This is a genomic window from Bacillus haimaensis (assembly GCF_048270625.1).
Lineage (GTDB): Bacteria > Bacillota > Bacilli > Bacillales > Bacillaceae_I > Sutcliffiella_A > Sutcliffiella_A haimaensis.
In genome coordinates, this window is the sequence record NZ_CP158164.1 from 2648852 (window position 1) to 2706522 (window position 57671).

At 44.5% G+C, this 57671-nt stretch carries 49 protein-coding genes and 1 pseudogene (2 of these 50 running past the window's edge); 13 read left to right on the plus strand and 37 right to left on the minus strand.

What is annotated here, in order from left to right; all coding sequences use genetic code 11:
- The 3 genes from ABN702_RS13515 to asnB all read right to left on the minus strand — a co-directional run.
- Positions 1-738: the 5' end (the start) of a phytoene desaturase family protein gene (locus tag ABN702_RS13515; RefSeq protein WP_417897350.1), read on the minus strand. The gene continues 762 nt to the left of window position 1, outside the view; 738 of the gene's 1500 nt are visible here — the first part of the coding sequence; its start codon is at positions 736-738; its stop codon lies off the left edge, out of view.
- Complete coding sequence (locus ABN702_RS13520; protein ID WP_417897351.1) at positions 735-2261, minus strand: phytoene desaturase family protein; 1527 nt, start codon at positions 2259-2261, stop codon at positions 735-737. The genes ABN702_RS13515 and ABN702_RS13520 overlap by 4 nt, the downstream gene beginning before the upstream one ends.
- A 201-nt stretch (positions 2262-2462) precedes the next feature.
- Positions 2463-4310 (minus strand): asparagine synthase (glutamine-hydrolyzing), encoded by a 1848-nt coding sequence (gene asnB, locus ABN702_RS13525; RefSeq protein ID WP_417900904.1) that lies wholly within the window; start codon positions 4308-4310, stop codon positions 2463-2465.
- A gap of 248 nt (positions 4311-4558) precedes the next feature.
- Here asnB and ABN702_RS13530 point away from each other — a divergent pair, with 248 nt between their 5' ends.
- Positions 4559-5137, plus strand: a complete 579-nt coding sequence (locus ABN702_RS13530) for a DUF2777 family protein (RefSeq protein WP_417897352.1) — start codon at positions 4559-4561, stop codon at positions 5135-5137.
- Between the two features lie 241 nt (positions 5138-5378).
- Here the strand turns inward: ABN702_RS13530 and ABN702_RS13535 are convergent, their stop codons facing one another.
- Positions 5379-8306: an EAL domain-containing protein gene (locus ABN702_RS13535; RefSeq protein ID WP_417897353.1), complete on the minus strand. Its 2928-nt coding sequence runs from the start codon at positions 8304-8306 to the stop codon at positions 5379-5381.
- A 198-nt stretch (positions 8307-8504) separates the two neighbouring features.
- Complete coding sequence (locus ABN702_RS13540; protein ID WP_417897354.1) at positions 8505-8858, minus strand: YisL family protein; 354 nt, start codon at positions 8856-8858, stop codon at positions 8505-8507.
- Positions 8859-9027: 169 nt separating this feature from the next.
- Between ABN702_RS13540 and ABN702_RS13545 the strand changes: the two genes are divergently transcribed.
- Positions 9028-10224 carry an ornithine--oxo-acid transaminase gene (locus ABN702_RS13545; RefSeq protein ID WP_417897355.1) on the plus strand — a complete coding sequence of 399 codons (1197 nt, stop codon included), beginning with the start codon at positions 9028-9030 and terminating at the stop codon, positions 10222-10224.
- A 73-nt stretch (positions 10225-10297) separates the two neighbouring features.
- Here the strand turns inward: ABN702_RS13545 and ABN702_RS13550 are convergent, their stop codons facing one another.
- A complete protein-coding gene (locus tag ABN702_RS13550; protein WP_417897356.1) occupies positions 10298-11203 on the minus strand; it encodes a fumarylacetoacetate hydrolase family protein in 906 nt (301 codons plus the stop codon).
- Between the two features lie 148 nt (positions 11204-11351).
- Here ABN702_RS13550 and ABN702_RS13555 point away from each other — a divergent pair, with 148 nt between their 5' ends.
- Positions 11352-11531, plus strand: coding sequence for an aspartyl-phosphate phosphatase Spo0E family protein (locus ABN702_RS13555; protein ID WP_417897357.1), 180 nt, complete (start codon positions 11352-11354; stop codon positions 11529-11531).
- Positions 11532-11545: 14 nt separating this feature from the next.
- Here ABN702_RS13555 and ABN702_RS13560 read toward each other — a convergent pair whose 3' ends face one another.
- Entirely contained in the window at positions 11546-12745 is a 1200-nt protein-coding gene (locus tag ABN702_RS13560) for a DUF418 domain-containing protein (RefSeq protein WP_417897358.1), read from the minus strand.
- Positions 12746-12958: 213 nt separating this feature from the next.
- On the opposite strand from ABN702_RS13560, the gene ABN702_RS13565 reads away from it, so the two are divergent.
- The 7 genes from ABN702_RS13565 to ABN702_RS13595 all read left to right on the plus strand — a co-directional run bounded on the left by ABN702_RS13565 (position 12959) and on the right by ABN702_RS13595 (position 15301).
- Positions 12959-13180 carry a spore germination protein gene (locus ABN702_RS13565; protein WP_204416665.1) on the plus strand — a complete coding sequence of 74 codons (222 nt, stop codon included), beginning with the start codon at positions 12959-12961 and terminating at the stop codon, positions 13178-13180.
- Positions 13181-13204: 24 nt separating this feature from the next.
- Positions 13205-13447: a spore germination protein GerPB gene (locus ABN702_RS13570; protein WP_417897359.1), complete on the plus strand. Its 243-nt coding sequence runs from the start codon at positions 13205-13207 to the stop codon at positions 13445-13447.
- Positions 13448-13543: 96 nt separating this feature from the next.
- Positions 13544-14164 (plus strand): spore germination protein GerPC, encoded by a 621-nt coding sequence (gene gerPC / locus ABN702_RS13575; protein ID WP_417897360.1) that lies wholly within the window; start codon positions 13544-13546, stop codon positions 14162-14164.
- Positions 14165-14179: 15 nt separating this feature from the next.
- Positions 14180-14359, plus strand: a complete 180-nt coding sequence (locus tag ABN702_RS13580) for a spore gernimation protein GerPD (RefSeq protein ID WP_417897361.1) — start codon at positions 14180-14182, stop codon at positions 14357-14359.
- Positions 14360-14363: 4 nt separating this feature from the next.
- Positions 14364-14765, plus strand: coding sequence for a spore germination protein GerPE (locus tag ABN702_RS13585; protein ID WP_417897362.1), 402 nt, complete (start codon positions 14364-14366; stop codon positions 14763-14765).
- A 19-nt stretch (positions 14766-14784) separates the two neighbouring features.
- Positions 14785-15003, plus strand: coding sequence for a spore germination protein (locus ABN702_RS13590; protein WP_417897363.1), 219 nt, complete (start codon positions 14785-14787; stop codon positions 15001-15003).
- A gap of 79 nt (positions 15004-15082) precedes the next feature.
- On the plus strand, positions 15083-15301 hold the full coding sequence (locus ABN702_RS13595; RefSeq protein ID WP_417897364.1) for a spore germination protein: 219 nt from the start codon (positions 15083-15085) through the stop codon (positions 15299-15301).
- Positions 15302-15441: 140 nt separating this feature from the next.
- Here ABN702_RS13595 and ABN702_RS13600 read toward each other — a convergent pair whose 3' ends face one another.
- The 6 genes and pseudogenes from ABN702_RS13600 to addB all read right to left on the minus strand — a co-directional run bounded on the left by ABN702_RS13600 (position 15442) and on the right by addB (position 27764).
- On the minus strand, positions 15442-15750 hold the full coding sequence (locus ABN702_RS13600) for an HNH endonuclease (RefSeq protein ID WP_417897365.1): 309 nt from the start codon (positions 15748-15750) through the stop codon (positions 15442-15444).
- A 58-nt stretch (positions 15751-15808) separates the two neighbouring features.
- Positions 15809-16309: pseudogene (locus tag ABN702_RS13605) on the minus strand (SbcC/MukB-like Walker B domain-containing protein); the annotation flags it as partial.
- A gap of 2129 nt (positions 16310-18438) precedes the next feature.
- Positions 18439-19233 (minus strand): AAA family ATPase, encoded by a 795-nt coding sequence (locus ABN702_RS13610; RefSeq protein ID WP_417897366.1) that lies wholly within the window; start codon positions 19231-19233, stop codon positions 18439-18441.
- Complete coding sequence (locus tag ABN702_RS13615; protein WP_417897367.1) at positions 19230-20411, minus strand: exonuclease SbcCD subunit D; 1182 nt, start codon at positions 20409-20411, stop codon at positions 19230-19232. The genes ABN702_RS13610 and ABN702_RS13615 overlap by 4 nt, the downstream gene beginning before the upstream one ends.
- Before the next feature lie 70 nt (positions 20412-20481).
- Positions 20482-24252, minus strand: a complete 3771-nt coding sequence (gene addA, locus ABN702_RS13620) for a helicase-exonuclease AddAB subunit AddA (RefSeq protein WP_417900905.1) — start codon at positions 24250-24252, stop codon at positions 20482-20484.
- Between the two features lie 2 nt (positions 24253-24254).
- Positions 24255-27764, minus strand: coding sequence for a helicase-exonuclease AddAB subunit AddB (gene addB / locus ABN702_RS13625; RefSeq protein ID WP_417897368.1), 3510 nt, complete (start codon positions 27762-27764; stop codon positions 24255-24257).
- A 219-nt stretch (positions 27765-27983) separates the two neighbouring features.
- Here addB and ABN702_RS13630 point away from each other — a divergent pair, with 219 nt between their 5' ends.
- Positions 27984-29126, plus strand: a complete 1143-nt coding sequence (locus ABN702_RS13630) for an MFS transporter (RefSeq protein WP_417897369.1) — start codon at positions 27984-27986, stop codon at positions 29124-29126.
- A gap of 36 nt (positions 29127-29162) precedes the next feature.
- Here ABN702_RS13630 and yidC read toward each other — a convergent pair whose 3' ends face one another.
- The 20 genes from yidC to ABN702_RS13730 form a co-directional block, all read right to left on the minus strand.
- Complete coding sequence (gene yidC, locus ABN702_RS13635; RefSeq protein WP_417900906.1) at positions 29163-29918, minus strand: membrane protein insertase YidC; 756 nt, start codon at positions 29916-29918, stop codon at positions 29163-29165.
- 57 nt (positions 29919-29975) lie between these two features.
- Positions 29976-30230, minus strand: a complete 255-nt coding sequence (locus ABN702_RS13640; protein ID WP_417897370.1) for a hypothetical protein — start codon at positions 30228-30230, stop codon at positions 29976-29978.
- Between the two features lie 143 nt (positions 30231-30373).
- Complete coding sequence (locus ABN702_RS13645) at positions 30374-31873, minus strand: class I adenylate-forming enzyme family protein (protein ID WP_417897371.1); 1500 nt, start codon at positions 31871-31873, stop codon at positions 30374-30376.
- Positions 31874-32482: 609 nt separating this feature from the next.
- A complete protein-coding gene (locus tag ABN702_RS13650) occupies positions 32483-35536 on the minus strand; it encodes an efflux RND transporter permease subunit (RefSeq protein WP_417897372.1) in 3054 nt (1017 codons plus the stop codon).
- A gap of 330 nt (positions 35537-35866) precedes the next feature.
- Complete coding sequence (gene fabG, locus ABN702_RS13655; RefSeq protein ID WP_417897373.1) at positions 35867-36604, minus strand: 3-oxoacyl-ACP reductase FabG; 738 nt, start codon at positions 36602-36604, stop codon at positions 35867-35869.
- Complete coding sequence (locus tag ABN702_RS13660) at positions 36601-37515, minus strand: alpha/beta fold hydrolase (RefSeq protein WP_417897374.1); 915 nt, start codon at positions 37513-37515, stop codon at positions 36601-36603. Before ABN702_RS13660 ends, fabG begins: the two co-directional genes overlap by 4 nt.
- 13 nt (positions 37516-37528) lie before the next feature.
- Positions 37529-38548: a 3-oxoacyl-ACP synthase gene (locus ABN702_RS13665; protein WP_417897375.1), complete on the minus strand. Its 1020-nt coding sequence runs from the start codon at positions 38546-38548 to the stop codon at positions 37529-37531.
- Positions 38549-38553: 5 nt separating this feature from the next.
- Complete coding sequence (locus tag ABN702_RS13670) at positions 38554-38730, minus strand: hypothetical protein (protein WP_417897376.1); 177 nt, start codon at positions 38728-38730, stop codon at positions 38554-38556.
- Positions 38731-38740: 10 nt separating this feature from the next.
- Positions 38741-39739 carry a branched-chain amino acid ABC transporter permease gene (locus tag ABN702_RS13675; protein WP_417897377.1) on the minus strand — a complete coding sequence of 333 codons (999 nt, stop codon included), beginning with the start codon at positions 39737-39739 and terminating at the stop codon, positions 38741-38743.
- Positions 39740-39743: 4 nt separating this feature from the next.
- On the minus strand, positions 39744-40604 hold the full coding sequence (locus tag ABN702_RS13680) for a branched-chain amino acid ABC transporter permease (protein ID WP_417897378.1): 861 nt from the start codon (positions 40602-40604) through the stop codon (positions 39744-39746).
- A 15-nt stretch (positions 40605-40619) separates the two neighbouring features.
- Positions 40620-41327, minus strand: coding sequence for an ABC transporter ATP-binding protein (locus tag ABN702_RS13685; RefSeq protein ID WP_417900907.1), 708 nt, complete (start codon positions 41325-41327; stop codon positions 40620-40622).
- Entirely contained in the window at positions 41311-42078 is a 768-nt protein-coding gene (locus ABN702_RS13690) for an ABC transporter ATP-binding protein (RefSeq protein WP_417897379.1), read from the minus strand. Before ABN702_RS13690 ends, ABN702_RS13685 begins: the two co-directional genes overlap by 17 nt.
- 565 nt (positions 42079-42643) lie before the next feature.
- On the minus strand, positions 42644-43861 hold the full coding sequence (locus ABN702_RS13695; RefSeq protein ID WP_417897380.1) for a substrate-binding domain-containing protein: 1218 nt from the start codon (positions 43859-43861) through the stop codon (positions 42644-42646).
- Between the two features lie 122 nt (positions 43862-43983).
- On the minus strand, positions 43984-47211 hold the full coding sequence (locus tag ABN702_RS13700; RefSeq protein ID WP_417897381.1) for a BTAD domain-containing putative transcriptional regulator: 3228 nt from the start codon (positions 47209-47211) through the stop codon (positions 43984-43986).
- Between the two features lie 143 nt (positions 47212-47354).
- On the minus strand, positions 47355-47879 hold the full coding sequence (gene lepB, locus ABN702_RS13705; protein ID WP_417900908.1) for a signal peptidase I: 525 nt from the start codon (positions 47877-47879) through the stop codon (positions 47355-47357).
- Positions 47880-48196: 317 nt separating this feature from the next.
- Complete coding sequence (locus ABN702_RS13710) at positions 48197-48796, minus strand: TVP38/TMEM64 family protein (RefSeq protein ID WP_417900909.1); 600 nt, start codon at positions 48794-48796, stop codon at positions 48197-48199.
- A 181-nt stretch (positions 48797-48977) separates the two neighbouring features.
- Positions 48978-49388, minus strand: a complete 411-nt coding sequence (locus ABN702_RS13715) for a VOC family protein (RefSeq protein WP_417897382.1) — start codon at positions 49386-49388, stop codon at positions 48978-48980.
- Between the two features lie 102 nt (positions 49389-49490).
- Entirely contained in the window at positions 49491-49895 is a 405-nt protein-coding gene (locus ABN702_RS13720) for an HIT family protein (protein WP_417897383.1), read from the minus strand.
- A 31-nt stretch (positions 49896-49926) separates the two neighbouring features.
- On the minus strand, positions 49927-50295 hold the full coding sequence (locus ABN702_RS13725; protein ID WP_417897384.1) for a VOC family protein: 369 nt from the start codon (positions 50293-50295) through the stop codon (positions 49927-49929).
- Between the two features lie 425 nt (positions 50296-50720).
- The gene (locus ABN702_RS13730; protein WP_417897385.1) at positions 50721-52712 is read right to left on the minus strand and encodes a S9 family peptidase; all 1992 of its coding nucleotides are present in this window, start codon (positions 52710-52712) and stop codon (positions 50721-50723) included.
- Positions 52713-52902: 190 nt separating this feature from the next.
- Between ABN702_RS13730 and ABN702_RS13735 the strand changes: the two genes are divergently transcribed.
- Complete coding sequence (locus tag ABN702_RS13735) at positions 52903-53280, plus strand: hypothetical protein (protein ID WP_417897386.1); 378 nt, start codon at positions 52903-52905, stop codon at positions 53278-53280.
- On the opposite strand, the gene ABN702_RS13740 is transcribed toward ABN702_RS13735, so the two are convergent.
- The gene (locus ABN702_RS13740; protein WP_417897387.1) at positions 53267-53998 is read right to left on the minus strand and encodes a DUF421 domain-containing protein; all 732 of its coding nucleotides are present in this window, start codon (positions 53996-53998) and stop codon (positions 53267-53269) included. The genes ABN702_RS13735 and ABN702_RS13740 overlap by 14 nt on opposite strands.
- A gap of 112 nt (positions 53999-54110) precedes the next feature.
- The gene (locus ABN702_RS13745; RefSeq protein WP_417897388.1) at positions 54111-54662 is read right to left on the minus strand and encodes a competence protein ComK; all 552 of its coding nucleotides are present in this window, start codon (positions 54660-54662) and stop codon (positions 54111-54113) included.
- A gap of 201 nt (positions 54663-54863) precedes the next feature.
- Between ABN702_RS13745 and ABN702_RS13750 the strand changes: the two genes are divergently transcribed.
- Positions 54864-55109 carry an IDEAL domain-containing protein gene (locus ABN702_RS13750; protein ID WP_417897389.1) on the plus strand — a complete coding sequence of 82 codons (246 nt, stop codon included), beginning with the start codon at positions 54864-54866 and terminating at the stop codon, positions 55107-55109.
- Between the two features lie 56 nt (positions 55110-55165).
- Here ABN702_RS13750 and aceA read toward each other — a convergent pair whose 3' ends face one another.
- A complete protein-coding gene (gene aceA / locus ABN702_RS13755; protein WP_417897390.1) occupies positions 55166-56440 on the minus strand; it encodes an isocitrate lyase in 1275 nt (424 codons plus the stop codon).
- A gap of 30 nt (positions 56441-56470) precedes the next feature.
- Positions 56471-57671: the 3' portion of a malate synthase A gene (aceB, locus tag ABN702_RS13760; protein WP_417897391.1), read on the minus strand. The gene runs 395 nt beyond the window's last position; the window shows 1201 of its 1596 coding nt (coding positions 396-1596); the start codon falls outside the window, past its right edge; its stop codon occupies positions 56471-56473.

The following is a 57671-nucleotide window of genomic DNA, read 5'->3' on the forward strand; positions in this document are numbered from 1 at the left end:
TTTGGAGTCAAGATGCAACCTGATTCCATTTTCCTCGATCTGTTGAACCAGAACATCCACGAGCGACGCATAACCGCCCTTGACGTAATGGATACCATGCTCATGCTCGCTGTAAGGGATGAGGCTGTACATGGCAGGTGCAGTTTGAGGGTTACCACCGATATAGAGGGTTTGCAGGGAATAAGCTTCCTGGAGACGTGTATCGGAAAAGAAAGTGGAAGCATATTTTTTTGTCGATTGATATGCCTTCAACCTCCATAACGAAGCGATGTTCTTCCAGGTCCAGAAGTGTTTTTTCTTCGTGAACGACTTTTCGAGAAAAGATGCCTTGCCAAGCTTAAAGCTTTTTTGCATCTCTTCCATATATCGGTCGAATCCTTCCTCTTGGCCAGGAAACAAGCTGGCAATTTCCCTTTTCTGCACGGTTGCATCACGATGTTTCCTGTAAACAGTACCATCTCGAAAATGGATGGAATACAAGGTGTCAAGCTCGATAAGCCCCCATGCTTCTTTTGGTACACCGGCTTCCTCCAATATTTCTGTCAGCATTTCAGGAAGCAGTACGATGGTAGGGCCCTTATCAATCCGGTATCCTTCTCTTTCTATAAAAGCAAGCCGTCCTCCCGCTCTCTTCTCTTTTTCAAAGATGGAGACGTCAAATCCCTGTTTTTTCAAAAGAAGTGCTGTTATCATTCCGCCTATTCCGGCACCAGCAATCGCGATATGTTGAGTAGTCATTGGGCCCGCTCCAATCTGTGTGATGATACACTGTTCTTTACAACATTTTGATGTTTCTCCTGTAAGAGATTGGCTGTAATCCTTGCTGATTCCAAAATGGTTGGCAAACCGCTTCCCGGATGGGTTCCGCCTCCAACGAGCCAGCAGTTCTCGAGTTCTTCAAATTTATTATGGGGTCTTAGTACCATCATCTGTGAAAGCTGATGCCCCAAATTAAAGGTTGCCCCTTTGTATACAAGGATTTCTTTTTCCCAATCATGTGGTGTCAGCACTTTTTCCACTTCAATATGATGTTGAAGGTTTTTAAATCCGCTCTTTTTTTCCAAGGTATCAAAAACAAGTCTTTTAAACGTTTCCTTATGGGTCTCCCAATCTATCTCACTGAAATTATTCGGAACCGGAGCCAGTATATAAAGTGCTGACTTTCCATCCGGCGCCAGGGTCGGATCTGTCACCGATGCATTTTGCACATAGATGGAAGGATCTTCGGATAGTTTTTTGCTATCTGTAATTTCTTCTACATTCTTTTTGTAGTCGTCAGCAAAGATGATGGTATGGTGGTTGTTGTCATAAACTTTGTCTAATCCTAGATAAATCATAAAAGTAGAACAGGAGTACTTCTTCTTTTCCAGTTTGAGTTTACTGTACTTTTTTAGAACGCCTTCATCTATCAGATTGGTCATCACATGGGCAAAATCACCGTTTACAATGACTTCATCCGCTTTTAATTTTGTGCCGTCCTCCATTTGAACCCCTACTACTTTTTTTCCTTCGAGCAAGAGCTTTTGAACTCCGTTTCCCAGCTGCATACTGCCCCCGTTTTCCTTAACCACCCTCGCCATCGCTTCAGAAAGCTGATTGACGCCTCCGATTGGATGATAGATTCCGTACGCATGCTCCATATAGGAGAGGATGGAAAAAGCACCGGGGCACTCCCATGGGGACATCCCCAAATATTTGGATTGAAAGGTGAATGCCAGTTTCAGCTGCTCGGCTGAGAAGAACTTGCTTAACTGGTCATATAAGCTGCTTCCTAAACTCAGGTGCGGAAGTGCTCTGATAACTTTCCACTGCAGATAGTGATAGAAGCGGTCCATTTTCCCTTGCAGAATCGGAGTCAAGGCAGCCATCTTTTTTTCCGTTTCTTTCATGAAACGATCATAACCAGCACCATCACCGGGAAAATACTGTTCTATCGTTCTTTTCATTTTTTCCGCGTTCCTGGTGACCATAAACCTTTTATCAGGAAAAATCAGTTCATACATATCTTCCAATTCCCTCAAGTCCAAGTAGTCATGAAGATCCCGGTTGCTCTCTTCGAAAATTTCTTCGGCAATTTGAGGCATACTCAAAAAGGTTGGACCCATATCAAAGGTAAATCCATCAAGCTTTATACTTGAATTCCGTCCCCCTACATAGGCTTGCTTTTCCACCACTGTCACACTGTGCCCTCTTGCGGACAGTAACATCGCGGCTGCCAAACCTCCCGGCCCGGCTCCAACAATTATCATTTTTTTACTCATTTTGTTATGCCTCCTCATTTGTACCGAACCACTTTTTTGTTAAACAAATATTATACAAATACTATACACAATACATTATGTATGCACAAGAATTTATGCTCTAAAAGCATGTCCTAATTTTCAATAAAAAATTTCTCCCTCTGGCAAGCAGCGCTGAGGGAGATTCATGTCTAGTAATATACACTTCTACTCTTTAACAATTTATTCCTTTATTGCAACACCGTATTCCGTGAACCATACATGAATTTGTGCAAGATGCGCCAATAATTGGGGACCTGTCATCAACTGTCCAAACCAGGGAACCTGAAAAGCTTTTCCTTCAGATTCGACAATCTGCTGCAGTTTTTCCTTTTGGAAGAAGTCATGCAAAGGAGTCTGTTTATCTTGAAGAATTTCATTCAACCACTTTTTAACTCCTTGCGTATAGATCGGATGATGTGTTTTAGGATATGGACTCTTCTTACGGTACAGAACTTCATCAGGCAATACACCCTCCAGTGCTTTTCGAAGCAGCCCTTTTTCCCTGTTGCCATGCATCTTCATTTCCCATGGGATATTCCAGACATACTCTACAATACGGTGGTCAGCAAAAGGTACTCGCACCTCGAGGCTCGCTCCCATACTCATTCTGTCCTTTCGATCAAGCAATGTCGTCATGAACCAGATCATATTCAGGTAAAAAAGCTCTCTTCTCCGTGCCTCCAAACTGCTCTCGCCATCTAATCTCGGAGTTTCTGCAACCGTCTCTTCAAAACGGGCTGTAATATAATCGTCCAGTTGCAGCTTTTTCTTCCACTCCGGACGAAGCAGGTCCATTCTCGCATCCGTCGACCGCATCCAAGGGAAATTCCTGGCAGCAAGGTCCTCCGGGCGATGGAACCATGGATAACCACCAAAAATTTCATCGGCGCACTCCCCGGATAGACTAACCACATAATTCTGTTTGATTTCCCTGCAGAACCAAAGCAGGGAAGAATCGATATCCGCCATCCCCGGCTGATCGCGCACAAGCACAGCCTCTCTCAGATTCGCCACCAGGTTATCTTGTGAGATGACGGAGTAATGATGGACCGTTCCGAAGGTCTCCGTCATTTTCCGAATCCAATATTCATCCGAGTTTGGTTGAAATTCATTGGCTTTAAAGTATTTATCATTTTCTTCATAATCGATGGAAAAGGTGTGTAAGGGGGGCTTTCCTTCTTCTTTGAATGCATTGGCGGCAATCGCTGTGATGGCGCTTGAGTCCAATCCCCCTGATAGGAAGGTACATACAGGAACGTCTGAAACCAATTGTCTTGTAACGGCGTCCGTAAAAAGTGCGCGGACCTTTTCCACCGTTTCATCAAAGCTATCCGTATGCGGCTTGCTTACTACATTCCAATAGCGGCTAATTTTAAGCCCTTTTCTGGAATAGGTTAATAGATGGGCAGGCCGAAGCTCCTTGACATCCGTGAAAAGTCCATGTCCCGGAGAACGAGATGGTCCAAGTCCGAAAATCTCTGCCAAACCGTCATGCCCCACTGCACTTGTAACGGAAGGATGTGCGAGAATTGCTTTTATTTCAGAACCGAATAAAAGCTTTCCGCCCTTTTCATGATAGAATAATGGTTTTACTCCCAGGCGGTCCCTGGCAATAAATAGTTGCTCCCTCTCTTCATCCCAAACAGCAAAAGCGAAGATTCCATTGAGATGATGAACACACTCCTCTTTCCATTCCATATAGGAAGTCAGGAGCACTTCCGTATCCGAATGTCCACTGAAGGTATACCCTTTTTTCAGGAGATCTTTTCGAATATCCTCCGTATTATAAAGCTCCCCGTTGTAGCAGATGGTAAACTGATGACCGTTCTTCTTTCGGGTCATCGGCTGCACCCCACCCTGGGGATCTACCACTACAAGGCGTTTATGCCCGAATCCCACATGATCCTGCATCCAGATATTTGTATCATCAGGCCCTCTGAACGATAATGTCCCGGCCATTTTTTTAACCGTATGCTCCTCTTGCCTGATCGATTTCCGATAATCTATCCATCCAGTAATTCCACACATAGTATCCATACCACTCCTTTTTTAAAACAGAACAAGGCTTTTTTATACTATGCAATTGGGGCTTATACCATGAATTATTGCAACACATCCACCATTTTTCCATGTTTGTCTTTCTACCATATATTTTTTCAAAAGATGGGGAATGTAAGAAAGTAAGAGAGTCCCTGTTTAAAGGTTTTGAAAGTGGGACAGAATTGGGAAAAGAGAAGATTCCTATTACTACTATGTTTCGCATTGGAGGAAGCCCTGTGAATCTGCAAAAAAGAAAAAACATCATATACGGACAAAAACGTTCCTATACATGTGGAACCATCGAGAACATTAATGAGCAGTGGATTTTTTTTGAAGCGGAAGATGATGAAGCCTTTTTGCTGGAAGAAATAACGGAGGACGGAATAGAAGTCTTATTATCCAATGAATGGGTTCATGGTGTGCTTCTGGAAACAGGAGAAGTATTGCTTCAAACCCAGCATTTATATGAGCTGAATAACGGAGATGCTGTCAGAGTCAGAAAACGGCTTCCATTAGCCTATATGGAATTTTTGGAAGAACTTTCGGAGGATGCGTTTTTCCATTTTACAAAGCTCTTGAATTCCTCTAATATTTCGCTTTATGACTGCATCTTTTGCCATAATGCGATGCAATTCATGGAGACCGGTAAAGATCATAAGGGCGTCAATTTCTTTGTCTATGATAATGAAACCTTCATATGCAGTGTGCAGCATCACTTTACAAGAGGAAAGCATCACTCGGACCGTTTCGAATATACGCTACAGACCGGCAAACGCTATCTGTTCACGAACTTGGAACGCCGGAAAGCGGAATAAAAAAGCTCTTTTCGTAAAGTTTTGTTGCCTATGTCCGTAAAAAATCGGCTTTTGGATTTTTTACAGCATTTATCCTCGTATTATTCAAAAGATATATAAATCTATTTCATGTGAAAAGAGCACGAAAGCAAGAAATTTTACGTGTTTACGTTGGATACGTCAAAAGCAACAATTTATGCGAAAAACACACAAAAAAAGCACCGTTTTCAGCATAATTGCTGATGGACGGTGCTTTTGCTCTTTATATGAAACTCACGAGACGCTCCTGGATAAACCTTTCAAACTCTTCCTGCTCACGCGGTTTGGATAGGTGGTATCCCTGGGCAACGTCACAGGAGAGATTTTCCAATAATTGCAATTGGTCCTCAGATTCTATCCCTTCTGCAATCACTTTGAGGTTCAACCCTTTCCCCATCGTAACAATTGCATGGACGATAGCTACATCTTTAGAGTCAAAGCGGAGATTTTTGATAAAACTCCGATCAATCTTCAGGTTATTGATGGGCAAGTCCCTCAAATAGCTTAGCGAGGAATATCCGGTACCGAAATCATCAACGGAAAGCTGGACTCCGAGCTCCTGTAGCTCCTCCATGACTGCTATGCTGTATGTGGCATTGCGGAGCATGACGCTTTCGGTAAGCTCGAGCTGAAGATAGGAAGGGGCGAGACCACTGGCCACCAATGCCTTTTTCACTTCCTCAACAAAGGTTGGCTGCTGGAATTGATGTGCAGATACATTAACGGAGATGGTCATATAACCGAGACCTATTTCCTGCCATCTTTTGGCCTCGCTACAAGCTGAACGAAGAACCCATATCCCGATATCGGTGATAAGGCCCGTTTCTTCTGCTAATGGGATAAATTCCGCCGGAGAGACCAGACCCAATTTCGGATGATCCCACCGTATCAAGGCTTCAGCACCAATCACCCGCTTCGATTGGATATCGATAAAGGGCTGGTAGCAAAGGAAAAACTCGTTCTTTTCCAATGCTTTTCTCAGGTAACTTTCCAGCTCTATCCGGAACATTGCCTGATGGTTCATATCATTGGAATAGAATTTTATACGATTCCCTCCAAGCTTCTTTGCCTGGTTCATGGCAGCGTCAGCATTCTTCAATAAACTTTCTGCGTTCACACCATCACTTGGGAAAAGGCTTACTCCGATGCTTGCTGTCACATAGAATTCCTGCTCATTGTACAAAATCGGCTTATTGATCGAATTCAAAAGCGCCTGGGCGAGATTGATTACTTCATCAATACTTTTATAGTCTGATAGCGAAAGTGTGAATTTATCTCCGCCAAATCTCCCAAGATAGCTTTTGTTCGGCAGGATTTTCCTGATTCTATCTATGATATGGATGAGCAGTTTATCCCCTACATAATGACCTAGGCTGTCATTGATGAGCTTAAATCGATCAAAATCGATAAACAGTACTGCCAGCTTCTGCTTTGATTTTGCTTTTTTGATTTCATCCATTTCTTCTGTTAAACGATCACTGAAATTCTGTCTGTTCGGCAAGGCTGTGGCAGCGTCAAAATAAGCCAAGTATGCCACCCGCTCCTCCGCTTTCTTCTGCGCTGTAATATCTCGTCCGATTCCATAGACCCCTGCGCGTTCCCCGTGAACGATAATCGGAATGTGCTTGATCAGATAGGTGCGTTCCTGGCCATCCCGTTCCTTGAGGTCCACTTCATAGGTTTGCTCTATCCCTTGCAAGGCCTGAAAGAAATGATTGGATACCCTTTCCACATCACTTGGCTTCAAAAAGCTTAACGCGCTTTTCTTCAATATCTGCTTTTCAGTGAACCCGAAGATTTCCGAGAATCTGGGGTTGACACTAAGCACCCTACCGAAAAGATCAATGGAAAAAACAATATCCGAATTGTGCTCAAATAAAGACTTATATCGCTGCTCCGATTTTTCAATGCTCTTATTTAGCTTTGCAATATCACGCGAGGATGCATCCACCAAATGGGATAGTGCCAGAACCGCCTTTGTTTCATTCGGCATTTCAAAATCAACTGTTAATGGAGGCTTATTCTTGATGCTCGCTGATTCGCTCATGGCAAGGGTGATGCTCGAAAAGCTGACGTAATCCACTTGCCCCATTGAGGAATGATCAATCTCCCCATAGGAAAAGAATCCTGTCGTTGGGGCAACCTCCTGTAGTGCTTTGATTTCCTTTTCAACAAAATGTCCGAAATATCTTCTTCTTGCCATACAGTTAAAAATAAGGATGGATTCCACCGGTTTATTTATCAAGTCTTCTATCTGTAATTTAGTCGTATCTATAATTCCTTGGGCATCGGCATAGGAAAAGGTGAAGGATTCCCCTTCGTATACCCTCCTATCCACCTTGACTCCACCATCTTCCAATACCTGAGTAATAAACAACGGAGTATTCTTCCCATTTCTAACCGTCATCATGGGAAATTGTGTTCCACTCTGCGGCAGCTCTTTTACAAACTGCTCCCCAAGATATTTTTTCAGAATCGTGAGGGGAGTCAAATGATTAATGGATTGAATGATATTCCCTTCTGCTCTTGTCATGAGAAATGTGGTGCCAATCTCTTTCCAGCAGTGGTTCGATAACGGGTAAACCTCAAGATCTTCACTATTGAGAGCAATAGCCACTATACCATTGACTGTAATCAAGTCATTCAACCAAACATAGGTCTCCCCAAAATCACCATTCGCCCCTGCCAACGCACCGAATATTTTTGCTTCCGTTTTATCTGAATATTGTCCCAGCCCCTGAGCCAATTGATCGTAGTCGAAATGCAGACCATTAGCCAAAAGAAGAACAAGCTTCGTCTGTTCTGTTATCATATCCTGTACTATCTGCTGCCCTAATTTAACCAAGGCTTGACATTCCTCTAAGGGATACATCGATGTATGTACACTTGTTTTATCAAATAGCATAAATGAGATGATTATCTTATTCGTGGAAATCACTCCATTGGAAATTTCCCCATCAGTTGTAGCACCCACTATCTGTGCCTGAGGGAGATTCCCTTTGATTTCCGTAATGATTCCATTTAGTTCATCCTTATCCATAGATCCCGCGTACATATGGACAAGTACCTCAGAATGGGAGTCTATATCATGCTCTTGAATAAATAGAACAATATCTTTAGGATTGTGGTATGTAAGATTTAAAGTTTTCATAAGCATAAACTCCCATGCATTCTACATCTTTTTGCAAAACAAGTGCATATTTTACAATTTATTCAGTTTAACTTTACCATAGTTATACAACGGAAAACATGCAAAATTGAAAACATTCGTAGAAGAATATTGGGGGATGTATGGCAAAAAAAAATGTCTGACATCAATGGATGATGATCAGACATTTTTGCGGATGTTTTAGAAGAAGTTCATTCCCATATCCAAACTGAATCCTAAATAGATGACATACGCAAGCGCAGCTGCGAAAATGACCCATAGAACAGTTGTCGATTTCGCTTTTCTAGTGCGAACAGAGATCATTTCCATCAGGCCGATAACAACAATCCCCATTAACCCTTTTATGATATAGTCCCCTGTAAGATTAATGTTCCAAAGCAGAAGTACTCCTGTAGCAACAATCAATATGTAGAACAATCGTAAAACCATGGAGACGATTTTTGCTCCTTTGGCCTTGCCGCTTTTTTGCAAAGCAATTGCCACGACAAATAGAATCAGTGCAACTGCCCATGTAGAAATATGTGCATGTGTCATGCTTGTTCCTCCTTACATTCAAGTAAAATACAATACTTGTATCATACCATGTTTTGCTAAAAAACCTAAATAAATCGTCTTTTTTCCCTTTATATAAGATTTTGAATTTTAACAATGCTATAATATTTTTTGAAAGCCATTACATTGATTAGATGGAGGTATTTCATACATGACCACTAAAACTCACGACATCATCAGCATTACAGAAAAATTTGGAGCAAACAACTATCATCCGCTTCCGATCGTCATATCCAAGGCGGAAGGAGTTTGGGTGGAGGATCCGGAAGGCAATAAATACATGGATATGCTTAGCGCATATTCCGCTGTGAATCAGGGCCACCGCCATCCAAAGATCATTCAGGCATTGAAAGATCAAGCAGATAAAATAACCTTAACTTCCCGCGCCTTCCATAATGACCAGCTAGGACCATGGTATGAAAAAGTCGCAGGGCTGACAAATAAAAACATGGTGTTGCCGATGAACACTGGAGCTGAAGCTGTGGAAACAGCGGTCAAAGCTGTTCGCCGTTGGGCATACGAAGTGAAGGAAGTGCCTGTCAATCAAGCGGAGATCATCGTTTGTGAAGACAATTTCCATGGACGTACCATGACAGCCGTTTCCATGTCATCAAGCGAAGAGTACCAGGAAGGCTTCGGACCGATGCTTCCGGGAATCAAAGTTATTCCATATGGAAGTATTGAAGCTTTGGAGAGTGCTATTACTCCTAATACAGCTGCATTCATTTTTGAACCGATCCAAGGGGAAGCAGGCATCAACATCCCTGCTGATGGGTTCCTCAAAGCTGCTTACGACGTTTGTAAAGCGAATAATGTCCTGTATGTAGCAGATGAAATCCAGGCTGGCCTTGGCCGCTCCGGTAAACTGTTTGCGTGTGATTGGGAAAATGTAGAACCGGATATGTATATTCTTGGCAAGGCACTTGGCGGAGGGGTCTTCCCTATCTCATGCGTTGCAGCAAACAAGGACATTCTAGGCGTATTCAATCCTGGTTCCCATGGCTCCACTTTCGGAGGAAATCCGCTTGCGTGTGCCGTTTCCATGGCAGCCCTCGAAGTTATCGAAGAGGAAAAGCTTGTGGAAAGATCGTTCGAGCTTGGCAACTACATGCAGGAAGAACTTTCTAAAATAAACAATCCAATCATCAAGGATATTCGCGGCAGAGGCCTGTTTATTGGCGTGGAGCTGACAGAAGCTGCCCGTCCATATTGCGAGAAGCTGAAAGAGGAAGGACTCCTATGCAAAGAAACACATGAAACAGTGATCCGTTTTGCACCTCCTCTTGTGATTTCACAGGAAGATCTTGATTGGGCAATCGGTAAAGTGAAGAAAGTTCTATCTGTTTAGGATTAAAATAAGAAATGGGACCAGGCACTCCTTAGTTTTGGGGAGGAGTGCCTGGTCCTTTTATTTTTATTTTTCATCGAACCTTATTCGTAAGCTTGCCTATCCCTTCTACATATACCTCCACTACATCCCCACGCTTCAGGAATTTTGGTGGATTATAGCCTTTCCCGACCCCTGCTGGTGTCCCGGTTGCAATGATATCGCCCGGCTCGAGCGTCATCCCTTTGGACAACGTGGCAATCATCTCGGGTATGGAAAAGATCATCAGGTCAGTTCGAGCATGCTGCCTTATCTCACCGTTTACGCGAGTAATGATTTCAAGTTCATGAGGATCCTCGATTGCAGATTTATGAACAACAACCGGTCCCATAGGGCAGGATGCATCAAGGCTTTTTCCAAGAAAGAATTGTTTATGACGCGCTTGCATGTCACGGGCCGTAATATCATTGATGATCGTGTAACCGAAGACGTAATCATAAGCCTCTTCCTCTTTTATCCCTATACCTTTCTTTCCGATGACCACTGCCAACTCCCCTTCATAGTCAAGTTGGCTTGTCAGACTTTCGTGGAGGAGAATTTCAGCCCCATCTCCAATAACGGAAGTTGGCGCTTTTGTAAAAATCATGATGTGCTCGGGGATGTCCCCTTCGCTTCCCATTTCCAGGACATGATCTTTATAGTTTTTTCCGACACAAAGTACATTTTTAGCCGGACGAGGAATAGGAGCTAAAAGGGTAATCTCTTCCATTTTATAGAAAAAGGTTGGCGCCTCCCTATGCGTTAACACCCAGTCTCTTAAATCGACTGCCTTATCTATAAAAGAATCTCCCAGTTCAATACATCCCTCGAGTGTTTGGGGGAGGTTCTGTACACCATTTTTCACTCGTTCCGATTCATTGAGATCAATGACATACTGTTGTGCTTCGTCTGTTAAGCCTACAAATGTTTTCCCTTTAAACTGTGCAGTAAGAAAATGCATAATGGTTGATCTCCCTTTCCTATCGAAACGTTTTTTTGTAGTATTTTGTTATATTTTGACTTGTTTTAGCGAAGTCCTTTTTTTCTTTTTCTAACCATGCCATAATTAGGACAATCGATTGCATCTTATAAAAATGGAGTAGAGTCGTATGTTAGCTTTGACAATTGAATTAAAGAGAAAACAAATGATTCATTATGCGAAAGAGTATGGATTTACCGCTTCTGAAACGGTTCAATGCAGTCAGGAGCTAGATGCTTTACTGAACAAGCAATGGGAGCAGCAATTGCTTTCCATTCATCAACCAAATAACTATTCTTTTGCCCAATAGGAAGATGCGAGAGATTATTCTCGCATCTTTTCATTTGGACTTTTTCTAAGCGGAGATCTCCTACCATACGTCCCCATTCTCCATAGCCACTCCATCGGACCGTAATGAAAATGGGTCAGCCATAACTTGCTCAAAACTATCTGTACCGCATATACCCCGATAACCAAAAGGAACCCGTGAAACGGCTGGAAGCTTCCATACAGTCCCAATCCATAGCTGTAAAAAATGAAGGTACAGAGCACGGACTGAAACAAATAGTTTGTCAGACTCATTTTCCCTACATATCTCAAAGGAGAAAGTATTTTAAGGCCTATACCTTTCCTTGTTGCAAGGACGATGGTAAGAAAATAAAATACTGCACTTGCTGGTCCCCCTATAGAATCCTGCAGATAATCCACCGCAAGGTTTTTCCCCGCATAATAAGGAAGCAACTTAAAGACCAGTGTTAAAACCAAGGTCAGCACCCATAACTTTTTGAAGCCCCCGAGCTTATCCTCCACCTTTTGAAGCCATTTGGCCTTGGCTGCCGCTGCACCGAAAAGGAACAAGGGTAAGATGGATAGAATAATAAAGACCGAGTTGGCTATATTTACAAATGCCCAGTCTTCCATTCTCTGTCTGGTAATCTCCATGAACGTTCCATTCGCATACACCTCCAGTGACTGCAGCACTGTACCCTGATACCCCTCGTAAACGTCGAAGCCCCCATCCATCATCATCATGGATAGTAATGTTAATAGAGTCAAAAGGAAGGTTGGGATGGCAATCAGAAGCATGCCGGTCCATACCATTGCTCTTGATGTCATGTTTCTCATAAGCAATATTATAAAACCGGTGATGGCATAGGAAATGAGAATATCACCATGCCAGATCAGAAATGCATGAATGCACCCTATTGCCAGTAGTACCAATAGTCTTCTGGAAAAGTACTTGGTAACGGATAGATTCTTCTCTTTCAGGCGGTCCATGAAAATGATGAACCCGTACCCGAACAAAAAGGAAAACAAGGTATAAAAGCTTGCCTGTGCCACTATGTCCACAAAATTTACCGTCCAGATATCCAACTTGTCACTCCAGTATGTACGCTGGTCCACGTAGAGCATTGGCGAAAAAAAAGAGGGCATGTTAACCAGGAAAATCCCGAGTATCGCCAAACCTCTAATAATATCTAAAGCAATGATTCTATCTTTCTCTTGTATCGGAGCAGCTTTCATCCTATTCCTCCCATCAAATGATACGTATATTATAGCTGATTTACCTAAATATTCCTATATGTGATATCACCTGTGAGAATCACCCAATTGGTACTCACCATACCGGGCATTTGTCATAGGATAATAAGAAAACGAAGTCTTATCTGCTTAACCACTGACGAAAAAGGTTTGGGAAAAGCAGGTACATTTAATTTGGTAAAGGGGTTAACGTTTATGCCAGCAATAGTCGGAGCTGTAAATGTTAACAGTATAGGGAATTCCGGCATTTTCCATATAGGGGATGTATTTCAGATGTCTCCCACCAGTGTCGCAAAGACCTTTGCAGGTGCAGGCAGCTTTAACACAGGTGATGCAATCACAGTGAGTAACACGAACAGCCAGACCAATACGTATGATCAGGATGTAGCTGATCAGCCGGTTGCTTTGAATGCGTAAAAAAGTACAGAATGGAGGATTGTAATGGCAACTAATTTTTTCATTAACCAGAGTATCGTCATTCATCAAGTGAAAATAGGGGGAGTCAGCAACTCCTCCGTCTTTCAGATTGGGAGTGCCGGCGTTATCAAGAGCTTGTCCAATCTATATAATACAGGGGGTTTTGAAGGTCCTGCCCCGGAAAGCTCCGCTGAAATTCAAAGTGGCACAGGTTTACAAAGTGGTAGCATCTCAACCGGACCTTTAGTACCATTTCAGGCACGCTGATTTTGCCATGGGCATTCACCCATTTCTGCTGATTGCATACAATGTTAATGCCTTTAGAAGGGGAAGATTAACTCTGCAGGGGAAGGGGTGATCAAATTGTATTACAATTTTCAGCAGTACTTATACGAATCACAGCAGCAGATCAAGCAACTACAAGACATTGTAGAAAAACAGTCAAAACAGATATTGACCTTGGAAGAAATATTGAAATCGATGCAACAGGAGATCATCCAAATCAAAAGTAAACCCAGCATGAATATTGAGCGGATTGAATACAAATTTGACCAGTTGAAAGTGGAGACTCTCGAAGGTACACTCAACATCGGATTGACACCTGGCTCCTCAGGTGAAATTGAGGATTTCGTGGTGACTCAGAACAACATGGAAGTGCCTGTACCACAGAGGAACCAGCAGCTATCAAAGGAAATAGAGAAAGAATTGTTAAACCATTTAAACAAGAATGGTCCGAATAAGATTAAGGAAATTGCAGAGCAGCAAGGAAGAAGCCTTGAAGAGCATTATTATAATTTTATGATTCAGGATGTGTCTAAGCAGCTTCCTCAGAGAATCAACCATACATTGAACAACTTAACAACAGAGGCGATTCAAAAAGGATATAGTGACGAAAAAATTCAGGAGCTGACAATCGCACAGCTTCAAGGTGATATGGATAAAGCATTTGCTGCATTCATCCAAAATCTACCCAAGAATAAATAAAGTGGGGTGTTTATATTGAACTTTCATGTCGTGAACCATAATCTGCAGGTCGGCGATATCGATATCCTCGGGGTATCCTCCTCCGCCATCTTCCTTGTTGGAGATGCCCAATCCATTGTTCTTTCCTCCTATTTTGATACACCGGCCGAATCGCTTATTATCGGGCCGTTTGTACCATTGACGACAGAAGGGTAGAGTCATGCGAATATCTAATGTCAATGAAATCAATGTGCATTCCCTTTCTTTCAGCTCCCATTTTCTTATTGGCGATTCGTGTTTTATCAATGCTCGCTCGAAAGCGCTGGCAGTGAAGCGGGAGTTTCCCCGCTTTTACGGAAAAGAGGGAAGCTTTTCGGAATATCCCATTTTCTCCATGGAAAACCCTATTCCGAAAGTAAATGAAAATATTCAGATGTGTGTGACGAATGTCAACCCGAACATCTATGTCAATAGAATTAAAGTGAAAGGGGTATCCTCTTCTTCCATTTTGCAAGTAGGTTCCACCAATACGATATTTGCAGAAGCAAAAATAAAGCATATCAGACAGCTAATGGGCGATGCAGCACCACTTGCCACAAGGAAAACCCCGAACAAGATTTAGAAGGAAAGAAGGAGTACTCATGCCGGCAATAATCGGACCCGTTAAAATCAACAATGTGGGAGGAGGAACCCTTAATTTCGGGGATTCCTTTTATATCAGCCCGAAAGCCACAGGTAAATCTCATGCAGGCTCCGGTGCCTTCAATACAGGTAATTTCATTAATGCCAATAATGGCCTGAGTGCTACGAATACCATTGATCCGGATGCGAATGACCAGAATGTCGCGGCCAATGAGTAAGATGATTTCCAGGCTTTTGAACACTTTCAGCCTAAGAACATATAGTGTACTATCACTTAAATAAAAAAGGATGTCTTACATGCCAGCTATCGTCGGTCCTGTAGCAATCAACAGTGTCGGAGGAGGCGTCATCAACTTTGGGGATTCCTTCTACATCTCTCCAAAAAGCGCCTCCAAGACCTCAGCAGGCTCCGGAGCCTTTAACACCGGTAACTTCATCATCACCAACAACGGCCTGAGCGCCACCAACACCATCGACCCAGACATCAACGACCAGGATATCATCGCAAACAAATAAAAATAGGGGGCCAGACCCCGGCAGGAGTTTCCCCTTTTATGTCGACGTATATGCAAAAGGCCTTGCCTCGAAACCGGGGCAAGGCCTTTTGCTATATGGTTACTTAAAACTTCCATTAAGCTACATTGTAATTTCTATGTTTATCTTCGTTTCTTTCTTTCGTTTGATTTCCGGGTGACCGGGATTCTGGTGGATGGCTGCTTTTGGATCCATTTGAGAAACGAGGCTATCTTCGGATCATCCCGGAGGAGGGCGATGGTATTTAGACGGATAGCCAGTTCATCATTGGTATAAAGAGCATGAATCTGCTTATGACAGGGGATGCACAGATTTGCTGAAGGCATGAATGTTCCGCCCATCTCTTTTGGTGTCAGATGATGGACGGTCGTCTCCACCTGTTCCCGCAGACACAGCTCACATGTTCCAATCGCCTTTTTCTTCTTCCCCATCCTGAAAACCTTCCTCCGGTCCATTTCGTTAAACTTCCACTATCCCTATGCTACCCAATTACAGATTTTCCAATGTGACCACGGAACCTGTCCCTTCCGACTGGGCTGGGGTGACCACCAAGCGCCTTGGGAGTCTGGCTCTCAGTTCTTGCACATGGCTGATGACTCCTACTGCCAGATGATTGGATTGAAGTTTCTCAAGAGCTGTTACTACAGCATCCAACAGTTCGGAATCAAGTGTTCCAAAGCCTTCGTCCAAGAAGAAGAATTGAAGCGGATATTCTCCTCTTAGTTGGATCTGCGCCGAAAGTGACAATGCCAATGCCAAGGAGGTCAGGAATGTCTCTCCTCCGGACAAAGAGGATACAGGTCGTCTTACTCCGCCATTTGCATCATCCCGAATGATGAATCCGCCCTGGGAATCCATCTCGAGCGCATACCGTTGTCGAGTAAGATGGCCTAGACGCTCGGATGCGTCGCGACTGATTTGATGTAGCTGTTCTTCGGCCAAATATTCGACAAAACTATTCCCCTTGAAGATCGCCTGCAGCTTCTGATAGGAGCCGATTTCATTGGAAAGCTGCTCCTTGTTTTCTTCCAGGCTACGGTATCGCTCATTTCTTTCCTTCACTGCGGAAAGGTGGTGTTGAGCCGCACTTTTTGCTTCAATTTCCATGCGTAGTCTTTTTCTGTTTTCCTGTACCCTACCTTGGAAGTCAATCCATTCCGTTTCATTTATGGACTCTTCCCCAATTAAGGCGCTCAATCGATTCCGGTTTTTTTCGAGCATATTGCGCTCATCCCAATAACTTTTCGTCTCTTTTTTCCAACTATCCATATTATCAAGGAATCTGACGGCGTTCTCCACTTCCTCCTTGGATGTGAAGGTACTCTTCTCAAAGGCTAAACTCCATTTATTTAAAAGAAGCTCCTTGCGTGAAAAGGTTTCGGCAACCATCTGTTCACTCTGTTTCACTTTTTTGTCCCATTCGTGATAGTCGTTTTGGGCTGCCGTCCATTTCTGATAGGCACCCTCCTCCATTTCATTCAGCTTCAGCAGGTTCTCTTCCACCTGCTGAAGTTCATGAAGAATGGATAGATCACCCACCACAGCTTTTATTTCACCACTTGTTTCTTCGATCCGGTTCAGAAGCTGCTTCTTTACGAGATTCTCCTGGAACACAAGCTTTTCTACTTCCTGCTTTCGCTCCTGCACCGTCCGTAATTCCCGCTCTTTTTCTTCAATAAATTCAACACTTGTGTTAATTCGCTCCTGCAGCACTTTCATCTGCTTTTCCACATCTTTTGCAGCCAGATAGTCTGCTTCAATTGTTTCCAGCTTCAGTTCAGGGAATTGCTCTTTCCAGGCGGCGCACAACTCTGTATTAACATTACGCAATCCTTCCAATCTTTCATTCCAGCCTGCCCACTGCTCCTCGAACGATTGCATGAGTTTTGCCGTTTCACTGACATTTTGGCTTGATTTTCTTAGAGAAAGATCTAGCTGTGCCTTTCGTTCCTGAACAAGGATCAGGTCCTGCTGCAAGCCCTTCTGCTCGGTCTCAATCTTATGGAATCTATTTAATAACAGTTCCGCCGGTTCAGCTGTTTCACGGTATTCCTTTTCCCACTCTTCCACCTGCTCCGTGGAGGGATTCGGGTCTGGCAAAGAATACGATCCCTCAAGCTCTTGATACAATTCGGAAGCCAGCTGTTCAAGCTTCAGCTTCACGGTAACATTTTTCTGTTTTTCCGCCTGAATGGACGGAATCAGAGCTTCCACTCCGTTTTCTTCCTTGCTGCTGGCAATTTCCTTCATGCTTTCATGATCAGGTCGACTAGGGTGATGGGTGGAGCCGCATACTGGACATGCCTCCCCTTCCTCCAACGATTTGGCCAGTTCCATGGCAAGCTGATGGATCTTCAGCTCTTCCTCCATATCCCTTTCATCCTGAAGAAACTTCTCCACCTGGCGACCAATCCAATCCAGCTCAACTGTCAGTCGGGAAGTTGCTGCATAATATTTTTCCGTGCTTTGGAAAAATGCCACTAGCCCTTTTTTCCCTTCTTGCAGCTCGGTCTGGGCATGACTGTTAGCCTTCTGATATTGCTGAAGCTTTTCAAATAGCTTTTGCGTTTCTTCATTAGTATCTTTCAGCTTTTTTTGGACCTGGGAGATTTCCTGTTTTTTCTCAAATGCTTGCGCGAGCTTATCCATTCTATCCGCAGAAAGGGAGATGTCCGTCAATTCCGCCTTCAAGCTTTTCTGCTTGGCTAGCGCCTTCTGATGAATTTCCCTTGTCCGGTTTTCTAAAAGCTCTTCTTTAGTTAGCTTTTCCTTTTTCATCTCTAACTCTTCTTCAAGCTTCTTCAATTCCGTTTTTAACGGAGCCAAACCGTCTTCCAATGTCTTAGCCCTTGATAGCCTCTCCTTTTTCCTGAGAAGCTCCGGATGTTGCAATTCTTTTTTCTTTCTGGCTGCTTCATAGGAACCCACCGCTTTTTGCAGGAGCTCTTTTGCCGTACTATGTTTGATGGTGTCCTGTTCAAACTGACGCTGCCACTTATTCAATGATGCCTCGACTTCCATCAGGTCATCCAACAGGGGCTTCAATGAAGAGGCCTGCTGAGCAAGAGAGATTTTCTCTTCCAAATCCTTCATGTGACTCTCGATTTCTAGCATCTGTTTTAGGGAAAGCTCCACCTGCCCTCTTTCTGCCTGCCACTCCCACTTTTTCTTTTTTCCTCGAAAAGAGTTTCTATTTCCTGAAGAGTCTTTTCGGAAGAGGTTACAGCCCGTTCCAATTCCTTATAGGCCTCTTCTGCCGACTTTACAGCTTCATCCGATGCTTCTCCAAGCCCAAGCTGCTCCGCTTGGATTTCACCAAGCAGGCGCGTTTTTAAATGAAGCTCCTCCTTGATTTTTCGGGAAAGCTCATCGCCGTATTTCTCCAGTTGAAATAGTCGCTGCAGCATCTGTCGTCTATCCGCACCCTTCAGGGAGAGAAACTCGGCAAACTTGCCTTGAGGAAGCACTACCGCACGGGTAAAGTCATCAATGGTCAAGCCGAGGATTTCCTGCACCGCCAGGTTTACTTCCCCCGCTTTATCGGCAATCACAAGATGCTCTTCATCCCTGATTTCCGACAATCGGCAAATGCCTGATTTCACACGGATATCATCCGTTCTTTTGAAGGTACGCTCCACTTTAAACCGCTGCTTGCCTTTTGCATTTTCCAATTCGAAGACATAGGACACTTCCAGGACATTTTCAGCATGATTCATGATTCCTTGAGTATTATTGGAAGCGCGCTCCACTTTTCCGTAAAGGGCAAGTGTCATCGCATCCAAGATCGAAGACTTCCCGCTTCCGGTCGGACCGAATATCCCAAATACACCGCCTTGGCAAAGGGCTTCAAAATCTATTTCCTGCTTCTCACGAAAGCTGTGCAAGCCAGCCACTGTCAAACTTATCGGCTTCATGCTTCCCCCTCCCTTCCCATTTTTTCATCATTCAATAGGGATAAAAATAAACGTACAAGCTCTTCTTCCGGCTGCGCTCCGCCCGATTGCTTTTCATAAAATTGTACAAACAGCTCTTCTATCGGCATGCTGTCCATTTTTACCATATTACGTTCTTCCACCATTTCCGGAAAGATGGGCCTGATGTGAAGGATCCCATCATGCAGCTTTCTTACACGGTGAATTTCCTCCATAGATAGCGCGTTTGTCACATGTATCTCCAGGTCAATCCAGGCGTTATAATCCCTTTTCTCCTCGAGCCAGCCAAAAACTTGCTGTAATCCCTCGGTTGCCTTCCAACGTACCAGAGGTTTTCCACTCGACAAAAAGACCTCATTTGTCGCAACTTCTTTCCCCGGTACAGCATCTATGATTGTTACACTCTTGGCATAACCGGCCTCCGAAAAGCTGTAGGCAAGCGGCGAACCGGAATAGCGTGCCTGCGTGTTCGCCCGCTTGATTGTCTGAGGTCGGTGCAAGTGGCCGAGTGCAACGTACTGAGCCTGATGCGGCAGGCTTTCGGCAGCAACCGTAAATGCGCCTCCCACCTCGATTGGCCTTTCTGAATCACTGGAGCTGCCTCCTGCAACGAACAGATGACTCATCGCAATATTCACCGAATCAGCTGTAAAACTCTCACACATCTTTTCAAAAAGCTGACGGATCCTTGCATCATAATGATCGCGAATAATTTTTTCATCAAAAGTTTCCGAGAGCACTTCGTTCAGCCTTGATTCGGAAGGATATGGCAGGGATGCAAGCTTCAGCAGTTCGCCGGTAGTTGGAATATGAATGGATTGTACGTCCGTGGTAGGGTAGCCTAGCAAGGAAATGCTCTGAGTGGATGCGAGTGGCTGGGAGGCGGAAAGTCTGTCAGGATTATCGTGATTCCCGGCAATCACAGCTACAGGTCGTCGTCCTTTGTCAGAAAGCTTTTGCAAGGATTCGTAAAATAGCACCTCCGCTTGTGCTGGCGGATTTACGGTATCATACACATCGCCTGCCATCAGAATGACATCGATTTTTTCTTCTTCTACAATCGTGGCTAGCTCATCGAGAAATTGAGCCTGCTCTGGTAATCTGCTCCGCCCTTCCAATGTCTTGCCCAAATGCCAATCGGCCGTATGCAATATTCTCAACCTTTCTTCCCCCTATCGTAAAAGGACGCAAGCGGATCGGAACTTTGTCCTCTCCGCCTGTGCACTTTTTCTATTCTTCTATCTTCACTAAATGGTTTCTATCAAAGAAATACAGGTATTTGGCAGTGAGCTTTTTATTCCAGATTTGCTCCACCGCTTTGCCGTATAAGGAAACCTGTTCCCGATAGCGATTTCGCAAAACTGGTTCTGCCTCTTCAAAGCCGTTTGCAAACCTTCCTGTAATGGTATCAGTTTTATAGTCAAGCAGTACCAGTCCGTCCTCATCCTCGATCAAACAGTCGATAACACCTTGTACAAGCACGGTTTCTTCCTCAAGATCTGCATCGTTCCCAATCTCGCTTCCTTTTAAGGCAAAGCTGAATGGAACCTCACGATGCACTTTTTCGGCGTGCAGCATCCGCTTGCCGATCGGTGTGGAAAAGAAGGACTCTACTGCACTCATATCAATGACTTCCGCCTGGTCACCAGTGAGCAGTTCTTTTTGAACCATTTCCAGAATCCTTCCCTGCAGCTCTTCCCGGGTGAAGCTGCTTTGGTCCAGTCGGATGTTCTGCATGACGGTATGCATCGCTGTTCCAATTTCTGATGGTGACAATCGTTTTTTCTGCAGAAAAGTCGGTCTGTCCAAAAAGTATTTCCGTTCGGTCTGGACAAGAGAGTGATCCGCATAAGGATCCTGCTGCTCCTTCATCCGTTTGAGCTCAGACACCGACTGCTTCGAGCGGTGCCTGCTCGCTTCCTTAAATGGATATTGCCAATGCAGCTGCTCTTTTACCTTTTCAAACAGTGGACTTTGGATGTTCACATGGAGACCATGCTTCACTTTTTCCAGAAGCTCATTTTCCTCATGTTTGGCAGATTCAAGTTCTTCCAGCAGTTCCTGGACATTGGTGACAGTAATCTTCCAAGAAGCAGGGTGTTGGGTAATCTCCTCTGGTATGAGCGTAGATGTTGCCCCTTCGCGGAGCTCGTCTGCGTCTTTATGTCTTACCAATGCCGGTCCTACCCAATCGATATAGGATTTTGAAGCAGCTCTTGCATAGTCAGGCAGCAGCCAGTTATTGGTGTCTGCAGACTCATTCCATTGTAATCTTGATTTTTCAAAATCCTTCACTGTTCCAACAAGATAAAGCTTCTCTTTCGCACGGGTCAGGGCTACATAAAGCACCCGCATTTCTTCAGCAATCAACTGGGCCTTCGCTTTGCGCTTCAATGCCAGTTGCAATAGCGTCGGGTAGGTAATGCGCAAGCGTGCGTTTACATATTTCGATCCGAATCCAAGCTCCTTATCCATCAGATAGCTACTGTTTAAATCCATCATATTGAACTGCCTGGATAGGCCTGCAACAAAGACGATCGGAAACTCGAGCCCTTTGCTGGAATGGATGGTCATAAGACGGATAACATCCTCCTGCTCACCAAGTGCCCTTGCCGCTCCAAGATCCTCTCCCCTATCCTGCATCCTCTCAATGAAACGCAGGAATCGGAACAGTCCCCGGAATGAGGTCGATTCGTATTGTCTTGCCCGGTCGTACAGCGCACGGAGATTCGCTTGACGCTGCTTGCCGCCTGGCATCCCCCCGACAAAGTCGTAGAAGTGGGTATCCTGGTAGATCTGCCAGATAAGCTCCGATAAAGCCCCTTCCCTGGCTGAAGTCCGCCAGTTCTGAAGCATCTCATAAAAGGCCTTCACCTTTCTGACAACCTCTTTTTCTTCCACACTATCAGGAGTTTTATTGAGGAAAACCAAAAGTGCGTCAAAATAGTTCCCCTTCCTCTGCTGAATTCGTATGAGAGCGAGTTCATTTGAATCAAGCCCCACAATCGGGGACCTCAGAACAGAGGCAAGCGGAATATCCTGATATGGATTATCGATAATTTTTAATAGGGATAGCATGATTGCAACCTCTGTTGCCTCGAAATATCCGGTGCTCAGGTTCGCATATAATGGGAGCCCCTCTTGTTTGAACTCTTCCATAAATTGCGGAGCCCATGGCATCGAGCGCATCAGGATGACAAAATCCCTGTATGTGACGGGGCGCATGCGCTTTTCATCCTTATCATAAATCTTGTAGCCCGACTGAATCAGCTTTTTTATTTTACGGGCTATCAATTTGGCTTCCACCTGTGCGGTTTCCAGTTCCACCTTGTCAAAGGCAGATGGGCTGAAATCTTCTTCTGACACTCCGAAAGATTCATCGGCGGAATGATCGCTCCGGTCGACAAGTAGCAGTTCCGTTTCCCTATCGTCGGCTTGTGGATAATTGGCTGCACCAAACTTCAATTCAGCAGCTTCATTGTAGTCGATCTCTCCGACCGTCTCCCCCATGATCTGCTTGAAGATAAAGTTGGTGGCATCCAGCACCTCTGTTCTGGAACGGAAGTTGCGGTTCAAATCGATGCGAAGCCCGCCATCTTCCCCTTTGGTGTCAAACCTCTTGTATTTGCTCAGGAAAAGGAACGGCTCTGCCAGACGGAAGCGATAGATTGACTGCTTCACGTCTCCTACCATGAACATATTTCCGGCCTCTTCCTCTTCTTTCGTAACAAGCTTCAGAATCGCTTCCTGCACCATATTCGTATCCTGGTATTCATCCACCATCACTTCTTTAAAAGTGGCTTGATACCTAAGAGCGGCTTCCGATCGTTCGAAGCCTGAGCCAGTCGGCGTGCGCAGGATACTTAAACAGAGGTGCTCCAGGTCAGAAAAGTCCACCAGGCCCTTCTCCTGCTTCAACATGCTGAACTGTCTGCCATATTCCTTTACAAGCCCCACCAAAGTGCTCATGACAGGAGCCAGTTCCTCCAGGTCCTTGAGGAAGGATTCCGGGCGTCTGGAAAACAGCTCGTCCTTGATCCCCTGAACGATTCCTTTGGCCTTGTTTCGAACCTTGGTCCAGCTTTCGATCAGTTCTTTATCATATTCATCTCCACGGCAGGTTTTAGCGCGTGGAAAATCTAGGCTCTGCATCTCTTCATATAGCACATCCCATGATTCCCCAAGTGCAGCCTGCAGTCTTGCCAGTTGCTCTGTGTCCTCTTCGATATTGACGGAACGAGGAGCCGGCCCACCAGGTTCAAGTGTTATCTCCATCGCTTTTTCCAAAAGACTCTTCGCCCCAAGGAATTGTAGCTCCATCTCCCGTTTCAGCATGGAGATAAACGGAAGTTCATCAATCGGAAGCTGACTGGTAGACTGATAGAAAGCAGCGATATCCTCAAGCCACTTCTCCGGTGCCGGATTGGCCCTGGAAAACTCATGTAGATCCAGTACCAGCTTTTGGAGCGCTCCATCCGTCCGGTCATTTGTGTAACGATCTACCAGGTCAAAGAAAGCGTCATTCCCCTCTTTTCCGTACTCTTCCTCAAAGACGTTCTCCAGCACTTCCTCCTGCATCAGCTGGATTTCCGTAGTATCTGCAATACGGAAACTCGGATCGATATCGATCAGGTAATAGTATTTTCTCACTACATCCAAGCAAAAGGAGTGGATGGTCGAAATGGAAGCACGGTTCAGCAAGCTGAGCTGTCTGCGGAGATGGAGCGATGCCGGCCTTTTTTCAAGCTGCTTCTCCAATGCTTCCCCTATACGATGCCTCATTTCCGCTGCTGATGCATTTGTAAAGGTCACAACAAGGAGACGGTCCACATCCACATGCTCCTGCACAATCTTATGAATCATCCGTTCTACCAGAACGGCCGTTTTCCCCGATCCGGCAGCCGCCGCAACAAGTATATCCCTGCCGCTTGCAACAATGGCCTTCCACTGATCATCGGTCCATTGGGCATCCACTGGTTTTGGCAATAGTTCCATCCCCATCATTAACCTCCTCCTTCCACTTTTCTTTTGATGGATTCCATGATTTCATCCTTCGGTATATTTGTCAGCAATCTATAGTCGTTCTCGTCAAGCGAGGTATCAAATTGACAGAACGATTTATAGGAACAGAAGGTACATGGTGTTTGATTTTTCAGCTTGTAAGGGGCAATGCCCGTTTCACCTTCTGATATTTTCATCCCGATGTCTTCAAAGGTCTTCCTCACGTAGTTTCTCAGATAGGTGAATTCCGTTTCACTTGCTACTGAGGAATTGGAATAGAACTCCCCATTGGTCTTCAATCCCGCGGAAACAATTTGGGAGTGCCCTTTATCAAGCGTCTGATCCATGAGACGGACAGATTCCTCTTCTCCTAAAAGAAGTCCCTTCATTTTGAAGCTTTTGAAGATCTCCTCTTCAATGATATCCTCAGGTGCCATCCCATTCGTTTTGATCATTGGATTGTGCACATGAAAATAAAGGACCCCTGCCGGTGACGCCTGAGTACCAAGCCACCCCTGTGAATGGGAGATGACGATATCCAGATAGGTCAGCATCTGCAAGGCCAATCCATAGTACACTTCTGTCAGATCCAAAGCTTTGTTGCTGGATTTATAGTCGATGATCCGAAGCAGCAAGCCATTGGAGCCCTCCGCCTTATCAACACGGTCAATTCGCCCGACAAGCTCCATGGATACCCCGTTAGGCAGATCCAGCCTGATCGGAGGCAGCTCTTCCTTTTGGCCGAATCCAAGCTCAAGGCCAACTGGCGTGAATTTACTTGCCCTTGAATGCTCACTCAGGATTTGTGTTGCTCTCGTAATGATGGTTTCAAGCTTTCTTTTTATATATTGGAAACGGTTGGAGCTTAAAAGAATTTCCCCTTGCAGCTTAGGTGCCAGAATATTTACGGCCTCTTTTGCCAGCCTTTCACACTCAGACTTCGTCAACGACTTCCAGTCACTGCCCTTTTGTCTGAGACTATCGGAAATGGTTTTTAGTGCTGCATGAAACAGCTGCCCGATATCCGGCGCCTCTAAACGGTAGATTTGCCTGTCCTTCAGCTTCAACCCGTGGGAAGCGAAGTGTGAAAAAGCACAGGAACTGAATTTCTCCATCCTTGATACACTGGCTTCCATATGATCGCCGTAAAGCTTTCTGCTGACGCACGCTTCCAACTTTTTCGCTTCATTTCTATAGAACAAGCTCTGAAGCACCTGCTCGGTTCGCCCGTTCCATTGTTCATCCTCAAGAAGGGTGTTATACACATCCCACCATACCGGATCGACCGGATATTTCTTCATCCAGGCCTGAAGCTGAACCGCCAGATTGGAAAGCGTAGTGCCGGGGGTATGGACAAACATCAGCGGCTCCTCCTGGGATAGCTCCGCAGGTTCATTCAACATCAGCCTTTCCTCCACCTCCGGGAACATTTCCTTCACTCGCTTAATATAGGAGGAAGCCAAAAGTGATTTCCCTTCTTCATCAGCCAGGGAATAGCTGATATAAAGCTGATGGGAAGGAGAAAGGAAAGCAGAATATACAAGAAAATGGTCATCTAGCAATCTTTCCAGGCTAGTTGGTGCAAGCTCCAGTCCGAAGCTTGCGAGAAGCTCCCTCTCTTCCTCCGAAACAAAGCCTTCATCCTTGATTTTGGCAGGAATGACCCCTTCGTTTACTCCGATAACAAAGCTGTGCTTGATATCCGTCAGTCTCGACAAATCAAAGTTTGCCACAATCACCTGATCGATTGCTGGCGGTACAAGACTGAAGCGCAGGCTTTCCAACCCACTCTCCAGCATTTTTGAAAACAATGCCATGCTAATAGACTGATCTCCAATCAGTTCCACCATCTGATCGAGCATTCCGATGATTGCTTTCCACACCTGCTCATTTTCTTTTGAGGATGATAGATTTCCAGCTTGTTCAGCCTTTCTCATCCGGTTCTCCAGTTTCGCTGGAATTCCAAGGTCCTCCATGTATTCGTACAGTGCCTTGCAAAAGCCTTCAATGGACTTCGAACGCTTCCATCGCTTCTCAAGCATCAAGAGCGGCTCCACAATCATACTTCTCAGTTCATTGATTTCCTGTTCGTAGGCAAGCTCTTCATCTGTCTGCACATATGGGCCTTCGGTATCAATACTGAAAAAACGACGGTAGGTCCAAGGTTTATCCGCCGTCCACCTTTTCCCCTGAATTCCATAGGAAAGGCAATAGTTCTCCAGCTTGTCCGTCTTCTCCCGCATCTCTTCTATATCATGATCCATCGAATAAAAGAAATCCGTTTTTACACAGCGGAAAACAGACTCATAGCGCCAGTTACGTGTGATGACCTCGATACTCGAACGCAAGAGCTCCACTAGCGGATGATGAAGCATCGTACGTTTCTGATCGATGAAAAAGGGAATCTCATAATCTTTGAAAACCGTGTTGATCAAATCCACATAGGACTCGGCATTGCGGACAATAACCGCAATATCCTTATAGCGGTTATCCTTGTCACGAACAAGCGATGTGATTTCCCTTGCAATTCCTTCTATCTCCGCTCTTCTGTTTACAGCCTGCATAATGGAGACCTCGCCCTTACCGGGATAAGCCACAGTAGGTCTTACGTCAAAATATTTCTCCAAATGCCGCAATGAATCTGATTCCATAAAGCGGTGGGCATCCTCCATTAAAACAGGCGCCTCCACTTCGCATCCTTCTTCAAGTGCAATTTTTCTCAGCTTCTGATAAGTGGTACCAGTTGACCGGAACAGATGGAGGTCATATGGCGCCTCTTCGTCATAGGGCTTGTCCAATGTAAGAGCAACGGTGACAGACCTGGCATGCACCATAAGTTGCTTCAGGACCTCCACTTCCTGTGGTGTAAAGCTATGAAAACCATCTATAAAAATTTCTGCTTGTTTTATATAGGAGGAAAAAGGGATCTTTTCAGCCAGCAGCTGCAGATAATCCTCTCCATCCACATAATTGCCCTCAAGGGTATGCTCCAATTGGCGGTAAACCACCAAAATATCCGTCAGCTTCTTGGCGAGCATTCTTTCATGTTCCGAAATGGTGCTATCATCCTTGATACGGACAATCTCCTCCTGTAGCTGCTCAGGAGTCACACAGTAGCGCTTGAATTCCGTTACCATGCTTTCCATCTGTTCAATAAAGCCAAACTGCTCGGCAGAACGGCCAAACACCTGAAACTCATTTTTATGCTCCTCGACCACCTTGCGAAGAAGCATATGTATCCCGGTCTGATCGATATGAAAACGGCTGATTCCCCCAACCTCCTGCAGGATTCGCCAAGCAAGGCGGGTAAAACTGAATACCTGTGCCCGGATCATCCCCTGTATATCAGGCGATTGAACCATCCGATATTCCGATTGAAAGGTCATCTGTTCCGGAACAAGATAGACAATCGGAGGTCCTTCCGGATTGTCTTTCAGCTGCTGAAGGATCTGATCGCTACACCATTTTGTTTTTCCACTTCCTGTTCTTCCTATCAAAAAACGAATCGACACAGCATTTCCCCCAGACATCTCTATGGATAAAATGGCGATCGGCTCTAACGACTCCGGTCGCACTAATTCTATGATTATATAATTAATTTACAAATTCTATTGTACTTAAAAAATGACCGTTATGCCAACCAGCCGCATACATATATTAGGATGTTGCAGTGAATTCCAAGCACCACATCTTTTAATCGGGCATATCGTATGGTGGGAAGGTGATTTTAAATGAAACTCTCACAGAGCAACTATCTTTCTGCAACGTTGCTTACTGTCACGGGCCTCCTAGTCGTCTGCAACTTATATGCGTTCATTCCCCTTTATACACCCATCAGCTTAGAATGGCAGATACCTGTATCCCAGACAGTGCTAGCCAGCAGCTTCTTCAGTATTTTCTACGCCATTGGGCTTCTCAGCTTTGGTCCATTGTCGGAAAAGCTTGGCAGAAAAAATGTTCTGATGTATGGAATGTTTTTCTCAGCCGGTGCAACCTTTCTTGTTTCCTTAGCCGGGAGCATTCCCTTCCTATATGGATTTCGATCCCTGCAGGGTTTTGCTCTAGGATGTTTTGCTCCAGTTGCGTTTGCTTACTGTTTTGACCACTTTTCAGAAACCCTGCGTACCATGACCATCTCATTCATCAATGCTGCCTTTCTTCTGGCTGGAATTGTTGGACCACTAGTCAGTGAGTTGCTGGAGTCCACCTATAAGTGGCAGGCGGTTTTCCTTTTCTTTGGCACCTTATACGCCATCATCTTCGTACTATGTGCAGTCATTCTCCAGCCTTCTGTGCCGACTGCCACTTCACTGCTCAAGATATGGCAGCCTTTTTTCCACCTGTTGGCCAAAAGACATCTTCTGCTCTGTTATCTCATTGTATTTTCCTTGTTGCTATCATTCGTTGCCTTCTACGACAGCCTTTATCAATATCTAATCCAAACATATCCTGAACAACCATTCATCCTTGTACGTTCCATTGGCTTGCTTGGCGTAGTATCCTGTTTCTTTTCCAACAGCTTATATAAACGTCTTGGTGCACCAAATCTGCTCTTTTGGTGCTCCATCACAATCATCATTTCGTTTGTCTTTGTTCTCATCCATCCCGTCCCTATTGTCATCAGCATCGCTTCCATCCTTTTTGTGGCCGCCATCTCCATCTATCTGCCAAGCATCATTTCCTATATTGGGATACTTGGAGCAGAATACCGTGCCAGTGCGATCTCTCTTTATTCCTTTACCCTATTATCAGGAACGAGTATTGGTCCGATCATCAGCCACGCCTTTTCTTTTCGGACGACACTATCCATCCTTTCGTGCTGGTTTATGATCAACATATTTCTGCTTACATGGATAAAAAGAAAAAACACTTGAATAGATCTGGCATTCAAGTGTTTTTAAGTCAAAAGATTAAGTGGTCGCCATAGGGGCCTCTGAAGCGTTTTCCTTCAAGTTCTTCATGCGTTTTTTCAGGAACAGCCCTTGTCCGATCCCGAAAAGGTTACCGATCACCCAGTAAAGGGCAAGTGCAGATGGCAGGGTCATACCTGCAATAAGGATGAATACCGGCATGATATTCATGACTATTTTCATTTGCGGCTGAATGTCGGGGGTCAGGCTCACTCTTGTTTGAATAAACGTAGTGATGGCCGCCACAACCGGCAAGATGAAATAAGGATCGGATTGACCGAGACTGAACCAGAGAAAGGAATGCTCGGCAATTTCCGTTGTTCTTCCTATAGCATAATAGAATGCCATAATGATTGGCATCTGGATCAAGACAGGCAGGCATCCACCAACAGGATTGATTTTATGGGCCTGGTAAAGCTCCATCATTTCCTTTTGCATTTTCTGCTGATCAGCCGGATCCTTCTTGCCTTTATATTTCTCCTGTAGTGCCGTCATTTCAGGTCGAAGCTTTTGCATCGCGATTGTGCTCTTCTGCTGCTTCATCACAAGCGGAAAAATAAGAAGGCGAATCAGAATAGTAACGACGATGATGGACAAGCCATAATTACCTCCCGAAAAATCCGCTACTGACGTTAAAAGGAGTGACATAGGATAGATAAAATAGTGATTCCACACTCCCTGGGTATCTGAAGTAATCGGTTCACTCATACTACACCCGGTCATTACTACCATTAATACAACCATCAAGACTGCCATTGTTAATTTTTTCAATGTCGATTCCTCCTACTACTTCTCGAATTTTTTATTTTTCTATTAGAAGTAGGAAGGGTGTTCCTCATCATCGAGGGTTTCCTTGGAAGGACGTTTTCTGTAAACGAAGGCCAATCGTTTTCTTCTTTTCCTATCCACCTGATAGGAAACAACACCGCTCGTATCAATAGATGGGGAGCATGAACGGGACTGATACCAGACCTGCCTGGATTCCAGATAAAAACAATAAGTGACAAGACATAATATTGTAGCTGTTACATATGGTGCATACAGCAGCAAATCCAAATAAAATTCCATTAATAAAAACCTGCCTTACAGGAGTAGTATTACATTAATAAATTGTACGAGATCATCTAGTATAAAGTTTCAATAAAAGTATTTCCCTATAATAAAAAGATACACCTAGTCCGGTAAAAAAACTAGGTGTATCTTATTGTAAATTATAAGCGTTCTTTTTCATAGAGGAAGATTTCCCGGTACCTTTCCATCAGAAGTTTTTTATCTATTTTTCCGACCGCTGTTTTAGGGATCTCTTTTACAAAAACGAACCTTTTGGGTACTTTATATTTTCCCAGCCTTTGAGAACAGAAGGTTGTCAGCTCTTTTTCGGATGCCGGACTCTTTAGTGAAACAACAGCGAGAACCGCCTCTCCCCACTTTGGATGTGGTATCCCCACCACGCTGACCTCTTTAACTGCAATATGCTGAGAAATGGTCTGCTCCACTTCTGTAGGATATACATTTTCTCCGCCAGAGATGATCAAATCCTTCGCCCGGCCGACAATATAATAATATCCGTCTTCATCTTTTCTTCCCAGATCTCCTGTGCGCAACCATCCCTCACATTTGACTTTCTCAGTTTCTTCCTGATTGGACCAGTAGCCAGTAAACACATGTGGACCTTTAAGAAATATTTCCCCGACTTCATTCGGTTCTGCTTCCACATTGTTCTTCCTTACTATTTTCACTTCATTGAACATCATGGGTTTTCCTACAGAACCTTTCTTCCCGTAGGCTTCTGTCGGATCGATATAGAAGTTGTTAGGTCCAGCTTCCGTTAGTCCATAGCCCTCCTTGAACAGCTTGCCTTTTTTGTAAAAGGCTTCATAGACCTCCAAGGGGCATGGAGCTCCTCCGGATAGAAATGTTTTCATGGACGGAAAGCTCTCTTTTATAAAATCCGGCTGTTCGATCAGCATATGGTACATCGTCGGAACCATCAAAACCACCGTGCATTGATAAAGGTTCAATAAGTCTATTACTTTATCCTTCTGGAAATCTCTCATGATGACGACCGTTCCACCTGCCATCAAAAGTGGTGTGGAAAGGGCATTCAATCCTCCCGTATGGAACATCGGCAGGCAGGTGAGTGTAATATCCCGTTCACTTAAACCCCAGCTGATAATCGTATTGATTGCATTGCTCGCTATGTTCTGATGGGAAAGGATGACTCCTTTAGGCTTTCCTGTCGTCCCTCCCGTATAGATGATTGCGGCATGAGTGCAAGAATCCCCCAATGAGATTTCTGCAGATATGGACTCTTGATCGGTCTGTGCTTCCAAAGGAAACGTTTCACAAGGAAAATTCTTCACAAATTCCTTATAGTCCGGATGGACAAAAACACACTTAGCCTCGCAATCTTTCATGATATAAATTAGCTCCTTTTCGGATAACCGCCAATTGAGCGGAACGAATATTGCCCCTGCGGCCTGACAGGCAAACAGCAATTCAAAGTAAGAAGGATCATTCGGAGACAGCAAGGCCACTCTATCTCCCTGATTTATGCCAAGTTGACACAATCTATCAGCCATAATTAAAGTGCGATTATACAATTTTTTGTAATTCCATTGCTCTCCAGTTTCCCCATCAATAATGGCGACTTTTGCAGGAGACAGTTGTGAACGCTTCTGTAGCCACGATCCATCAAATGCCACTTCCATCTCTCCCTTATCCTTTTCAAGTAATTACCACTATAAGGGTGGGTGGTTACAATAGGGTTACAAAAAAGGTGAACCCCCTTTTCAGGAATTCACCTCGACATTTAATTATTTAATGATTACATTAAACACCGCTGTTGATTTCCACAATAGGCTGCGCTTTCCGCGTGGCTAACGTGAGCCTCCTCGGCTTCGCCTGTGGGGTCTCCATTAAACGCCATCTCCCGCAGGACAAGGAAGGCTCCGGCAGCGATACATCGCACGAAGAAAATGCACGCATTTTCGAGGAGTCTTCGCCTATTGCTCCAATCAACAGCTAGATTCTTAAAAAACAGAGATCCTCATGTAAAAAATTTACACCTTAAGTAATGAAACTATAGTGCAGACGTTATGCTTCACCTGCCGCCCCTGTTGATTGTAGTGCAAGGTGTGAGACTCCTGCTTGAGATAGCGGTAGACTTGAGACCCCGCAGACATGCCGAGGAGGCTCAAGCACCGCCCCGCGGAAAGCGAACGCCTGGAACGGAGATCAACAGGGTGTTTAACGTGTCTACCACATATTCAAGAAAGCACTTTTTTCAAAATAACAATCCTATCAAAAACTTTGATTTATTAAACTTCCTTCACTTTTCTTCTTTTGATTACAAAATAAAACGCCGGGACGAACAGTAGGGTGAAGAAGGTTGAGAAAAAGATTCCCGAGATGATTGAGATTGCCAGTGGTGTGAATAGCACATCTCCACTGAAAGCAATCGGGATCAAAGCCGCAATGGATGTAAAGGCAGTCAGTACGATCGGCCTGAATCTCGCCTTCCCGGAATCAATGACCGCTTCACTAAGTGTTGCGCCTTCGTGTAATCGCTGCTCCATAAACTCGATGAATACCGTTGCATTACGGACAACAATCCCTGCAAGAGATACAATCCCCATCATCGCCATAAATCCAAGACCTGTCTGTGTCAGGAACAGTCCGATCACTGCACCTGAAATTGCCAGATAAACCGAGCTCATGATCAGCAATGGCAGACGCAAGGAATTGAACTGAATGACCATCAGGATGTAAATCAAGAAAACAACGATGACGAACAGTTTACCTACTTCAATAAAGAAGTCGCTTCTTGCTGATGATTCTCCTCCAACCGAAATCGAAGTGGATTCCGTTTCATAGGAATCGGCAATCTCCTCGACCTGCTTTTCAAGATTCTGTTTATCCTCTTCACCAGGATAAACCCGGACCGTAACTGTTCTATCCCCATTTTTATGCGGAATAAGCGGCAAGACTTCCGTTTCCTCCTGGGTAACCAACTCGGATAAAGGAACAAGTACAGGTGCACCGAATTCAGTGGTTGCAAGCTTGCTCGGGAGCTCGAGGTTTTCCAGATTTAACGTTTCCCCTTCATCCATCAGATCCTGAATGATGGTTAACGTTTTTCTTTCCTTACCTGCTTCATAAGAACCAACAGGTATGCCTTCCGTTTTCAGTCTGATCAGATTACTGATTTCCTGAGCGGTAATGCCATGCTCTTCCATTGCGTCGCGATCTGGAACATAGTTGATGGTTGGTAAAGGTGTACCCACATCATCTATTACCACACCGCTTCCTTCCAAAGCATCAATATCCTTTTTCAGCCCATTTACAGCTTCCATCAATTCATCGATATTTTCTCCAACAATTGTCAGGGCAATCGGGGCACCAACAGGCGGACCGGCTTCGATGGTAGAAAGCATAATGACACTATCCGGATTTTCTTCCCTCAACTTAGGTTGCCATTCTTCAATCGTTTCAGCAGCTGACTGCTTTTCGCGATCAACTCTCAAGACAATCTGTCCTGTATTTTCACTGGAATTGGATAACTTGCTGCCGAAAATACCAGGCTCTCCACTACCCGCAAAAATAGTGGTTTCATAGATATCTTCGTCACTCTTCAAACTTTCTTCCATCGCTTTCAACCTTGACTCCGTTTCGTCCATAGGGGTTCCTGCAGGCAAGGTGACGGTAACGGTCACTTCTTCCCTATCCGCACTAGGGAAGAATACGACAGGAATAAATGGTACTAAAGCGTAGGTTGCCGTACAGAAAATCAGCACCGAAAAACCTGTAAGGAGCGGTTTTTTTACAATCTTTGTTAAAATTTTGTCGCTATACCAAGTGCTCACTTTATCAATTTGTGAACCTAATATTCCATCTTTCGATTTCTTACTTCGCTTTTTTTGACGCCATGCAAGAAAGATTGGAACAATCGTGAGCGCCACAATGGTCGAGCCGATGATCGTTGAAATCAAAACTGTCGGTAATGCCGAAATGAAGGCACCGTTCGGACCGGATATGAACGTTAACGGCAGGAAAGTGAACACAATGGCAAGGGAGGAAGTGATAACAGAAACCCGCACTTCTTTCGTTCCGGTCAACGCACCCTTCAATGGGCCATCGCCAAGCTGATATCTCCTTTGTATATTATCATTTACCACTATGGCATCATCGACAAGGATGCCCAGGGCGATAATCATCCCGATGATCGAAATCTGATTCAGATCCACAGATGCATAAGGCAGCGGGATGAGACCCAGTGCTATGGATACCGGAATCGATACCGCAACCAAAATGGCGGATACTGCATTTAAACCAAAGAATGTGATCAAGACGACTACAAAGATGGAAATAAGGAATGAGATACCCAAATCTTTGAATATTTTACTGACAATCTTATCCTGGGTATAGTAGAGATCCAACTCAATTTCATCAGGAAGATCCTTTGCAAGACGCTGCATCTCTGCATCCACTTTTGAAAAGAGGGTTGGAATATCCACGCCCTTCTCCTGCATGATGGTCAACGATAGGGCAGGAGTACCATTATAGACAATAAGGTCTTCCTGTTCTGCCGGGATTGGTGTCAAACTTGCGATATCCCGTACATATATGGATTCCCCAGCTTGATTTTTTTTGATAAAGACATTTTCTACATCTTCTATTGAATCAATGTGCTCCATCGTCAGCTGAGAAACCTTGTTTCCTGCCTTCTGGCTGCCTAGTGGGGTGATTTCGAGTTCATTTTGGATGCTAGTGATTACATCAGGCAGGATGATTCCGGTTTCCTGCATTTTGTCGGAATCAAGATTTAAAGTGAAACTTGGCTCCTCCAATCCTTTTACAGTGACCTTGCGGACTCCATCGATCTTTTCCAGTTGGGGAATCCAATCATTAATCAATCCTTTTTGTTCCTGTAAAAGGGAACGGTCTTCATTCAATAAATGGTAGGACGCGATTACTCCCATTTGAATATCTGAGTTGACTGTTGGCTCAAATGCTTCCTCCGGGAATTCACGACTCACATCCGATACAGCCTGACGGACAAGTGAAAACACCTGATTCCGATCTGCATCATCTGCCAGTTCCAGCACAATGTTGGAGATACCGACGCCTGAAACGGAAGTCACGTTATCCATCCCTTTAATATCAAGAAGCTCCTTTTCCAGAGGTGTGGTGATATCCCTTTCGACTACATCTGGCGCAGCCCCTGGATAAACAGTGGTGATCGTCCCTACGTTAATGGTGATCTCCGGTATCTCACGCTTTGGGATCTGAAAATAAGTGAGCGTACCGATTACGACTAGCAATAGCATAAAAATTAATGTTACCTTTGGTTTTTTAATAAGTGCATTAAACACCTGGATGTCCTCCTATACGAGTTGATTATTCAAATTTGACTATATGATTAATATGATATCATCATAATGGCTAGAGGATGTTGAGTGCAAGGTTGAATATGCTCGGTAGGAAAGTTTAGATTTTTAGACACAAATTAAATCAAAAAAACACCAAGTGCATTCCTTCGCACCTGATGTTCGTTTTTCTGTTGGCCCTATAAAGACCGCTGTTGATTTCCGTACTAGGCTTCACCTATTGTTCCAATCAACAGCTAGTGTACACAAAAAGCAATACTCTTCTTTTACTAACATTATAGTTTATTAAACTCCCACAACATGTAAGTATGTACTTTACATCATGATGCCGCCGTCCACATGCAAGACGGTTCCATTTACATAATCGGATTCATCTGATGCCAAGAATAGATATGCGTTCGCAATATCGCTCGGTTTACCTAGGCGCTGCAACGGGATGACCTGCAAAAGCCCCTGGATAACCTTTTCCGGAACAGTCGCTACCATGCTCGTTTCCACAAATCCAGGTGCGACAGCGTTTACATTGATTCCTTTGCGCCCGAATTCCTTTGCCCATGATTTAGTCATCCCTACCACCGCCGCCTTGGAAGCTGCGTAATTGGTCTGACCGACATTGCCATACACGCCTGAAACAGAAGAAGTATTGATGATTTTTCCTGCTCCCTGTTCAAGCATATGAGGGACTACCGCCTGGGTACAGTTGAATACTCCATTGACGTTGATATCCATTACTTGCTGGAAATCTTCACCGCTCATCTTAAGCAGCATATTGTCCTTTGTTATGCCGGCATTGTTTATTAATATATCGATCTGTCCAAATTTTTCTTTTACCATTTGTACCATTTCCAATACTTGTGACTGGTTCGATACGTCCACCTGGTAGAAGGCAGCTTCACCCTCCGCCTGCAGCTCCGAGACTCTTCGTTCCCCAGCTGCAGCATCATAGTCCACTAGTGCCACTTTTGCACCTTCCCGTAAAAATACCCGCGCTGCCTCCAGCCCCAACCCATTGGCGGCACCGGTAATGATGGCTACTTTTCCTGATAGTCTCATTGATATTGTTCCTCCTGTTTTTTCACGAATGTTGTAATGGCTTCCAGCAGTTGCGGCAGATCATCCACCAAGGCAGAGTGTCCGCACCCTTTTAATGGAATGAAAGTCGCTTTATCTCCTAAATCCTCGAGGATCTCTCCTGTCATTTGTTCAGTGATGACAAGATCCTTTTCTCCTGCAAGAACAAGCACCGGGATATTGATTTTCTTTACATCTCCTGTTCCATCCTTCAGGCCATTATTCTTTTCACTGATATTAAATGTGTTCAGGGCATGCAGTATTTCCGGGTAATTGCGCTGTGTCAGCATATCATCCAAATATGCCTCGTAACGTTCCTTTTCAGGTTTATTATCATGGTAGATGGCAAAATCCCAAATCATCCGTAACATGTCTTTATTTTTCGTTTCATATGCTTGTGTAATGGTGATGGTTCTTGTTTTATCCTGCAGGACCTGTTCATAACTGGTAAGTCTTTTGGATAAATCCTGCTGACCTGTTTCATCCGTAGCGAAAATCGGATATCCTCTGGTAGAAGCGGAAGCAAGCAGAATCAGCTTGTTGCAATAGCCTGGGTTATCGGCAGCAAATTGCATTCCTACCGCTCCACCTGTCGACCATCCGATCAAGGAGAAATCAGAAAGCCCCAGCTCATCTACAAAAAGCTTGATATCAACCGCTAATTCCTTGATAGAATAGAATTTTTCATGATAGGTAGACTCGCCAAAACCACGCATATCCACTGCTATCAAATGAAAAGAAGGATCGATGTTCTCCATGACAAGGTCCCAATGTTTAGAGGAGGTCATATTACCATGAACAAGTAATATTGTTTCTCCACTTCCTTCACGCTCTCTATACCCGAACGTTTCGCCATTTGCCAATTTGACTGATTTTTGTACGATAACACTCATGTATCTCATCCTCCTAATTGATAGCTTTCCCCCATCTGATCGTTGTTGCACCCCATGCATAGCCGATACCCGCACTAACCAGAACGACAATGTCACCAGCTTTTATCTTCTCTTTTTCCAATGCCAGCTCAAGCGTTAGGATCTGGTCGATCTGGCCGATATGCCCGTAGTCTTCCAGATAGATAGATTGGCTTTGGGTCAATCCAAGTTCCTTTAATACATAGTCATGAGCCGATTTCTTCATATGAAGGATGCCTAAATAATCCACATCCTTCTCAGTTAAGCCGCTCCTTTTCAAAGACCCACGGATGGTTTCCAGGAAATTTCGCATCGATTTCTCTTCCAGTCTTGCTTTCATTCCTTCTGGGTCCAGGACTTCCAGTTTGTTCAATCCTTTTTCTAGTGCTTCTGTTGAAATGGGGTGTTTCGTCCCACCTGCCACCACTACCACATCCTTTGAAAAGGATCCGTCCGTAATCAGGTGGGAGGCAAGCACCTCGTTTTCTCCAAGATTCTTTTTAAGAAGGAGAGCTCCTCCTCCAGCCGCCAAGTTGAACATGAAGCGTGTCCGTTGGTTATCATAATTGATAAAATCTTCATTACGATAACCGCCTGCCAGCAGAACGGTGTTGATAGCATCATCACTAAGCATCATATCCTTAGCTATCTTCAACGCCATGATGGTGGTGCCGCAGCGTAATGCCATATCAAACCCAATCGCATTCACCGCACCCAATCTCTCCTGCATATATAGGGCCGCTGTCCATAATGGATATTCCTTATGCTCTTCTCCGATATAAATGATCAGATTAATCTCTTCGGCTGTTATTGCCGCCTTTTCTATAGCAATTCTTGCCGCTTTGATTCCCATTTCACATGTATGATCTTCCTCTGCCGCAATGGGCTTCTGTTTAATGCCCAGCTTTTCTTCCACCACATATATAGGTATTCCAGATTTTTCTGAAATCTCCTTGCTCGACATGAAATTTTCCGGGATATAAATTCCTGTACTGACAATTCCAACGCTTGTCATCACTCTCACCTGCTTAATATATCCTTCATAAATTCATACACTTCCTCCAAGGAAGTAACCGATACTTCTTCCTCACCTTGCACATGGCTGACAGTAATTCTCCAGACAGGATTCTTATGATCTTTATCCACTAAGCTTGCGCATCGTACCACAAAGGATGCTACATTCGGCTGTGTAATCATCTTTTTCCCCCTAACCTGAAATGTTGTTATCGTTTTTAATAGCGCTTTGCTTTGCTTTCCTCTTCCCCCACCAGAGTCTTACTGTCCCTATGATGCCTTGCGGGAAGAACATGACGACAAGTATATAGAGGATTCCGAAAAAGATGATCCAGCGCTCAAAAATCCAATGCACCTTCGCTAAATCCGTTAGCCAGTGATGCGCAAATTCGATCAATCCTGCACCAAGAATGGCACCGATCAGCGTGCCTACTCCACCGATGATGGTCATCAATAAGGCATCGAGCGTCACATCCACTGCAAATACGGAGGTATTGACAAAACGCAGAGTCAGCACGTAAAGGCTTCCGGCGAAGCTTGCCACTACACCTGCAACGACACTTGCTATCACCTTATAGTGAAGAACGTGAAAGCCAAGTGATTCGGTTCTGTTCTCATTCTCCCTGATAGCCTGGAGCACCCTTCCTAGTGGAGATAGGGTGAACCTTTTTAACAATAGAAAAATAGCAGCCATCATTAAAAGAGCAACAAAGTACAATGTCATTCTATCCTTTAGTGGATCCGGAATGGAAAAGGTGAAACCATCATTTCCGAATGTAAGGGTTCTCCACTTTTCGGCTACCACTAAAAACAGACCAGAAAAGGCAAGGGTAAGCATCGCATAGAAATGGCTTTTTAAACGCAAGGAAAGCATCCCCACGAGGTAACTGATAGCGGCTGCAATAACCGCACCAACAAGTACGGCGAGAAGCAATGTTGCGATGGTACCGTCAAAATGCTTGAGCATTACGCCTGTAGAATAGGCTCCAATTCCAAAGAACATCGCATGACCAAAGGAAACGATACCCGTGTAGCCAAGGAGAATATCATAGCTCATCGCAAATATCGCAAACAGGAATATTTGCGTAAACATGATTAATAGCGTACGAGAATCAGAGACAAACGGCACGGCCAGAAGCATGATGAAAATTAATAAATACACCAAATTAGGCTTTGTCATATATGTGTTCATGCCCTCACCCCTTTACCCCAAATAGGCCTTGCGGACGGAAGATGAGCACAGTAGCCATCAACAGCATGTTTACCGCCAATGCCAGGTCCGGTACGTAATATGCCATAAAGCTTCCACTCAATCCCACCAGGATGGCCGCAAGAACCGAACCGGTTATGCTGCCCATGCCACCGATGACCACCACGATAAAGGCAAGTATTCCAAATTCCAACCCCATTTCGGCATATATGACTCCTGAATAAGGTCCAAGAAGCATTCCTCCAAGAGCTGCCATGGCCGCTCCGACCATGAAAACGAGCATGAATACCCGTTTAATATTGATGCCCAAGGCTTGCACCATTTCCTTATTGATTACACCAGCCCGTACAATAAGGCCTATTTTCGTATTTCTCAGAATATAGTAAATGGTCCCGAAAACCAGTGCGCCAACAATAATGATGAAAACTCTGTATTTGATGATGATAATGTCCCCAAACTCCCAGCTGCCACTGAAATAGGAAGGAGTTTTCGCACTAAGCTGATTCGGCCCGAAAACGACCTTGATCATTTCACTCAGTACAAGCATCACCCCTAATGTGATCAGAATCTGCTGGACATGATTGCCGTAAACAGGCTGAATGATAAATCTTTCAAGGGCTAAACCTAGAATAAGTCCAGTCGCAATGGCAGCGAGAATACCTAACATAAAACTTCCAGTTGTGCTATATACCCAGATACCGGAGAAAGCACCCCAGGCGAACAACCCTCCATGGGCGAAATTCAGTACATCCATCAAGCCGAATATCAGCGTCAATCCTGCAGCCAGCAAGAATATCAGCATCCCTGTCGCTAATCCGTTGACAGCAAGGTTAATAAAAACCTCCACTATGCTCCCCTCCTTTTATGCAATTCCCAAATAGTGCTTCCGCAGTTCCGTATTCTCTTTAAGCTCTTCCATCAACCCATTATGAACGGTTCTTCCATCATCCAGGATATAAAAGCAATCCCCGATGGTACTTGCCATATAAAAATTCTGTTCCACCAGAATGATAGTCGTCTCTTTTTTCATCTGTTCAATGGAATGCATCACCTTTTCCACCATGATCGGCGCTAGCCCCTTGCTAGGCTCATCTATCAGCAGGAGCTTGCTGTTATTGACATAGGCACGGGAGATCGCGAGCATTTGCTTCTGACCGCCACTGAGATTTCCTCCACTCTTCTTCCAATAGGTTTTCAGATCCGGAAATAAATCCAGGATCCAATCCAGACGGGAAAGTGTTGCCACGTCGTGCTTTCTCATGGCGACCTTCATATTTTCCTCTACCGTCAATTCCCCAAATATCCCTTGATCCTCCGGGACATATCCGATTCCCTTATTGGCAATTTCATATGTTGCAAGGCCGGTGATATCCACCCCATTATAGGTGATGGAACCTTTGTTAGGTGGGTTCAATCCCATGACACTTCTCAGGGTGGTTGTTTTTCCTGCACCGTTTCTGCCTAGCAGAACGGTAACTTCTCCCTGCTTCGCTTCAAAATCCACCCCTTGCAAAATATGAAACTGTTCTATATAGGTTTGTATCCCTTCTACTTTAAGAAGCGTTGTCATCATACAATCCCCCTAAATACGCCGATTGGACGGTTTCATTGTTCATTATTTCTTCAGGAGTCCCATCCGCCAACAGCCTTCCATTGAACAGGACCGTTACTGAATCAGATAGATCCAGGATCATATCCATTTTGTGTTCTATTAAAATAATGGTTCGATCTCCCTGTGATTTTATCAGCTTTATCACTTCGAGAATAGCCGGCACCTCTTCAATCGACATTCCGGCAGTTGGTTCATCCAAAAGGAGAATCTCTGTTTCCAGTGCAAGCAGCATCGCAATCTCCAGCTTCCGTTTTTCACCATGCGCAAGGTTCTTGGCGAGTGAGTTCGCCTTCTTATCCAACAGTACTGTCGTTAAAAGTTCCATGGCCCTCACTTCAAAATCCTTGAAGTGCAGGAAGTGGGAAAACATGTTGTACCGCACCCCTTTTTGCGATTGAACGGCAATCCTCACGTTCTCCAAAACAGTTAAGTTAGGGAAAACATTGGTTATTTGAAAAGATCGACCTATCCCTTTTCTCGTCCTCTTCATAGGAGTCAGCTTCGTTATTTCCTCCCCTTTCCAATAGACCTGGCCTTTTGTTGGCTTCAGCTGTCCACTTAACAGATTGAAAAAAGTGGTTTTTCCTGCACCGTTTGGACCGATGATCGATTTGAAATGATTGGGTTCCACCTTGAAATTCACCCCATCGACCGCAACATGTCCTCCAAAAGCTATCGTTAAATCCTTTGTTTCCAAAATGGGATTCACTTTGATTCCCTCCTTTTAACTTTTATGTGTTGCTTTAAGCATATGGAGCTGGACTAAAGAAAAAATGTGAACAATAAACACCCTGTTGGTCTCCGTTCCAGGCGTTCGCTTATCCAGGAAGGCCTCGGGAGCCTCCTCGGCGCTTTGCACCTGCGGGGTCTCCCTTGACACGCTGCTCCCGCAGGAGTCTCACGCCTTGCACTCCAACCAACAGGGGGTGAGTAATAGAATAAAATTTGCCTTTCTAAAGTTTGACAAATTGCTCTTTGTCTCATATTTTCATTTCATTGGAGCAAATAATGTTAAAAAACTGAGTTGATTGTAGCGGAGGACACTTGACTCCTGCGGGAGAGTAGAGGGCATGGGAGACCCCACAGGCGAAGCCGAGGAGGCTCCCATCCGTCCCCGGGGAATCTTGTGTCCGCAGCGGAAATCAACGGCTACATTTGATGGGGACATTTTATCAAATTAGCAACAATGAATGCGAAAACAGCCTTAATGTAAATCCAGAAATATAGTACGAAGGAACTTTAGAGCAGAGCTCCAAAGTTCCTCTCATCTATGATTAATTTCGAACTGGTGGGGCCGTTTCCTCAGGGGATAGTTCCCTGATCAGAACTGGCACCGGATATTCCACCCCATCCACCTTTTCCAAGCGAATCGCATACAAGGTCTGCATCGCCTGATGATCTTCAGGACGGAATGTCATTTGACCTTTTGGTGTATCAAAGCTCATTCCTTCCATGGTCTCAATGAGTTGATCTGTGTCCGTTTTACCCTCTGTCTTCTTTAAAGCTTCGACGATGGCAATAGCTGCAGACATCCCGCCCGGCGTGAACAGATCCGGCACTTCCCCATTGAATTTTTCTTTATGCTTTTCCACCAGCCAATCGTTTATTGGATTGTCAGGCAGCGTATGATAGTAAACTGAAAATCCCTCCATGCCGATCAGCTGCTCCATCGTGGAAAGTGCCGCAATATCAGGAGCTCCAGTGGAGATCTTGATTCCTCTATCCTGCACCTTCATATCTGAAATCTGGTTCCATGGAGAGTTTGCACCCGCCCAAACAACGAAAAGATAATCGGGCTTTGCATCTAGGATCTTCTGGATATTGGATGTGAAATCCGTTGCAGCAGGATCTGCATACTCCTCAAGCACAATGTCTGCTCCGAGAGCTACAGCGGCTTCTTTAAATGCTGCGACCCCGTCATGACCGAACGAATAGTCAGGCGCCAATGTCGCGATTTTCACACCTTTACCGGCGATTGCTGCTGCCCCTGCCACTGCATCCTGCGAGGAGTTGCGGGCAGTACGGAAAATATATTTATTCCAATCAGCACCCGTGATGCTATCGGCTACAGCCGGTTCCACAATCATCACCTTTTCATATTCTTCAGCCAGCGGAAGCACTGCCAATGTGTCCCCTGAACTTGATGATCCCACCAGGAAATCCACTTCATCTTCCTCTAATAGTTTAGTAGCTTTTTGGATGGCCACTTCCGGTTTTGTCTCGGTATCCTCCACCACAAACTCAATCTTATGGCCGTTCACTTCCATGGTTCCTTCTGTTGCGTAATCCAAGCCCAGCTCAAAACCTTGTACCGTCTGCTTGCCATAGGTTTCCAGAGCCCCTGTCAGAGAAGCAAGTACCCCTACCTTAATCACCTTTTTGTCATTATCTCCACTTGACGAATCCGAATCTGTTCCTGCATTGTTGTTACAGCCGGCAAGCACCAACATCATCATACAGGCAAGCAGAAACCCTATTTTCCATTTTTTCATTGTTTATCCCCCTCTAAACCAATTTGAAAAGTTGTACCCTTATCGTAAAAGGAAGGGGTTACAAATGAGTTACATGCAAATACCCCCGCACCCAAAAATTGTGGGTATGGGGGTATCCTCATTCAGTTTGCTTTACCGAGTACCATGTCATACATCTGCATTGTCGTGGACATCGGTTCCACACCGAGTTCGTTCTCGAGATAGGTTTTACATTTTGCAAACCACTTCATTGCCTGCGGACGGTTGTTTTTTTGATAATAACAGAACATCAGAAGTCGATAGGCTTCTTCCCATGTTGCGTCCTTTTCTATTATCTTTTCGCAGTAGTGGATTGCCTGATCGAAGCTTCTGGCTGCAACAAGCAGTTGTGCTATTTTTTCACAGCAACGTAAATAATAGACCAGTAGGCGCTCACGCTCATTCAAGCACCAATCCGCATATTTCTGCTCAGGCAGGAAATCTCCTTTGTATAGTTCCAACGCCTTTTCCAATAGGATTAACGCTTTACCCGGTTCCTTTTCATCCAGCCCGATATGTGCAAGCGTTTCAAATTCCATACAATCCAGCATATATCCGCAGTTCGGGTTCAATCCATAGGTGTTACCGTTCCTTTGGATAAAAAACGGCTCTGTCCGAGCTTTACGGTCCGGCTCCAAAGCATTGTTCAATGCATTCAAAGCGACCTTGAAATCCCTTGTCACCGTTTTTTCCGGAACATTGGGCCAAAGTGCTGCAAAAATGTCATCCTTGACGATCTGCTTTTTCCGTTTCGTGACAAAATACTCCAGCAGCTCTTTTGCTTTTATCCGCTGCCAGTCTTTTGAGTCCAGTTCTTTTGAGCCCAACCATACCCTGAATCCACCAAGAGTCTGTACTTTCAACGTATAGCCTGGATGATTGTGAGCATTCGCAAAGCCCAGCTCATTTAACAAGGATGTCACATACGATCGCTGAATATCTCTTTGCAGCGCTTCCTGCAGCAATGGTGTGAATTTCTGGATATCACTCGGCCCGAAGGTTGTGCGGTTAAATAGCATGAACTCATAGTTTCCTGCTTGAAGAAACGTCAGAAAGCGGTTCATCGAGTCTTCAAAGTTCCCCCATTCTTCCTTCTCATAAGAATGGATGGAGCGCCAGAAATAATAAAGAAGCTCCCCATAATCGTCTCCGCATTTATGGAGCAGACTGTAAGCACGCACTCCATAGTACTCGACCTTCTCCCATTTTCCATTTACGATTGATGCTATTTTCATGGATAGGTAGATCAAGCCTGAAAGCCAGTTGTCCTTGACTTCCTCTGTTTCCTTTAAGGCCTCTTCCCCGCAAATGATCGCTTTTTCAAAAGCTCCCTGGTTGGCGTATAAGAGACATAGCCCCATATTCGCTTCGGCTTTTCCTCTTGAAATATTCAATTCATCCATTATGTTCAATGCAGTCTCATAGCATTGCTTGGCAAGTGTTGCATCATAGGCTTCCATCAATTGAACCGCATGACCTAGACGGATCCAGCCGCATGCTTCCACAAAAGGTGCCTGCAGTTTTATTCCCTGCTTGATTCCGGCATCCGCCAATTTCTTTGCCTGTTCCGCATTCCCCATAAATACCTCTACCAAAGAAAGCAGAAGGTCTGTCTCTCTATGGGATTGGGGCAGGATTCCTTCTACCTGGTCCCTTTTAGTGGAAGTCAGCAATTTCTTTGCCTTTTGCAGCTTTCCTGAGCGGAGCATAATTCTTGGTTCAAGATTATTCTCAGAACTATGTTTATAGGAAGCTTCCACCTTATCAAACCACGCCAAGGCTTTTGTCGCCTGACCGGCATTCAATAGATTTTCCGCCATGATGGAATAGAGCTGATTCTGCTCTTTGGCTTCTACTTGAGTAGTAGCGAGTAGATGAATAGCTTCTGAGAGCAGCCTCTCCGCCTTTACCGGCTGAATGGTATCCAAATAAATTTTTGCAATGCCCTTCAGAGATCGAATGGTGGCAAGTCCATCCTCATATTCCCTCGAGACCTTCAGCGCCAGCATATAGGCCTTTTCCGCTTCTTCATACTGACAGCGATAACGGTAGATTTCCCCTTGAATAAACCAGAGCATATAGTATTTTCCCTTTATCCTGTCATTGATCCTCAACAGCTTTTCGAGCATATAGGAAAGCTGCCCCTGTTCGATCAGCTCGAAGCCAAAATCATGAATCAAGGCTGCAATGGCGGAATAGTCCGCCACCTTTTCCAAATGAGAGATGGCGGAAAGAATATCCCGCTTTTTTATATACCACTTCGAACATCGTTTGTGCAGCTGGATATATTGCGCTTCCTGCTGCTTCAGCCGCCTTTCCAGAAACTCCTTGAACAAGGCATGATAGCGATATTGATCGGGTCCCGATGCACTAATAAAAACATGCCTTTCCGCAAGGGTCTGCAGCAGATAGTTCGATCCGTTTATACCAAGGATTTCATCGCACATCTCGCCTGTCATGATGTCAAGTATCGAGGTTTGCTCCAAAAACTGCTGTACCATCGGGGTTTGTTTCGTGAAGACCTCTGTCGCCAAATATTTGAACAAATCGTCCAATGTTCCGGAAGTGGATACCATGTCATTGTGCAATGACTGCTCCCCCAGCCTTTGGCTTAGAAGTCCAATGGCCATCACCCACCCCTCCGAAAGGGAATAGACCTCTTCTACCTGCTCTTCTGTCACATCCACCATATAGATATCCTCCAATAAAACCTCCACTTCTTCTTTCGAGAATTTCAAATCCTCTTCCGTAAATTCCAATAGTTCATTCTTCACTTTCATTGCGGTGAGAACATCCCAAGTCGGACATTCCCGTGTAATCAAAATGAGATGCAGGTTGGAGGATATATGCTGCAGTAGCCAATGGAACCATGTGACAATTTCCGGGTTTCCCTGAACTAAATGAAAATCGTCTATGACAAAAATGATCGGTTCCTCAAGATTCAAGAGCTCATTCAGGAACAATGAGCATAAATCCTGTATTTCCTCATCCCTAATATATCGGTCCATTCTTTCAAGATAAGAGAGTATCTTCTCCCCGAAGCCTTCCTTCTCTCTTCTGATAGCATGTACCACATAACGAAGAAAAGGAATCAGTTCATCATCGAACGCTGTCGCCGTATACCAATATGTAGGGACATCGAATGTAGGAACAAAGGATGCCAGAATGGTACTTTTTCCATAGCCGGGACCAGAATGAACAATGGTCACGCCATGACTGGTAACCGCTTTCATTTTTCTTGCCACTTTTGCACGTCTTAACACATAATCCTTGACGATTGGCGTGGTGAGTTTTGTATGGAGGATTGTGTTTGTATCAGATGAAGACATCATCTTGCCCCCTAGTTCAGAATATTCTATCTTTTTATTCTATTATAATGGAAAAAAGAATGCAGATAGTACTTTTTTCAACATGTTAAGAGTGTTACAACAAAAAAAAGAGAGCAACCTCGGTTTCCAAGATGTCCTCTCTCCAACTATTTAAAAATTGTACCAAATTCATCTGCCGGCCAATAGCGGATATGAACCTTTCCAACAATGTCTTCCATTTTTATAAAGCCGAAATGACGGCTATCGCGGCTGCCAAGACGATTGTCTCCGATCACAAACACATGACCCTTTGGAACCTTTTCAACGCCGGTCAGCTCTTTTAATGTAAAGTCCCCGGTGAAATTCCCGCCAAGGATCCGAAGGTTATCCGACCTAATAAACGGCTCCAGTACCAGCTCATCATTTACATATAACATATCTCTCTTATATTCTATTTTATCTCCCGGTAACCCTATTACTCTTTTCACATAGTCTTCCTCAGTGCTGTCCTTATGAAACACGACAACATCGAATCGTTCTGGCACGGAGAAAGCATAAACCATTTTATTGACCATTAGAAAGTTCCCTTCTTCTAATGTAGGGTTCATGGAATGGCCTTCCACTACATAATTGGAAAAGAACAGGGCACGAATCATAATAACCAAAAGGAAAGAGACAAGCAACCACTTCATCGCTGATTTACGCTGTACGTTTGTATTCTTTTCTTTCAATTCATAACCCCCGAAATTAATCTGTTAGGTCTATTGTACCAATAACCATCTATTATCACAATATACTGAATTCTCGATAATATTCTTTTTTTATAAGGCTCTTTTCAGCACTAAGGTTATTACTTCACAAGTGAAAAATCGGCATTTGGATTTTTCACCTTTATTATTGTAAATACTGCTAACCTACCTCGTGCATCGGTTAGGAAAAGAGCACGATGAAACGTTAAATTCGTGTTTGCAACCTCTACGAAAAGTAACAATTTTTGCGAAGATAACGTTTATTTATCTGCTGAAAGCTGCAGGCGCAATTCTACCTTTTTTCCAATATACCATAAAACAAGCATAATCGTTAATGCGATCACCGTTTTAATAGGAGCGCGGATAAAAGAAATAATATCATACCCAATATAACTGATCGTAAAAATCATAACCATCTTCCCTGCTAACAGTGCCAGAAAAAATTGATAGAATTTTATTCGTGACAGGCCCGCCACCATATTGATTAAAAAGGACGGAGTGAAAGGGAAACATAATAAAAAGAAAATCGGTCCGAAGCCATGCCTCTCGATCCAGGACATCGTCTTTCGGATTTTCTCTTTTTCCAACTGCCTTTGAATCCATTTATTTTTTTTCAGCTTGGTTGCAAAAAAATACACAATGACTGCACCGACCACTGTGCCTGACCAAGAAATCAAAAATCCCAGCCATAAACCAAATGCTGCAGCGTTCGCCATGACAATCACAATCAGCGGCAGAAAAGGTAAAAACGCTTCTAGTACCACCAGTAAAAATCCGGGAAGCGGACCAAATGACTTATAATCCTGAAGCCCTTCCAAAAGGTTATCCATTGTTAGTAAATCTTTAAAGAAATTTATCATATCCATGTAGGTTAACTCCGCTTCTGTCTATATCTATCATCTCTTATTGTACTAGTTATTTCTATATTCACCCATAAAATAACATAAAAACTTTACATTTTTTTATAAAGTATCCAATACCCGTTTAATGCAAAAAACAACCATCCATTTCACTTTGGAATGGATGGTTGTTTTTATTTTTTTAAGAAGCGGTGCCCTGCTCCATATAAAACACTTCCCAGAGGTGTCCGTTTATATCCTCAAAGCCCCAGCCATACATGAAGCCGTGATCCTGTGGGTCATTGGATGGCTTACCTCCGGCATCGAACGCCCTGTTCACGATTTCCTCCACCTCTTCCCGGCTATTTGCAGTAAGGGCAATGATGACCTCAGAGCTTTTGGCTGTATCCGAAATGTCCTTCTTTGTAAACGACTTAAAATAATCCTCCACGAGCAGCATCGCGAAAATATTGTCGCTGATCACCATGCATGTTGCGTTTTCATCAGTAAATTGGGGGTTGAACTCAAAACCGATTTTCGAAAAGAATTCTATCGTCTCATCAAGATTTTTCACCGGCAAATTCACAAATATCTTATCTGCTTTTAAAGCCAAGCTTTTCACCAACCCTTCAAGTTTTTGCTACAACTTTAATATTTCACTGCAAATCGATATTCTCCTTCCTCAGCTTTGGAAAAAAGTTATAACCATATTGATCTATTCTTTTGTCCTTTTATTTTCCTGCTGCTTCAGCCAATGCCGTATCCCTTTCCCAGCCAGAGGTTCATCGTTATATCTCGGAATCACATGAAAATGGCTGTGCGGGATCGATTGGTTGGAAGCAGGTCCCACATTCCAGCCTAATGTGTAGCCATCAGGGGAGAATTTTTCATCGAGATATCCTTTTGCCTGCTGCAAAAGATCATAGGAATCATTCCACTCCTCCCTTGTGAGCTCAAACGTATTTTCGCGGTGCTTTTTCGGGACAATGACTCCGCAGCCTTCGAGAACGTCCTGTTCTTTATCATGCTGAAGGAAATAACAGGTTTCGTTTTGTAGGACTATGTTTTGATTTGTATCGTTCTGCGGGTTGCAGAACGGGCAGTTTTTTTCGTAGGTCATGGTGCCTCCTAAGGGTAAGTGTTTTACGATTTTACAGCGCGCGTTGTGTGAATGCCCAGCGGTGTCCGTCCATATCATCCAGCTCGAATTCGATATCTCCCCATGGACGGGTGACAGGCTCGTCGATCGGCTTGCTTCCCAGATGGTGGTCGATCGGGACGAGACCGTTCTCTTTGACCTGTCTGAAGTGCTGATGAACGTCCTCGACTTCGGCATGGACAGCCGTATCTCCGGGAGTCACCGTTTCGGCTGGATGAAGCATGATAAGTCCGCTGCCTAAATGGAACCAATGCATCCCTTCGTATCCGTGCGAGTATTGGAATCCAGCTTTTTCATACCATTTCTTTGATTTTTCGGTATCCAAGCAAAATAAAACTAGGTGATCGAGTCCTTTGATCATATGTATGTTCCTCCCTGCTTGATTTTTGAGCATACTTTAAGGTTTCTTCGTGATATTTGAAAGTCCTCTAGCGGATTTAGGTGTTTTTAGTCCCACTCATGTTTCCAGTACTAAAAAAGCGTAAAGTTCATTTCTGTAAACTCGTTTATCAAAGGAATTTTTAATATATCAACGGTTTCCGATGTGATATCAACGGAAAAAATTTTTTATCAACGGATTTTTCGATATATCAACGAAAAGTAGCCAGATATCGATAAACCGCACTTTCCGACAATATTCGCCCGCACGTGCACTGACAACACCACTGTCGACTTCAACACCGACTACCTCGGAAATCCACAAACAAACAGGACAAAAATCCCAAAAGGGTCCTCCCCACCCCAGGGAAAGGCCCCCCTCCTTGTGCTTTCAATCCAAATTGCCTATTACTTCGCACCCTCCAAATATTCCACAAACCAGTTCTTGATATGGTTTAATCGGTGGATTCGGAGTGCCGGGTTGCCGCTTCTGGACAATTCATGGTTGGAATCCGGGAAGCGGACAAACTTGGTTGTCTTACCCTGTTTCTTCAGTGCAATAAACAGCTGTTCGGCCTGCTCGATCGGGCAGCGGTAATCTTTTTCACCGTGTAGGATCAAGAGTGGCGTGTTGACATTCGCTACGTACTTGATTGGCGAATGGTCCCAGAGCTTTTCGACTTTATCCTCCATGTTTCCTTTTACTTCCCACTCAGAGAAATAGTAGCCGATATCACTCACACCGTAGAAACTCAGCCAGTTGGAGATGGAACGCTGTGTCACTGCCGCCTTGAAACGGTCTGTATGCGCCACCACCCAGTTTGTCATAAAGCCTCCATAGCTACCGCCGGTTATCCCCAGGTTCTTCTCATCGATGTAATCGAATGTTTCCAAGGCATAGTCCATCGCACTCATGACATCGATATAGTCTTTGCCACCGTAATCGCCACGGACCGCATCGACGAACTCCTGACCATAACCATGACTGCCTCGCGGGTTTGTAAATAGCACAACAAAACCTTGGGAGGTGAGGGTCTGGAACTCATGGAAATACGTGTTGGCGTACATCGCATGAGGGCCGCCGTGAACTTCCAGGATAGTCGGATATTTCTTTCCTTCTTCAAAACCTGCCGGCTTCATGATCCAGCCATGCACGTCCCATCCGTCCGGTGCCTTAAAGCTGATCGGCTCGGCAGCGCTGATTTCCACTTCTTCTTTCCACGCTTTGTTCACATGTGTAAGCTGCTCTCTTTTCTGTGTTCTGAAATCAAGGTAATATAGTTCACCAGGATCAGTTGAGCTGCTGATTCCCACAATCGCTTCATGGGAATCTGTCAGGATAGATACGGCATACACATGCTCACCAGGAACATGGATCGGGTACATCGCCCCATCAAGGGAACCGTAGTAGATGCCTGTTCCACCCTGGTCACTCAACAGGAAGTAGAAGCCATCACTATCCTCCGTCCACATAAGGCCGGGATTCACATTGCCAGAATGGAAGTCGCCAATTGCCACATCTCCCACTTCGATATCCAGATTTTCTGTCAGACAGTGCAGCACTTCCGTTTCCAGCTGGTACACCCATACACGAGTCAACGTGGCACTCTGGAACTCTTTTTCATGTCCCAGGAAACCAAGAAACGCACCGTCAGGGGACCATGTGATGGTGGAAAAGAAACCGTTGCTGTGGGTCACTTTTTTCTTTTCTTTGGACTCGAGATCCATCACGTACACGTCCGTTACAAGCACCTCATCCGGATTTTCCTCCAGGTTCGCTACAAAAGCGACCTGCTTGCCGTCAGGGGACCAGACTGGGCTTCCATAGTCACGATCGCCGTGAGTTAGCAGCGTAACCTCCTTCGTCTGGAGATCAAGCACAGCCAAGTGATCGTTTTTCTTGTCCAAAAAGCCTTTTGCATCCGATTTATAACGCAGCTTCTCTACAACCATCGGCTCGGGTTTTTTCTTTTTCTCTTCTTTCTTGGAACCTGACTTCAGATCTTCCTCCGACTCCAACGCGGTACTGAAGATCAGCTTCGTTCCACATGGGGACCAGACAGGACCTCTTGCACCATTTTTGCAGAAGGAAACCTGCTCAGCTTCCCCTCCATCCACCGGCATCACATAGATTTGGGCTTTTTCATTACGCGTGGAAACAAATGCAAGCCTGCTTCCATCCGGAGACCACCTTGGAGTAGTCGCTCTTCCTTTTCCATATGTGAAAGGTTTTGCCTTGCCATCCAAGCTCCCTACATAAATGGTGGAAAGATATTCATTATCCTCTTCGCTGATTGTTGTCTGCACATAGGCAAACTTGCGGGAGTGCTTCTCCCACTGCGGATCTGTCAGGGATGTTAATCGATATAAATCGTTCGCTTCTATTTTTCTCTTTGTCATAGGAAACTCTCCCTTATGTATAAATTCAGTCTTACCTCTTTATTTCGACAGCAGAAATAGATACCCTTTATAAAATAAAAAAAAGCTCGAAATTATTCGAACTTAAAAAGTTGCTTGCATAATTTTTATAATTTGGTATAGAATAAATACGAACAGATGTTCTTTTTTTCGAAAGCAGGAGGATTAATTTATGACAAGACTATCAAAAGAACAAATACACCTCTTTGAGCAAGCCATCTATCTTCCCTTATTGCTAATTGTCCTTGAACGGGATACCGCCATCATCCGGGAAAGCACGTTGAAACTGAAAGAGCCCTATCTCACCTTGATTGACGAGGTCATGAAAAAAGTACAGCTTCAGCTTAAACAAGTGAAAATGGACATGAAGCAGCAAAAAATGAAGCTCCATAAATTAAAACAGGATGAGGCCTTTACGATGTATGCATTTCTCTTCAACGGCTATGAGGAGCACCACAATTACTTTAATCCGAGAATCCGCAACAAAATCAATGACCTGCTGCACTTTTATCTGGTCAATAAAGAGCAGCGGCTGCTTAATGAAAAATAGGAAGCGTTTCTGTTTTGTCAGGAGTTTTCAAGCATACGTGTAACCGGTTCTGTTCGTTCACCGAAGCATAAAAAACTTCTTTCACATCTGCGATCTTCCGCATTAATAGCTCTTCACGAAGCCAGGCTTCATTCAAGCCTTTATATTGAAGGGCTTCCTTTTGTATTTCTCCATCAATAATAACTGTAAACTCCACAGCATTTAGTGCAGGGCTTCCTTTTACATGCTCCACTTTCGCAGTTTCCTTTTCAGGCTTTAGCTTAACAGACAGGTCACCATTTGCCTCTACTAAAGCGAAATGCACATCCTCGACCCTAAACACATCCTTCTGCCTCAGCATCTGCAGAACATTGTCAATCGAATAGCTTATCTTACGCATATTGTGGATATGGAACTGACCTTCATAAATCACCAGCGTCGGCTCAAAGGATAAGTACCGGCCAACTTTTCTGTTCTTTATTTTCCACCACGCGATGAGCTTTTGAAGCAGCGCTATCCCAATGATTGCACCAATAGTCGGAAAGTGATGTATTTCAGGGTCGGCGATATCCGCTCCTACGACAGAACCGAGCGTCAATATCACGAGAAAATCAAAAACCGGCAACTCACCAATGGAACGCTTTCCCATAAACAAAGTCACCAGCAGCATCAGTGGCAGAATGGTGACGATACGCAGCATCACCTTCATTAAATCGAGAATAAGCTCCAAGGCCGTCACTCCCTTCCTCCATAGCCTTTTTCAAAAAGAAAATCCTATACACATAACTTGATTTATAGGTTCCACCATAGAAATAAAAAACATCCCCTAATATGAAAGAGGATGTTTACCATTACTTTTTTTTGATGATTCGATAGGTTCGGGGAGGAGAAGCAACATAATCTCGATGCTCCTGAGGAACACCTGATCCTTGAGCCCTTTGTAGCATCCTTGTTCGCAATAGTGCGGCTCTGTGCATTTGGGTTTCAAAGGAACGCAGGGAAATCTGGAATTCCATTTCGGTTTTATTGGTAAAGTGGGCAATTGTAGTGGATAAGGATGTTTTTCTTGTTTTCTCAACATGGTTCAGGGAAATCCAGGTGCATTCATTTTTTTTGGGAGACATGGTGGGAAAAAAGTACAAGTCACTCATGGGGTCTATTGCAAGTGGGGATTTGTGCGTAACACCCGTCACCATTTTAGTTCCTGATTTTCTGCCTTCCATACTTGCTCCATAGTAGTTACAGCTATCATCGATAATTTTAAGGGGAGGTAGGTCCACGTATATGTCCCCTTCCACTTCCATTATCTTAGAAAACACTTTCCCCTGTTCCTCTATAGGCAATACAGCCATAGTGAAGCGATTGATCTCATATTCTGAAACTAAAGTGACACTATTCTCCATATAATTCACCCTTCCGCTAAAAAATGATTTGCCCGGCTCCGAATAGAGCGAAAGAACCAGAAATTTGTCTATTTATGTATATTTTTACAAAAGATAACCAAAAAGTAAAGACTTTTTAAATTTTTCTAAATATTTTTAATTTTTGTTGATTTTATGTGAGTTCCCCAATATACTATTAAAAAGGCTCGAGGTGAGGGACTCATGAAAAATGAGAAGTCTTATACGGAATTGATGAAGTCAAGAGTAATGAACAAAAAATTGTCCGTTGAAGCCTATATGATGAATATTTATACCCAGATGATCATTGATGAATCGCTTTACCACTACCACAAGAATCTCCTCCAAGAAAGAATAGACCATGCCATCGACACCAAAGACCACACGCAGTTTCATTCCCTAAGCTCCACATACAAAAAGTTCCTGACTGATTGGGGCGATTCCGCCTGATAACATGGAAAGAGAAGAGCCCAAATTTGGATCTCTTCTCTTTTTTTATTCTTCTTTTAGAATTGTGCCTCTTCCGTAGAACCGGAAAGTGCTGTAGTGGAAGAATTCCCGCCGGATACCACTTTAGCCACTTCATCGAAATAACCTGTGCCCACCTCACGTTGATGACGGGTTGCCGTATAGCCGTGCTTTTCACTGTCAAACTCCGCTTGCTGCAATTCCGAATATGCCCCCATCCCGCGATCTCTGTACCCTCTCGCCAGCTCAAACATGCTGTGGTTCAACGCATGGAACCCTGCAAGCGTCACGAACTGGAACTTGTAGCCGAAAGTGGCGATCTGCTGCTGGAAGGTCTCAATCGTTTCGTCATCCAACTTGGATTTCCAGTTAAAAGAAGGAGAACAATTATAGGCAAGCAGCTTTCCAGGGAATTCTGCATGAATGGCATCCGCAAAAGCTTTTGCCTGCTCCAGATTCGGCTCGGACGTTTCACACCAGATTACATCTGCATAAGGAGCGTATGCCAATCCGCGTGCAATCGCCTGGTCAAGTCCGGCCTTTGTTCTGAAGAAGCCTTCAGGAGTCCGTTCTCCCGTCAGGAATGGATGATCATATTGGTCCACATCACTTGTAATCAAATCCGCCGCATCCGCATCTGTTCTGGCAATCAAGACAGTCGGCACTCCCATCACGTCAGCAGCCAATCGTGCAGAGATCAGATTTTTAACTGCGGTCTGAGTAGGCAACAGAACTTTTCCTCCCAAATGCCCGCATTTCTTTTCGGAAGAAAGCTGATCCTCAAAATGAACACCGGAGGCTCCGGATTCAATCATTCCCTTCATCAGCTCAAACACATTCAATTGCCCGCCAAACCCAGCTTCTGCATCCGCTACGATCGGTGCAAAATAATCGACTTCCTCTTTTCCTTCTAAGTATTGGATCTGGTCCGCACGCTGAAGCGCCTGGTTGATGCGCTTGACCACATGAGGGACGCTATTGGCAGGATACAGGCTTTGGTCCGGATACATATTTCCTGAAAGGTTGGCATCTGCCGCTACCTGCCATCCGCTTAGATAGATGGCCTTCAATCCCGCTTTTACCTGCTGGATCGCCTGATTTCCTGTCAAAGCACCAAGTGCGTGCACATAATCCTCTTTTGTAAGCAGATCCCAAAGCTTTTGTGCCCCTCTTTTTGCCAATGTGTGTTCAATGTCAATGGATCCGCGAAGCCTTAGTACATCCTCTGCACTATATGGTCGCACAACCCCATTCCATCTTGTCTCAAGCTCCCAGCTTTCTTCTAACATTGCCATTCTCTCTTCTCTGTTCATCTTTTCTCCTCCTTATTATCTTGTAATCTATTAGTCTTCCAGCAAGCTATATGCTGGAAGTGTTAAAAACTCTGCAAACTCTTCGTCTTTTATCAGACTTTCAAACAGCTCGACAGCCTGATCCAATTTCACTTGTGTGTACCGTGATGGCCCCACTTTTGTTAAAATGGCCCGCTTCTCCTCTTGAATGAGTCCCTTTACAAGTTCAAGTGTTATTTTGGTCCCATCTTCCAAATTCGCCTCAGGATGCCTTACCCATTGCCATACCTGCGATCTTGAAATTTCTGCTGTTGCAGCGTCCTCCATCAGATGGAAAATGGGAACTGCTCCGTTTCCATCGAGCCACGCGGTGATGTACTCGATGCCGACATGGATATTTTTCCGTAAGCCCTCTTCGGTAATGGTGCCTTCTGGAAGTTCTACGAGTTCTGCTGCTTCCGTATGGACATCTTCCCTTTTGCGATCAATCTGATTGGGCCCCTTCATATGCTCATTGAATACTTCCATGGCAACCGGCACTAGCGCTGGATGCGCCACCCATGTGCCATCATGGCCATCCTTTACCTCACGAAGCTTATCCTCCCTCACCTTGGAAAAGGCAAGTTCATTCGCCTGTTCGTCGTTTTTGACAGGAATCTGTGCGGCCATCCCGCCGATAGCATGAGCGCCACGGTTATGGCAAGTTTTTATGACCAGCTGTGTATACGCTCTCATAAATGGCACCGCCATGGTCACCTGGCTTCTATCCGGAAGCAGGAACGCAGGAGCGTGACGGAACTTTTTGATGAAGCTGAAGATATAATCCCATCTGCCACAGTTCAGTCCGGCAGCATGCTCCCTTAGCTCATAAAGGATTTCATCCATCTCAAAAGCTGCCGTGATCGTTTCGATCAGCACCGTGGCCTTGATGGTCCCCTGTGGGATTCCCAGCTCCTGTTGCGCAAATATAAACACATCATTCCAAAGCCTTGCCTCATGGTGGTTTTCGAGTTTCGGCAAGTAAAAATAAGGTCCGCTTCCGTTTTCAAGAAGCTGCTTTACATTATGGTAAAAATACAGTCCGAAGTCGAAGAGACTGGCTGATACAGGCTCCTTGTTCAGAAGTACGTGCTTTTCTTCGAGATGCCAGCCTCTGGGACGGACAAGTAATGTTGCAATCTCATCGTTAAGCTTGTATAGCTTGCCATTTGATGCCTCAAAATCAATGCTTCTGAAGTTTGCGTCTCTTAGA

Bases quoted from the DNA above. Each gene is read 5' to 3' on its own strand.
- ABN702_RS13700 (WP_417897381.1), bottom strand. From the start codon at position 47,211: ATGATGTCTTCATCTGATACAAACACAATCCTCCATACAAAACTCACC.
- addA (WP_417900905.1), bottom strand. From the start codon at position 24,252: ATGGGGATGGAACTATTGCCAAAACCAGTGGATGCCCAATGGACCGAT.
- ABN702_RS13735 (WP_417897386.1), top strand. From the start codon at position 52,903: ATGACAAGACTATCAAAAGAACAAATACACCTCTTTGAGCAAGCCATC.
- ABN702_RS13645 (WP_417897371.1), bottom strand. From the start codon at position 31,873: ATGGAAGTGGCATTTGATGGATCGTGGCTACAGAAGCGTTCACAACTG.
- ABN702_RS13565 (WP_204416665.1), top strand. From the start codon at position 12,959: ATGCCAGCAATAGTCGGAGCTGTAAATGTTAACAGTATAGGGAATTCC.
- ABN702_RS13550 (WP_417897356.1), bottom strand. From the start codon at position 11,203: ATGCATTTTCTTACTGCACAGTTTAAAGGGAAAACATTTGTAGGCTTA.
- ABN702_RS13555 (WP_417897357.1), top strand. From the start codon at position 11,352: ATGTTAGCTTTGACAATTGAATTAAAGAGAAAACAAATGATTCATTAT.
- ABN702_RS13535 (WP_417897353.1), bottom strand. From the start codon at position 8,306: ATGAAAACTTTAAATCTTACATACCACAATCCTAAAGATATTGTTCTA.
- ABN702_RS13670 (WP_417897376.1), bottom strand. From the start codon at position 38,730: ATGATTACACAGCCGAATGTAGCATCCTTTGTGGTACGATGCGCAAGC.
- fabG (WP_417897373.1), bottom strand. From the start codon at position 36,604: ATGAGACTATCAGGAAAAGTAGCCATCATTACCGGTGCCGCCAATGGG.
- aceA (WP_417897390.1), bottom strand. From the start codon at position 56,440: ATGAACAGAGAAGAGAGAATGGCAATGTTAGAAGAAAGCTGGGAGCTT.
- ABN702_RS13640 (WP_417897370.1), bottom strand. From the start codon at position 30,230: ATGGAATTTTATTTGGATTTGCTGCTGTATGCACCATATGTAACAGCT.
- ABN702_RS13610 (WP_417897366.1), bottom strand. From the start codon at position 19,233: ATGAAGCCGATAAGTTTGACAGTGGCTGGCTTGCACAGCTTTCGTGAG.
- ABN702_RS13720 (WP_417897383.1), bottom strand. From the start codon at position 49,895: ATGACCTACGAAAAAAACTGCCCGTTCTGCAACCCGCAGAACGATACA.
- ABN702_RS13590 (WP_417897363.1), top strand. From the start codon at position 14,785: ATGCCGGCAATAATCGGACCCGTTAAAATCAACAATGTGGGAGGAGGA.
- ABN702_RS13665 (WP_417897375.1), bottom strand. From the start codon at position 38,548: ATGACAAGCGTTGGAATTGTCAGTACAGGAATTTATATCCCGGAAAAT.
- yidC (WP_417900906.1), bottom strand. From the start codon at position 29,918: ATGGCAGTCTTGATGGTTGTATTAATGGTAGTAATGACCGGGTGTAGT.
- ABN702_RS13730 (WP_417897385.1), bottom strand. From the start codon at position 52,712: ATGACAAAGAGAAAAATAGAAGCGAACGATTTATATCGATTAACATCC.
- ABN702_RS13595 (WP_417897364.1), top strand. From the start codon at position 15,083: ATGCCAGCTATCGTCGGTCCTGTAGCAATCAACAGTGTCGGAGGAGGC.
- ABN702_RS13710 (WP_417900909.1), bottom strand. From the start codon at position 48,796: ATGATAAATTTCTTTAAAGATTTACTAACAATGGATAACCTTTTGGAA.
- ABN702_RS13585 (WP_417897362.1), top strand. From the start codon at position 14,364: ATGCGAATATCTAATGTCAATGAAATCAATGTGCATTCCCTTTCTTTC.
- ABN702_RS13745 (WP_417897388.1), bottom strand. From the start codon at position 54,662: ATGGAGAATAGTGTCACTTTAGTTTCAGAATATGAGATCAATCGCTTC.
- lepB (WP_417900908.1), bottom strand. From the start codon at position 47,879: ATGAAGTGGTTGCTTGTCTCTTTCCTTTTGGTTATTATGATTCGTGCC.
- ABN702_RS13750 (WP_417897389.1), top strand. From the start codon at position 54,864: ATGAAAAATGAGAAGTCTTATACGGAATTGATGAAGTCAAGAGTAATG.
- ABN702_RS13520 (WP_417897351.1), bottom strand. From the start codon at position 2,261: ATGAGTAAAAAAATGATAATTGTTGGAGCCGGGCCGGGAGGTTTGGCA.
- ABN702_RS13675 (WP_417897377.1), bottom strand. From the start codon at position 39,739: ATGAACACATATATGACAAAGCCTAATTTGGTGTATTTATTAATTTTC.
- ABN702_RS13545 (WP_417897355.1), top strand. From the start codon at position 9,028: ATGACCACTAAAACTCACGACATCATCAGCATTACAGAAAAATTTGGA.
- ABN702_RS13540 (WP_417897354.1), bottom strand. From the start codon at position 8,858: ATGACACATGCACATATTTCTACATGGGCAGTTGCACTGATTCTATTT.
- ABN702_RS13685 (WP_417900907.1), bottom strand. From the start codon at position 41,327: ATGACAACGCTTCTTAAAGTAGAAGGGATACAAACCTATATAGAACAG.
- ABN702_RS13570 (WP_417897359.1), top strand. From the start codon at position 13,205: ATGGCAACTAATTTTTTCATTAACCAGAGTATCGTCATTCATCAAGTG.
- ABN702_RS13660 (WP_417897374.1), bottom strand. From the start codon at position 37,515: ATGAGTGTTATCGTACAAAAATCAGTCAAATTGGCAAATGGCGAAACG.
- ABN702_RS13630 (WP_417897369.1), top strand. From the start codon at position 27,984: ATGAAACTCTCACAGAGCAACTATCTTTCTGCAACGTTGCTTACTGTC.
- asnB (WP_417900904.1), bottom strand. From the start codon at position 4,310: ATGTGTGGAATTACTGGATGGATAGATTATCGGAAATCGATCAGGCAA.
- ABN702_RS13600 (WP_417897365.1), bottom strand. From the start codon at position 15,750: ATGGGGAAGAAGAAAAAGGCGATTGGAACATGTGAGCTGTGTCTGCGG.
- ABN702_RS13560 (WP_417897358.1), bottom strand. From the start codon at position 12,745: ATGAAAGCTGCTCCGATACAAGAGAAAGATAGAATCATTGCTTTAGAT.
- ABN702_RS13725 (WP_417897384.1), bottom strand. From the start codon at position 50,295: ATGATCAAAGGACTCGATCACCTAGTTTTATTTTGCTTGGATACCGAA.
- ABN702_RS13695 (WP_417897380.1), bottom strand. From the start codon at position 43,861: ATGAAAAAATGGAAAATAGGGTTTCTGCTTGCCTGTATGATGATGTTG.